We start from the raw sequence: 57,671 nt of genomic DNA on the forward strand, positions 1-57,671 counted from the left end.
TTTGTGTTGCTATTATCATACCACCTACCATGGGTAAAATTTCGGATATTAAAAGCTTCCGCTATGTCCACATTTTTGAACATTCCGGGTGCTATAATGCAGATACAGACGAAAAACAAGAATGAGAAAAGACCACGGAGGCGGATTTTTATGCGTTGTTACAGAGCAAGATGTATACTTGAAGAGTCTATTATCAGAAGAACAAGAGATAATGAAGAAGAGTACGATACATTCTTTGATGAGAAAAACCAGCTTATAAACGAGTTCAATGAAATGGCACGCACCATGTCCAACAGAAGCTGTGCCTTTATATCAAGCGCCGTAAAAGATCAGGCGACCATAGGGGTAATGATGACAGACATTGAAGCCGACGTAAAAGCCTATGTAAAGAACTTCTTTTCATTTATAAAGCTTGAGTGCGTGGATATAAGCTTCGAGGAAATAACAGTGGAAACGTTCAAAAGAATGATCCCCAACAGCTATCATGATAATTTCAAGTTCGATGAAGATCTGCTGAATGACTATGAACTGGACGACCTGTTCAGTAACTATAGAAGATCGTACATAAACGAAAATATCACAAAGTCCATTGATAAAAAAGACGCTCTCGCCGTAGCAAAAAAATATCTCTGCTCAGATACCTTTGAGCCTGAGCTTAAGAGAATATTCAGAAAGAACAGCGTCGGTGTAACAAAAGGCATACCGGTACATTATTTGGTCCAAAGCGATAATGCCCATAGGCTTGCCGATACCCTTGTAAGCTCCCTGTATTCAAATAACAGACTAGGCTGTGCAAGATATACCGTTCTCGACCTTTATAATTTATCAGCCCGAAGCTCAGATATCCGTGAACTGTTCCGTGTTTGCAGCGGCTCTACTATCATAATGAATTGTTGTGGTTTAAAGTGTACCAACAGCGATAATTGTACAGCCGATGAAACTATCCCCGATATTATATTTGACCTCATCAATGCCTACAAAAACGAGATACAGTTTATTTTTACCTTTTCAAATGACGGACCTTCTCTCCCTGACGCTGTGGAAGAAAAGCTCGGCGCTATCACATTCGTGAAGCTTGCGGACGATACTGTAGAAAACGAAGATGCACATAAATATCTCAGAAAGCTTTGCAGAGAAGAGAATACCTCCTGCGATAAAGACCTCCTTTCCCTGTGCGCAAAGGATACCCCATATAGAGCAAGCGAGCTTATGGGTATGTACGATACTTGGTATTCAAATGTCCTGAAAACAAAAATCTATCCCCAGTATTCAAACTTCAAAAAGCTCTATGACAGGGAAGAAGCCAAGGAGATAAAAGGCTCTGCCTACAGCGAGCTTCAGGAGCTTATCGGACTTGATTCCGCCAAGAGCGTTATCGAAAAGGCGATAACATATTCAAAGGCGCAGAAAATTTTTGCCGATAAGGGCATGAAAGAAAGCCGAACAGCCATGCATATGGTGTTCACAGGCAACCCCGGCACAGCAAAGACCACAGTTGCAAGGCTGTTTGCAAGAATACTCAAAGAAAATGGCGTGCTTTCTAAAGGCGACCTTATCGAGTGCGGACGTTCCGACCTTGTTGGAAAATATGTTGGCTGGACAGCCGTTCAGGTGAAGAATATGTTCAAGAAAGCTAAAGGCTCAGTGCTTTTTATCGACGAAGCCTATTCCCTTTGCGATGACCGCTCTGGCTCTTATGGCGACGAAGCCATAAACACTATCGTGCAGGAAATGGAGAACAACCGTGACGATATGGTAGTCATTTTCGCAGGCTATCCAAAGGAAATGAACGACTTCCTCGACCGCAACCCTGGCCTGAGATCAAGAATTGCGTTCCATGTCAATTTTGAGGACTATACCGCCGAGGATCTTCTTAGTATCGTCCATCTTATGGCTAAAAACAATGAACATAAGCTTGCCGACGACGTTGATGAAACACTCCTGCCTTTTCTTGAAAGGGTCTGCAAGAAGCCGAATTTCGGCAACGGCAGATTTGCAAGAAATCTTATAGAGGGAGCACTGTTCGGTCAGGCACTCAGGCTCACAAGACAGAATTTCAGTACCATGACAATGGACGATATCGTGACCCTAAAAGCCCGTGACTTTGACCTCACCGAGGACGATACCCCCGAAGAAGAGCCAAAGCATATAGGCTTTAACAGATAAAGATATGAGTATAGACCAACAGACCGCTATATCCCTGACCTGAACACCGCCAAGTGCTTCAAACGGCATTATGATAACGAAAAGTTTCTTTCCAAAATAAGAAATAAGCTAGTCTATGAAATGTGGCTCTGCGGACATTTCCATTTAGATCGTACTGTGGGCAACGTGAGATTTCTCTATGACGATATCTATGAGATAAAATAAAGCGCAGGCACTATGGAGCATACGCTCTGTAGTGCCTGCTTCCGTCATTTTTGACCCTCACAAAATCAAGCTCATCAAGCCCGAACAGCCTTGTAAGCTCCGCCAACATCTCCTCACTGTTCAGCGTAGGATTAAGATATATCACAGCCTTGCCGCCCTTTATTTCCACCCTGCCCCGAGGATAATAATTGTACTCTTTCCCATGTGTTACGTTTTTCGGCAGTCCCTCCCAAGTCAGCCTGTGATTGAAATTATCCCCCGACTTTGAGTTAAGTCCACTGCCGTCACCAATAACATTTCCCGATTTGTCGCACTCTAACTTCTTTGTATATAATTCACCCTCGATAAGCCAGAATATTCCCTTGTATATCATATTATTCACCTCAATATGATAATACCGTTTCCTATGTCCGAAATTGCACACATAGGTTGTGATATTATAATATCAGTGAAAGGGGCGATACCATGGTAACATCAAAATCAGTTGAAAAGAACAACGAAGAATGGTACAACAAAACCGTGCAGATATTTGAACGCTCATACCGCACAGACGCAAGCTTTGTGATATCTCACATAAAGTCTGCTCAGAAAAAGTTCACCTGCCAAGGCTATCTTATCACAGCCGCAAAAGGGAAGCCCCTCAAAGTCTTTTCGGGCGAGAGTGAAGCCGTAGAAAAGCAGTTGCAAAACAGCAAGATACCATATTCACAGCTTATCACAGTACAAAATAACAGGTCCTTGCAAACTGCCTATATCGCCTATACCAAGGATAAACAAAAGCTCACAGAAGCCCTGAACAACAGCGGCTTCACCGCCATAGAAGATGTGGACAGCTTTATGTCAGATTGTGACAAAGTAATGATAAGAGTTGCCGAAAACATCTCACAACGGCATTTGTTCGACTGCATAGGACTATGGTAGGGAGGTGACAACATCGTGACGATCTCCTGCGAGCGAAGCCCACCAAATACGGTGTGCTTGATTAAAAAAATCCCCCGCCCTTGACTTTCACTTTATGAGTACGGCTGTCTTTAGGAACATTATTAAGTTTGAGATATTGTCATCAATTTGTGCGAGTGTAAAGATAATCTTCCATATTTGATATAAGTAACAAACTTCTATTAAATCTCTATCGTCACTTCTTCATATCTACTACTATCTTCGGAACATTTAACTCTAATAGTCAGCTCTTGTTCATCTTCTAGGACTTCATAATAGTGTTTTTCAATCGGATCATAGTCACTTTGCAAAGCCAATGGCTCATCAACTTTTTTCATTACTGCTCCGTTCCTGCAAATACATATATCACACCTGTTTCCGAACATTGTTCTGTTCACACGGGCAATTACTGATATATCATCAGATGAATATATGATATGATTTTTCCAGTCAGAAAACATATCTCTACCAACAAAACTGATTATTACCGCAATTATCAATAAGCCGAATATTTCGATCTTTGACAGGGCACCTTTTTGGTATTTTATTAGCTTTACGATCATCAATGCTATCACAAGGTACGACAGATAAGTGCATAAAAGCAATACGCTGATATGGTCGCTGAATAGCTCGTAATACCTGTTTACAAATAGCAACAATAGAATGAAAATCAGTAAAAATGTATTTATCTTAGTGAGCACATTATATTTTTTCATAAGAACGACCTCTTAGTAACTTATTTTACATAATAGCGCTAATTTTGTTATAATAATTGTATCCTTCTATATATGCGTTTGCTAAATAAGAATCTACTATACCATTAAAGTATGTAGTCATTAATTCATTTTCGGTCAGTTTATTAGGATATCTCGATCCCTGTTTCCAGGTCACAGTTGTTTCATAACACCCGTAATCTTTAAAGGAATGTGCTAGACCATAGTAATGTAAATTATACAAATCACCTTCCGAAGAATCATTACTCCACTTATAGCAATCAAATAAATAGAATCTTATCTTTATTGTTTTTGAACAAATATACCCTGTCACATTTTTCACATCTCCAAACATCATATTTCAAATCATTTGGTTCTGGCTGATATACGCGCATGCTTATGTGTTTACAACATAATCTCAAGTTAAACCCCTACGGATAATAAATACTGATTGCATCTATAGGTACTTTATATTCATCACAGTTATCTTCATCTTTTAATTCAAAGCATATACCCGATATATCTCGTAATTCATAAGTCGGCACAATATCATATTCACCGGTTTTGATGTCACCGATGTATTCTTTAACATCAGCCAAGGAAGAACCTATACCTATGGTATCATTAAATGTTCCTTTGAAATCCCCATATACTGTAATCTGCATAATAACATTATTAACCAGTAAGAACACCATATTCTTTGTTACAATTTTAATACAAGTTGGTAATACTATCTTCTTATACGCAATATTTTCTAATTGAATAGTTTTTATCAACTTATGATATGTCATTCCCAACTTATATTCGCCAACACTTTCCCCAGGTATAATTTGCAATTTCATGTAAGTTCTCCTTTTTATTTTTGCCGTACAGATTTTAGTCTGTACGGCAAAAATAATAGCAATAGCTAAATATTATAGTTAAGTAGATATTGAAGAGCTTTTTCATCCGATAATATTACGGGTGTTTCGATTGTTCCAAAATTAATGTTCTCAAAAAATGCGTTTTTTAATCCCTTACAGTTATTTATTGTAATATCGTGAAATAAACAATCCGAAAAATAACTATTCTCGAAATTAACATTTTCAAACATAACAGATTCAAATTTGCATTTTTCAAAATTGTTTCCACATATTAATGAATCAAAAAAGGAGATAGAACTAAGATTAATATCATTAAACTCATTTCTTATAAAATTAGTATGGCAAATACTGCAATTAGATAATGATGAATACCCAAATTTATTTTTACCAATACGAGCAGTTGAAAAAGTACAATAATCCAATTGGCTTTCGAAAATCATTGAATCATATAGTTCAAAATTGCTATGATTTACTTTAAAAAAATTACAATCTGCAACATAAATAGATTCGTAATGAGGTTCACTAAGATAAGAAAATGATTTATTTTCGTAATTCCTAAACATATAGCATCTCCATTAATAGTACCACAAGATATACTCAGAATATCCCATTTCTTCCAATGCAGCTTTAAGTTCAAACAAATGCTCATTTGTTAAACCAACAGTATCTATTATTACATAATAACCTTTCTTGATTTCTTTTGTAACATCCGCCGTTGCATTTTGTAATTTAAATGCGCCTTTTCTTGGAGCGGTTTGACCATTTGGATATGAGCGAAAGCTTTTTATATCATATTTTTTATTTGTTGATGTATCAATATAATCTGCACCACCGTTTGTTACTAAGTTTTGTTATAATACAACATATTTCCATCTCTTATCCAAACAACTGTTGAAATAGTTCTTGTATATTTAAAATGATTCTTACTGTCTGAGCCTTCGTGGTTTGGATCAATCTTACATTGCGGACAGCAATACCCGAAATTGATTATTGATATGCTCTATTTCATTGTACTGGGTGCTGGTTAAAATCTATTGCAAAACATATCTGTGATTTCCCCTGTATCCATATCTATTATCAAGTATCTTCCTAAAGTATCAACGACTGTCAACCCTTTGGTTATTGTGATGCCCACATACGGAAGCTGTTTTTGACCAATAAATTTGCTGTCAGGCTTTTTGATTTTCCACAACTTGTGAAGTTCATTATCAAAGCAATAAACTAAGTTATAGTCGTCGCCTGTGAAGTCCTCAAGTATAATCAGATACTCTGACATAACGATATAATCTATTATTTTTCTTTTCATAGTTACCGACTTATCGTTATATGTGAGAATGTTATTCATAATGGATACTTTCAAAAAAACATCTCCTTATATTTTTCTTTTATTGTAAAACCATTCAGCTTTCTCTTGACCCAAAAGGTTATACTGTTGCGCTCCCGAATCACCGTCAAACAATGCATTTGGAATATGCTGGCCTTTTGATTCGTTTATTTTAGTGTAAATATCTTGCCATGCTCTATACCATTCTTTTCCGTCAACAATCATATACTTACTGAAGTGTGTAGTCTCCACACTTACAGTTGAATTCTCCTCGTCAAGAATGGTATCCAGCTCAACAAAATTGTCATTTTCTTCATCATACCATAAAAACAGTAGGTTGTCAAACTCAGTATCACCAAGCTTAGACTTATCGATCACATAAGTAAGCGTAGCCTTATCGAACTTCGAAGTCGTTTCGATCTCAAAAGGCTCACCGATCAAACCCACTGACCGTCACATTGATATATTCATTTCTTCTTCCTCAGTTTGTTCCGATCCTTCTCTGATAACGTGAAAATCGTCCACGCCTGGGATAACTCCGAGCGTTCTCCCATTATCAAAGATACAATGCAGAGTGCCGGCGTCATCAACGTGATCGACCATGTCAAGAGTACCGGACTCAACAGGGAAAGGATCATCATTCATTCTGTCAAGGCAGATGCGAGTTCCTTCCGGATATCTCTGTCGCAGCCTTTCAACGTTTTCTTTATTGTAATACATTACACATTCCTCCTGTCAAATTTATTTTCTCATCTGTTAATACAGCCTCTGCTACATTAGGATCACCACCTCTCTTAAAAAACAAAAAAGCCGATCCTATTGGTTTCTCCGTTTTAAGAGATACCAACAAAATCGGCAGATCCAATAAATTTATATTGAAAACTTTGTGAAAGTTTTTTCATAAAAAATCGGCAGGCTTAGAGCAAAATATACTCAAAGTCTGCCGTTTTGTTTGACGATGTTTAATTGTTGAGGGTTCAGATCCTTTTTTAACGAAAAAGCATCCACGGTTTTACACCTGAAATTTTTGCCCTCAAAACGCAAAAAAAGCTCGTAAATACGAGCTTTTCGAGGTGTGCATCTATTTTATTGCACAAGTATGGTGCGGCAAACGGGACTTGAACACTCAAAAGTGCGTTTAGCGGCTTTTTGTAAATCCTCGCAAACGTCGGTAAATAGGGCTTTTGCGTGAATTATCGTTTAGCATTGTCAAGTCTGGTTTTGGGTGTTATTGCGGCTCATAACACCCAAATAACACCCAAAAGCGAGTACAAATAATTGTACATTAGTTGCTTTTAGTTGCAAATTGATAAAAATTAGTAGTATCAATAGACTTTGTACTTGCTCATTTTTGAGCTGGTTGCTATCGCTCATATTTGAGCTAAAGCCCACACGTTCAGTAAAACAAGCCCCTTAGAAGTGCAATCATCGCTAAATCTATCAGAAAGCCGTATAAGCCGTTGCAATTTCAAGAACATAACTTAACCACAAAACACGCAGAACGCCATACAGCACACGCTAGGGGCATTGTAGAGCGTTTTAACAGCATACATACAAAATAATAGCAGGCTTTGCACCTTTAAACTGTCGATAAAGTGTCGAGAGGGTGTAACGCCTGCTTGATTTATTCTCTTGATAATTGTTCTTCCCAATTATCGGGAAAGCCAATGCAGTTTATATCAATATAGCTGCTATATTCTTCTATAAGTGCGGCAAGCTCTGTAACAACGCCGTTCCAGCTTTCAGGTGACGGGTACAACACTTTCATAATGTATAAATATGGGTAAAGATAAATAAAATTGCGTCCACGAGCGTACGCCTTGTATTCTTCCTCGTAAGGCAAAGACGGAAACCATTTAAACCTTGAATAATAAATTCTTCCAAAGTGAGCACATTTATTTCTAAGTGTGGTAAGACACCGCAGACAGCTTTCAAGCTGAGAATATGTACATTCTGTTTGTGTTATGTACGAAATAGACCTTGCTATAACTTTTTTATCTGCTGTTTTCATTTGCGAGTAAAACTGTGATGTATTGCCCAAAGTAAATAATTCAACAGCTACCCACAACGGAAATTTGCCGTCATAATTGTCTATATGATGTTTCACGAAAGGTAATTCTTTGTTGCGTTTTACCTCAGTGTTGAAATTATCAATAAGCTTTTTGTGTTTTTCTATCATTTTATCGGCAACGTTGGAATGATCTAAATAACCTAAAGCACCATATTTGTTTGAATGATAGTAAGCTATCTGTGTTTTTACAAAAACCTCTATCTTTTGAATTATCCCATAAAGAAACGCACTTAGCTTTCTGTCAAATTCATATATCTTATAAACTTGCAAAAGCGTTGTGCCCTGCTTATAATTTCCGTCATTATCTCTAAACGGCAAAAAGTAAGCTGATAATTTATAATAATTGATTTTGTTAAGTATCATTATGGCTTGCTCATAGTCGGTTATTTCACAGCCGTGCTCTATAAGCTTATTTACCTGTCTGCAAAATAACTCAGGCTCTTTTGTATTCATACCATAATCACCACCTAAAAAAAAGCCCTCACTGGGACACATTGTTAAGAGGTGCGTGAGGTTCTGTTACTGTTATTATACTCAAAATTGAGTAAAAATGCCATTCGCAATATGCACAAACTTTGCTTTTCTTTTTGTTCAATATTATGCAGTATCATTTAATGAGCATTAGTAATGTGGAGTATAATAACGCCTGCTGTTTTGTTATTCGGTGCCCTCCTCACAACTGCTTGAATAATAACCGCAAAGAGTACATTGAATTCCGTTACATAATTCAAAACCTTTGTAGTATTCACAATTCTTACAAGTGACTTGACTAATCACGCTGTCATTATCCGGACACATATCTCTGTCGTATGAAAGCTTTATTATCTTATCCATTTTTACAGCTTCACTCCCTTTCTTCTATTTTCTCCAACACAAAATCCTTGAGTAGAGCATTAGCGGTTTTGCCATTGTCCGCAGCATATTTCTTAAACTTTTCTGCTTGTTCTCTCTTGACCTTGCAGCCTAATGTTATCATATTTTCTTTGTCCCATTGTCTGTTGGCTTTCTTTTGAGCTTCTGATACTGACATTGTAACACCCTCTTTTTATTCTGTTTCATCTCTGCTCATAGTTTCGTGAATAGCCCTGTTAATAAAGCCTTTAAGACTTTCACCCTTGCTTTCTGCGTGGGCTTTTGTCACAGCCTTTGTCATATATATCACCCCTATTTTTTGTACTTTGCTATATCGTCCTCAATAAGCTCATTGATCAAGCCGTTAAGGCTCAACCCCTTTTTCTCAGCGTGAACTCTGTATTCTTCTTTCTTGCCTTTTGGAAAGGTTGCTGTAAATCGGTCATATTTTTCAGCCACATACTTGTTTTGTCTAATGATTTGTTTTTGCTTATCCATACATTCCACCCCCCAAGTATATTATACATCTATAAACTGTATTACGCAATATGCAGTTTGTACAAAGATATTACGTAATATTTGTGTATGTTTGTTGTTCAAAAGCATTGACGTATTGCGTAATACGTGTTATAATAATATCAACGAAGAACGAAAGGGGGCGGTTAAATTGGACAAGAAAATAAAAAAGCTTGTTAAGCTGGTCCAACAACTTAACAAGCTAATGATCGAGATAATCGGCTTGATTGGCTACATCTTGATCATAAAAGATTTACTTAAATAAGTAAATTCGGCAGAAAGGAGAGTTGACCGCTCTCCCAACTGCTTGAATTATACCACAAAAACGAAAGGGTGTCAATATGAAAAATGATATTTTCAAACTTTGCAAAGAGCTGCTCAAGCTTGGCGGATTGATACTTGCAGTAGCGTTCTTAATACTGAGATAATTCAAGGAGCTGAAAACAATGACCAAAACCACAAAATCAAGACTTATGACAATAGCAAACAAACTCGTAGGCAAGGGCTATAACCGCCGCACAGCAATGCTCAAGGCGTGGGTGATAGCTAAAGCCGAAAGGCTGTCCGTAAGGATAGCAGGGACTTCATTCAACCGCCGTCAGAGCGTTCTCAAGGCTATGGAGAGCAAGCCTGCTGTGCTGAAACTCAAGCACGAAAGCACCAACGCCGCAGACCGCAACGCCGTGAGCCTGTGGGCGTTCCCAGAGGGTGCAAAGGGCTTTTACCGAATTGGTTACCTGCCGAAAGCTGTCGCCTATGTTATAGCTCCTCTGCTGGACAAGGGCGAAACTCTCAGCCTTGACCGCCTCAACATCATAGATACCAACACAGCAGGCTTTAAGCTCGGTGCAAGGCTTATGCTTGCGGTATAGACCAAACACCAAACCCAAACACCACACCAACATTTTGACCCGAATTCTGCATTAAAGGGCGAATATATAAATACATAAAGGAGTAACCGAAAATGACCACACCACAAAACAACGTCAAAAGCGTATCTGTCCTTGACCTTGAGGACTTTGTAATAAACCTTGAGCAAGCTGAAAACCTGCTTAACGTGTACCTTGAGTTTATTGATGATGAGTGCCCTGCTATCGAGAACAAGGACACAAAGAAAGAGAGCCTTGCGGCTGCGGCTGTTGTGTATGCCTCACGCACGGATATGTTTCAAGCCGTCCTAAGAGCTTGCTTTGACATAATAAAGCAGAGCAAGACAGAGCTTTCAAAGCTTATTTACCCACCACAGACCGCATAAACGCCAAAGGACAAGCCTCGTGCTTGCCCTTTTTTTACTCTAGGAATAACTAGGATTTGCCACATTCTGCGAATATGCGAGAAATATAAGCAGTGCGGCGGTGAATGTACTGCTATCGGCTTTCAAGGGGCTTTCCCCCGTATTGCTGCGAAACAAGCTCCTCAAAGATCGTCATTGCTTGATACTCTGCATTATCCTCTGCAAGCTGTTCTATCTCGCAATCATATATTATAGCCTGTCGCTGTCCGTAGCTGAGGTATGAGCCACGCTTTATTATCTCTGAGATACGCTGTTGAGCTTTGAAGTAAGCCCTCGTGTTGGTGCGGCTGTCAAAATGCAGGCGGCTTTCAATGTTCTGCTCTTCCCACAGTATTCTCAGTTCAGCCATACAACGGAGCTTTCTCAAAGCTTTTGCCTTGCGTTGTCTGATACGCTCACCGCTCACGCCCTCACGCTTTGCTATCTGCTCTTGTGTCATATCCTCAAAGTAATAAAGCACTATCACATCACGCAGGGGCTTGTCTAAGCGGTCAAGAGCCCTGTGCAATATCTCTCTTGTGTGTTCGTCTGCAATGGTCTGTAAAGCCTGTTCAAAGCCCTCTTGTGAGTTGCTGTCGGGGATAATATCAGCTAAGCAAAGCTCTTTGCTGTCGCCTGTATCAAGGGGTTTATCAAGGCTTGTGCAGTTGTCAAGAGGCTTGTTATTCTCTCGGTCAGCGTTACGTATGCCCAACATCTCCGCACCTGCATTGCGTATGTGATATTCAAGATAGCTTGTGAAAGCATAGCCCTTTTCGGGGCTGTACGCTTCAATAGCCTTTATAAAAGCAGGATAGCATTCTTGCCGAAAGTCTGCAAGTTCAGCCCCACAAGACGTGAAACGCTCCTCATAGCTGCTGTAATATTGCCCTGCAAGCTTGAACATCAAGTGCTTTACCCTATCCCACAAAGCAGGCTTTAGATCGTCCGCACCGCCTTGCTTGATAAATTCCGCAAGCTGTTCATTTGTCATTGTGTCACCCTCTCACATTCTCTTACATTTACGGCTTTGTTCGAGCTTTATTCGAGCTTTACTCTCGGTTCGTGTTAAACGTTATGCTGTTACTTTCTGAAATTGCGATAAGCAAAGCAATTTCAAGAAATGTAACAAGCATAATAATTTAAGTTATATTAAAGTAAGTTTAGTTTCTTACTTTACTTAACTTTAAATTATTTTAATTGAAATATAATATATTATATTTGGTTGTTTTGGGTTGTTTTTGGGTTGTTTTGTTGCCGCCTTGCGGATAAGATTTGCTTGATTTCTTCTTCGGTAAAGTCATAGTGTTCTTTGATTTGGGTTTCTGAAATATCAGTAGCTTCCAGAGCTAAATCACATTTGCTATAAAAGTGTTTGATCTCATCAAGTGACATTTTCAATAACTTGTCCGCTGCTTGCTTGGTACGTGCAAAGGTTTCCGTAAATGTTTCATCACCTTCCTCAAATTCCGCTGCTGCATATTGCTTAAGCTCGTTGCAGAATTGCCGTGCACTTTTGTTTATAATAAATTCTTTCATTGTACCGTCAAATATATCGGAAATATCATCTACATCAAGTATGTGGTAACAAGCTGCAATGCTTGCTATTTGTGATTTGCTAAGATACTCAGAAATCGCAAAATCTTCTTTTTGAGCGTTCCAGAAAATGACATCAGCAATCCTATACGCTATATCCCCGAAAAGCTCGTTTATTGGCGGCTCTTCTGTTGCCTTTTTCTTAGCGGCGTTTTTATTACCTTTTGGAGCTCCGCCTTTTTTGCCGTTTTCACATTGTGCATGATATTTGCGAAAAGAATGGTCTATATCTGTTTTTATAAATTCAATAAGCATTGCGGCTGCTTGATCTTCTATTGTTGGCAGCTCTGCTTGTTTTACATATGAGCAGATATATTTTATTACAGCTCCAGCTTGTTCATTATTGAGCATTTGAAACCAATCACAATATTTTGTATTAAAGTAAAAGTAAGGCGGTATTTTGCTTTCTTCACTCATTATTCTTGTCCTTTCCACTCCTCAAGAAGTCTTTCCGCAGAGCGTAACGTCTGAGAAATAGAGCTTGCTCTTGAACGCTCCCTTTTGACGTATCGGCTAAGCTCTGAGCGGTCAGCAGGATAAAAATAGCCGCACTCACTTGAGCATATCACTGCACCTTTACGCCGCATATCCTCAATCACAAGCCTTGTGTGGCGGTTGTCAAGCCCCGATATGATACACATATCCGCAAGGCTTACAGCGTTGCTCTTGCCTTTTCTAAGGGCGTTTGATATCCTTTCGGCTGCTGTCATATGCTTGCCCCCTCACCCTCGTTAAGAAACTCAACCAGCCTGTCAAGGTTTATGAGCGTTTTGCAGCCTGCCTTGACGTATGTAACACGATTTTGCTTGACAAGCTGTCTCACAAAGTATTCGTGCAGCCCTGTTGCCTGTGCGGTTTCCTTTATGGTGAGCATTTTTGGCAATGCCCTTGTGTTCTGTTTATTCAAAATATTCTCCTATCTGCCACATTCAAGACTTGCATTTCCGCCCTCGAATGTGGTATAATAGGAGCGGAAACGTGTGTGTTTTCATATGCGGGCATTAAAGCCTGCTTTGCCGTCTGAATGTTGGTAGCGTTCAGACGGTTTCTTTTTGTGCTGAAAGCTTGTCAATAATAGCCTTGAGCCTCTCAACCTCGCTTTCATTAAACGGCTTTCTAAGGCGGCGTGAGAAATTGCTGTCATTCACACCCCACAGCTCGGCAACTTGCCAGCATTTCAAGCCTGCCGACACTATGAGCTGTTTTACCTCTGCTCCTGTCAATGTGTTTCACCTCGCTTTTTGCTGTTGCTATAACATCATTATATCAAATAGTCTGTATAAAGTCAAGTATTATATATTAATTTATAGTATTCTTAATTTTTATATGATTTGCACTTGACAAATCAAGTTGTCTGTGGTATTATAAAAGCAACAACAACAATATAAGGAGCGTTATAAATGAGTGATTTAACAACTTTTGCAAAAAGATTGAAAGAGGCAAGGTTAAAAGCTGGATTAACACAAGCTCAGCTCGCCAAAAAAGCCCATACAACAGCCGCCACAATATCAAGCTATGAAAGTATAGGCATTATAAAAAAGGCATCTCTAGACCTTGCTATGAGCTTTGCACAGGCTCTTGACGTTTCCCTTGATTGGTTGTGCGGTATAGACGAGAGTGAGCTCAAAAAAGGGTATTCAACAGAGTTCACGGCTAAGGAATACTTGTACAGCCTTGTAAGAGTAATAACGGAAATGAGCACAATTAGCGATGACGAAGTTTTTTCGCCTGATGATGGTGTATACATTCATATTACACAAAAGCCTCTATCTGTTTTTATAAGAAAAATAATAGACCTGCTCAAGGTATATAGAGCAGGTACTCTCACAGAAGATCTATTCATAACTTGTGTTGACAAAGTAGTAAATGACTATTCTGAATATTCATTTATGTTTGACAATTTTTTGAATTATGATGAGGCAGACGAGGCTGATACAGCCGTTATGCAAATTATTGAGGAACAAAATGATAAAGGCAGCGTGAGTGCTGGCACACTTACCACAAGCTTTAGTAGTCCTCAATCTCGCAAAAATAATATCAGCCTGTTTGTTAATGAAAGGTATGTTGAAAATTATTTAAAACAAGACAAATAGCAAAGACTGATCCATAGAAAGGACTTGATACAATGGCACAGATAGAAAAGCGTGCAAACGGCTCATATAGAATAAGAGTGTTCTGTGGCTATTCGGCGGACGGCACAAAGCAGAAATCACAGTCAATGACGTGGCGACCCTCAAGACCTAATATGACCGAAAAGCAAATAGAAAAGGCTCTGAACAAAGCGGCTTTTGACTTTGAGGAGAAATGCAGGAGCGGTCAAACTGTCAACGCTGAGAAGTTCGAGAACTTTTGTGAAACGTGGTTTGAAAACTATGCAGAGCGTACTTTAAAGCCCTCAGGCGTTGAGCGGTGCAGAGAATACACCCCACGAGTGTATGAAAAGCTCGGTCACTTGCGTATAGACCGCATAACCCCACGAGAGATAGACGGCTTTATAGCTTGGCTTGGTAAACAGCACGTTGAAAAGAACGCAAATGCAGCTTTCAAAGGCGATTTAAAAGCCATTCTCAGCTACAAGGATATGACACAGAAAAGCCTTGCAGAGCAAGCAGGCGTAAGCTCACAGACCATTAAATCAGCCGCAGAGAGCAAGCTTATAAGGTGGGAGAACGCCGAAAAGATATCCGCAGCATTGGGAGAGCCTTGTCAAAAGCTCTTTGATAAGCGTACAGACGATAAAATGCTTTCTCCAAAGACTATAAAGAATTATGTTTCTTTCGTGTCGAGTGTGTTTGACTATGCCGTGCATATAAAGGCTATCAAGGAAAACCCTTGCAAAAATGCCGCACTCCCAAAGATACCGCAGGCAGAGCATAAAATGTTCACCATAGACGAGGCTAAACGCTTTCTTGATATACTCGATCGTGACGATACGCCTATAAAATACAGGGCTTTCTTTCAGCTCGCTATATTCGGCGGCTTTCGCAGGGGCGAGATACTCGGTCTTGAGTGGGAGGATATAGACTTTGACACGGGCGTTGTGCATATCCGCAGAACTGTTCACTATTCAAAAGAGCGTGGCTATTATGACACAGAGCCAAAGAGCCGCAAGTCTGTAAGAGCCTTGACCCTGCCCAGCGGCGTGATATTTACAATAAAGCAGCTAAGAAACGAACAGCTTTCACAGCGTTTAAAGCTTGGTGACAAATGGCACAGCACGAGCAGGCTTTTCACCACTTGGGACGGACACCAAATGCACGGAGCAACGCCATTCACTTGGCTGACAAAGATCTGTGAGCAATACGGCTTGCCAAAGGTCAACCTTCATTCGTTCAGACACTTAAACGCAAGCCTGCTCATAAGCTCGGGCGTTGACGTCAAGACAGTTCAAAGCGTTCTCGGACACTCGCAGGCAAGCACCACCCTTGACATATACGCAGCCGCCTTTCAAGACAGAGAGGCGCAAGCTCTCGGAGCTGTGGCGGATATCCTCACGGGGGAGAGGAAACGTAAGGCGGAATAACCGACCAACTAAAAAAGAGCAAGCCCTAAGCCTGCTCCTTAAATTTTTATCACAGTAACACCCAAACAACACCCAAACGCAAAATCTACATAAAACAAAAAACTTGCAAACCCTCGTAAATAAAGGATTTGCAAGCTTTCTAACTTGTGTTGCGACTATGAAATAGATGATGCTGTTTTTTAGAATTTTTGTTTCAAACATCATTCCTCTTTTCAAAATAACAGTAAGATTATTTATCATCTCAGCATTTTTGCTGCCAATAAATTCAGATGAAAATATTGAATCGTCCGACAATATTTTTGCCGTTATCGCATCTTGCCTATCTTTACCGATATAGGCTAAAATATCGCAAATCCTTACTACACAGCCCTCCAAAGTTGACGGAACAAGTTTTTTTATTGCCTCTCCGCCCTCAGTATAACAAAGCTCAACATTATTGTCATATTGCTCAAATGTCAGACCCTTTTGGGGGCGATATTCATTAAGCTCAAATTCACCATTGTGGCACAGTATCCCGTCTAGTGTCTGTAAACTTATATTTCGCCTGTACAAAATATCAAGAACACGTATACTGTGAACATTATGATTAAAATGCCGTCCGGTTTCTTTCTGCAAAAGCTCGCTGAGATAACGTTCTCCTGCGTGGCCAAAAGGTGTGTGTCCAACATCGTGTCCAAGTGCGATAGATTCTATCAGATCAAGATTAAGGCCAAGCATTCTTCCAATATTTCTGCTTATCCGTGACACAAGCTGAACGTGCAGGCCTCGTCTAGTGATATCATCATTGTTGTAGAATGAAAATACCTGCGTTTTATCATTATATCTGTTGTACAAAGGCAAATGAAGAATTTTCTCTATATCACGTCCAAAAGACGGACGAAGTACGCTATTTTTGTCCTTTTCCATATTTCTTCGCACAGCATTTTCGTCCATAAATCTGTATGAACTCAATATTCCCTTTGATATATTTTCCTTTATCTGTTTCTCAACAGAACTATCAAGCTGATGATATTTTAACGACATATTTTACCTCCCTTAGATTATTAAGTTTATACCAAATTGCACAGCGTAACAAGATAAAAAGTTTAATATTGTCTGATTATAACATAATGCAACGCCACACAAATAAAGTCTGACGGTGTTGTGCAGTATCACCTTATAGTTTTTACACTGTCGTCGTACCATTTTACTAATGTTGTAATTTCTAAGAGCGATTTCTACCATCTCCGGAACCTACATTCATCGTATCAATAATAAGTGGAATACGTTTTATAGTCTGTTCCACTATAGACCTTAGCAATGGTCTTTGCTTTGTTTCTACCACGGCTTATATTGGAATAAGATTGTTCAAAAACTGCGTAAAAGTAAACTTTGTAGTGCCTCTGCCGTTTATTGAACTCCAGGTAAAACCGCTTTTCTTTTGAAATTCCTGTGTTATAGTTATTTTGTTCGTAATACCTAACTATCCTGTAACAACACTTCTGCATTTTAGCATTGTAACCTAAACTGCCAAAGCTGTGCTGACATTGCTTGTGTATTTGTCATATGTAGAAATATCAGCGGCAAACACACTTTTTGAAAAAACTCCTTTTGAAAATCTACTATTAAACTCTGTATTACCCGTTTCAATAATACATAACAACACTGGAGGCGTATTTCTGACATTTTTTTAGATTACTACTTATCATTCTACCTTTTGCACAAATTCAATTGTAATTCTTAGTCTATTTTTACTAACATTTGAGTTTATCATAATAATATACTCACTATTATTCCATATGTAATAATTAAATCTACGATTATCTGTGAACGATATGCTTTCTTTTTCTGTAATATCTTTGAACGTTATCTCAGCACTTTCCGTTTTTAATCTTATATTAAACATATCTTTTGTTCATTATTGAGAAATTCCAAGTATATAATATGCCTTTAAAGATCGGATCTGTCATTGAAAATTATACTGTAGTCACTAAGATTATAATATATTTCATAAAACTCATTGATCGTATTGGAATATGAATTGTCAGATATATCTGCCGTTACGTCAGAATGATCTGAGAATATATTCATTAAAAACTTTCTTGAATGCACGTTTCTATGCATCCACACTCACCACAATCGAAAATGAAACAATCAGTACCACATCGATTATGGACGCCATTCGTCTTGAGGTAGTGCTGATAAATTTGTGATAAGGTTGTCTTTGCCTTTTTATCAATTTATCCATATTTTTTATTAAATTCATCAGAAGAAATATTGTCACACCCGTGTTTTGAAATCGTTTCAGCACATTCTTCGTCTAATGTATCAGCAATAGCGTCGAGAATTTATTATTCAATAATCTCGCATTCCTCAAAATATATATTTTTTAACATTCTGACTCTGGAAATTCTTTAATAGACATTTGTATTTGATATATCAAGCAAATCCGAAATCTCTTTAGCAGATAAATCTTTTGTGTAGTATAAATGAATGACATCCATATAGTCTTGTGGCAGCTTTTTTATAGCCAGCCTTAATATAGCATTATCATTTTCATTATCAATCACGTTGTCAAATTGCTGACAAAGATTCACAGCAAATGGACGATAGAAGCACGCAGAGGGTTCCAACAATATAACGCAATGATGAAATTAAAAGACTGGAACAAAGGTAAACTATTCAAAGGAGTATAACAAAGTCCGTAATTAGAGAAACGAACACCTTAAAAATGCAACTTAGATTATTGGTGCGATTCTGTTGAATGCTCAATATCTGATGTTAATTTGAGAATGCTTGTCAAACTAATTCTTATTCATCAGAAAGAAGATAAGAAACTCGACATAAGATTTGAGACAAACAAAAGTTAAACGATACCGTCAGTGTATTTATCAATTAGAAAGTGCGTTGCGTGAGGATTAACAAAAAAAATGCAGATTCTTTATTCTTATATAATCATATTAAACGACAGACTAACTACATATTACAATGAACCTTAGAATAAAATCTATTTTACTCATCAGATATTGCTACCAAATTTATTATAGTAAAAGAAAAGAGCCCGATAAAATCGAGCCTTTCATGTAATATCGTTATCAAAAAAATTATTTATACGCAAGATAAAAACTTAAAGCCATCAAATATCTAATGTGACATTCTCAAAAAAGTCAACCCTACAATAAATTCGCCTGAACTATAATGGCTCGAATTTCAACAAATGAGTAGATTTAAGGTACGTAGATTATATTAGAATGTGCTTTATCATAAAGATATTCTAAAAACTTCTTTGGATCAATTTTCTTGCTTGAGTAAAGATAGAAAAAACTATAACGCTTGTCTAAAGCTCCTTTGTCCTCTCCCTCTAGTTTTTTATAGGTAGTATAATTTTGAGAAACATTTCCAAATCGTATATATAACTTATCCGCATCTATACGAGCATAAAATGTATTTTTAGCGGGTAATATTACATACGACGTATCCGGGTGATACTCCAACAAAACATTAATAAGATTTTGAACAGTCTCTTTATCCTGCCTTTCATTTAACGAATCATCCAGAAGGATTTTACTATCAATCTGACGCAAATCTGTAATATCATCAACATTATTGAAAAAATTTATCAGCGGTGCCATATATTCAGCTACCTCTGCCGCCTTATCCTCATTAGAATCTAAACAATATAAAAATTCTTCGCTTGATTTCCACACGGGACTTTTTCTTTCATCTCTAGAAAAATATTCTGATACAACAGAATACTCCATGTGAGATTTCATCAAATTCAATATTTCAACATCAGATAATAGCCTAAATTTTCCACCGAAATATTGGTGCCCTTCCTTTGATAATGAAGCCGAAGAAAAAATAAAGTTTATTATTTCATCGGAAGAAAGCACAACGTTATCTGTATTCCGTAGGCCTGAATTCGCTAAGGATATTCCAATCGCTTTGCATAGCAAATATGCTTCATATATTACAACGGGGTGATTTATAATCCATTTTGCTTGAGAGTTCTTCGCAATGACAACATTGTTTAATACGCTCAGAGCTCCTTTTCCAAAAGCCGGATAATATATTCCATCATTGTCAACTATACAAACATTATCCAAAAGTCGCTTGTTATCTAGCACAATACTATCATAACCTGACATCTGCGTATCTCTTGCTATGTAATCCAATTTGTCAACATCAACAGTCGATGAATTAAGCAACCTTATCAAACAGTTTTTTATCCCTAGTTCAAGCCGTTTATCTTCGTCATCAGTTCGTTTGTAGGAATAACAACAACCTATTATAGAACGAACTATAAGATCCAAGTTTAAAGAATTTATATTTTCGCTTTCAAAGAATTTATTATAATCACCAAATTTCCTGCAAGTGATAATGGAACTCATAATTTCATGAGGTGCAGGCGGATTCTTCATTATAAGACTGAAGTAATCCTTCTCAAAAACATGATAAGCCGGATCATCAAGATGAGATTTAATTTCTGCAAGAAGTTCCTTATTAATCTTTGAATTTTTATTGTTAATCTTTTCCTTATAACTAAAAAGATTTTCACACGTGTGAGAAAACGGTGCATGACCTATATCATGCAGCAGGCAGGCCAAAAGGAATGAATATTTATATTTTTTTACTATTTCTGCATCTTTATCATCACAGTTATTCAAAAATCCTTGAATCGCTTTTTGACCTAGATGATAAACGCCAATAGAATGAATAAATCTATCATGTCTTGCAGATGGATATAAAACTCGATAGCTGGTCTGTTCTATCCATTTTAACCTTTGAAATTCTGCCGTATCAATTATTTTCCAAAACGGTTCTTCCAAACGTATGTAACCATGTATAGCATCTTTTATACTTTTTACCTTCAAATTCTATCCTCCAACACTTTTTGTGAAACAGTTTGCATCTCATTTATTACGACCTTTGGTAATCCCATTTTAAAATATCTGCTGAGTTTGTTTGATAATACATATTGGTCATAGGAATCAGTCATACATACATTGATTTCGTTCACAGACTTTACAAAAAAAGGATAGTCCTCTGCGAAATCCAATATATTCATATAGTTTAAACAGGTAAAATAATTAAGATGATTCAAATTTGAACCTAAAAGAGATTCAAACATAAATAACTTATCAACATTAATTCGATCATCTCCCTTTTCCAAAGCCGCAAGGAGAAAGTTCCCGATTATTGATTCGCTACTAATCATTTTACACATAGTTCTATAAGCTCCATTCTTAAAATATCGATATATATATCATAACACTTTTCCATAATAATGTCAACATATTTTTATGTAAATTTTACAATTCCCATGAATTAATCCGTACTAATTTTGATAAAAAGTATGAACAATACGCACAAATTCCATTGTTTGTCATTTCACATTCAATTCTGCCAGAGCACAATTCTCAAATCAATTGCAAATAAAAAACGACAACCTATTGTCGAAAGCTGTCGTTTTTACTGTATAGAGAATACGATATTCATGAGCATCATATGAATCATCGCCTTGAAATCCAGGCTGTGGAAGATGAAACTCTTCAAAGGGAAGTTCTAGAATCTCCGCAACTTCAGATACACCTGATCCCACCTTACCACAAAGGCCTAGAACTATAAATTCCTTTTGCACATTATATAAATGTTCATTAATTTTATATGACGCAGATTCTTTAAAATCAAAAATACTCATAATAACATCTGCCTTTCTATTACAAATAGTAACTATGCAATTAATATACTACAATACTTTTTATCCGCACTTTTCTGCATTCTAACCATCTTCACGAGGAATATATTTCCTAACTTTTGGTAAGACAGCAAGAAAAAGTTACAAATAACAATCTAACTTTTTTAGTATAGATATAACGTCAATTATTAACTTAAATCTATTGAAATAAATTGATCAAGTGAGTAATTATCTCGTTTAAGTTTTGTATGCTTAAGCATACCCTCCAATGTCTGATAACTTAAGTCCATGCCACATATTTCTGTATATTCTTCTTCAAGCAAAGTAGCGACCCTTATTGATTGATAATTGTGTTTAAAACCTCCAAATGACAAATCTCCAGTAAACGATCCAACATTTTTAATTATGTTAAACTTTCCCTGTAGAATGCTATCGAGGGTCCTTTCGCCCTGATGTCCGAAAGGCGTATGACCTATATCGTGACCCAATGCAATAGCCTCAGTTAGATACATATTTAGTCCTAACCCCTCCGCTATTCCACGAGCAATCTGTGAAACAGCTTGAGTATGAGTCATTCTCGTTCTATAATAATCTCCTTTAGAAGCACTAAAGACCTGCGCTTTATCTACCATTCGCCTAAAAGCCTTTGAATGAACTATGCGTTCATAGTCACGCTGAAATTCCCCCCTATGCTGCATTGGTGCACGAAGATTATATGCCCTTTCACAATACTCGTTTCTTTGAGCCAAGACAGCAAGACCATTCTCTGAGTCTATATTTTCATATCTTTGTCCTTTGGATTTTTCTTCAAACGGTTTGTTAATTATAAAATCTATTTGTTTGGCAATTAACTCCGATTCTTCTTTTAGCACATATTCATCTTTTCCAAAGTCATCAGAAAGGCTTAATTCAGACAATTTGCAAATATTCTTGATTGCCGTTCCATAATTGAGTTTTGATTTAATGTTAAATTTTATACTAAATCCCTTATCATTATGAGATATTGTTCCCGTGCCAAGATACGAATAAATAATTTTATCATTGTCGTGTATTAGGGCAATTAAAAAATAACTGCTATCAATACAAGCTTTACTGATTTCTAGCTCATTTTCAGCATTAGAACTCAAATTATAATAATAATTCTTTCTCTCATCAAAAGAGTTTCTAAAATATTCAATAGGTTTGCAACCTTCTTTTAGTTTTATATAAATAATTTTATTGCCCATAAAATCCACCTATTCTTCACTATATTTCCCATTTCAAAAATATAAACGAGCGTGCTGCAATGTATAAACTTTCCACACAAAGATGATTTACAAAATTTGTGAATGTCCTTTAGAAATATGCTCTAATTTTCACCTTTAAACCAAAGATAGAGGTGTTTTGAAACTATAAATAGAGCAATATATCGCATATTCATCTTAGCTTAATTTTATCATAATATGACAACTTAAAATATAAATAGTAAAAATAAGTGCTCATAATGTCAAAATTATGACTTTAAGTCAATAAACTTCCCCTCACAGTCAATATAATCTTTCGCCAACTGCTTCGCCTCAGCCAAACTGTTCTCCAGTATCTCAAAACCCACAGCCGCAGAAAAGTTGTCGATCTCAATACGTTCGGTCTCGTCAGCGAAAACCTGTATCAAAAATCCCTCACAGAGAATATCTCTGCCTTTCTTGTCAACTCTGGGGATATATTTGTCTGGCGTAATTCTCACATAAAAATCCTTGTATCTCATTTGACCACGCTCCTTAAAGTTTCATCTGAAAATCATCATCTTCGTCAAATTCCTCGTCCATATCTTCATCAAAATACTGTTCGCAACCCGACCTTTCAAGTGCCGCCCTCAGATAGCTAGTATCCATATCGTTCGCCTCATATCCCTGATTTATGACGTTGTAATAATAACTGGTCGGCGGCGATATCTGTCCTTTGTTCATCAAGTACGCCATGCACTCTTTCTTTTCTCCGTCTACCTCTATCTCAAACAGCTCCTTGCGGTAAAGATTCGGAAAGCCCTCATATTTGTCAAGACTGTACTCATCTCGTCCGTCTATCTCCCATATGAGTACGGGAACTTCCGATTTATCATTCGGCACGATCGTCGCAACACCTCTGAATTCAAGCTCGTATCCTTTCAGCATCTCCTTGCTTACGATCTTTGAATTTGGACAGCGGTATGCCATTTGTTCAAGATTGATGTTACTTCCATAGGCGATATATAATCTTCTGTATTCCATAAAAACTCCTTTGCAATTTTACATACTCATTTCAAGTTCCTCTTCAACGCCCTCACATTGGCTCTCTGTGGGCTCGTTGTTTTCTTCGGGTACATTTTCGGCTTGTGTGCTGTTGCCGCTTACAGGCTCGGCACGCCGCTCACGAGCCGCTTGTTTTTCAAGCTCTCGTTTTTTTTTAGCCTTGCCCTTGCAGCAATGCCGTCCTCCGGGTGCCTCCATGCAATATCGCCTTCCAGATGTTTCAGCAAGTGAGATCTGCAATTCTTGAATTCTTCACCTATCAGCCCCAGATTCAATAGCCATACCCGAAAGCTATACCGCATATTATCACTTTGAGAAACGTGAGGAGAACAGTATTTCTTTGTCATTGCCGCATTGCTTATGGCTAATGCAAGCACGATCTGACTTCTTACCTCACCGGCATGAAGTGAACCATTATACGCTCTTATCTCGTAATGTCCGTGCTGAAAAAAGCTGTGAAGATTGCAAATAACATATCGGCTGTTCGAGTAATGCTGAAACTGCTCGCTCATTCTGCCGTGATACCAAAGCCGCTTTATCGTTTCCATATCGGTAGGTTTCTTTTGGTTTATCTCTTTGATAAATTCCTTGTCCATTTTGCGACAGTAACTTTCACGAGCGGTCGAAACCTGCAAAGCGTCCCACAGAAAATCTTCTTTGCTTGCAAATATGTTTACTAGGTTTCGTATCTGTTGAGGTGTGTAATCGTCCGCTGAAATATGGATATGTGTTCCTGCACAGTACCGAGGACCTGTTACCCCGCCTGCACGGCGTAACGCTCTGACAACTTCCTGCAAAAGCGGAATATCCTCATATTCCAGCACAGGAGAATTCATTTCCACGCTGTAAGACTTGGACGCTCTGTCTCCGTTTGAGTTATAGCAGTTGATACTTCCGTCATAAACTACAGCCCACTTTCTGTTCTTGGCGTCTGTTACAACGTATTTATCATAGCTTCCACCCTCGTGTTCAACACGCCCGTCAAGGACATTTGCCATAGCCTTTGCCGCCTGACTTCGTGTAAGTCCTGTCATTTCTATCTCTATACCGAATTTTCTTGTTTTTATGCCTTCAAAGTTTTTGGACAATGCTGCACCTCCCAACAAAAAAATAGCCTGTGGATATTCCGCAAGCCGTTCTCTAATATTACTCTATTTCCGTTCTGACCTCATACCCACCTTTAAAAATCACCAGTATCTCCGTCTTGCTCAGAACCTTCACACATTCTATCAGCTTTCTGATAAGCACATTATCAAAGGTTTCCAACTCAAACTTTTCATGCTCTATCATATCTATTATCTTATCAAGCTTGGCTTGAGTTTCGGCGGAAGTTTGATTTTTTGATTTCAGCATTGCAAGTCTTTCACTCAGGCTTTGCTCTTCCTCATACAGCTTTTCAAACTCGCTGTCCAGCTTGTCCTCATCACAGCCGCCTGTTGCTATGAGACTTATCAGATCACTTCTTGCCTTGTCGATCTTTTTAAGCCTTTTTTCGATCGCTGCGATCTCTTCCAGCCCATGACATTCAAGCACATTGCTGATATTCGCTTTTAAGATCTTTTCAACGTCGTTCCCACAAGAGTAGTAGTTATTTATCGCTCGTATTATAGCTTTGTGGAGCTGTTCTTCCTTTATCGTGGGAGAATCTGGGCAATATCTTTTGCCGTGTTCCAGCCGGCTTATACACCGCCAGACTATTAACTTTTTCCTTCTTGAAGTCCACGTTGTACGGCGGTAAGGCGTGCCGCATTTTCCGCAGATAAGCAGTTCGGTAAGAGCATATTTACTGCTGTATTTTCCTTGCTCGGTAGTAGTTTTATCGCTGATTTTACGCTTAGAACTTCGCCTTGCAAGCTCCTGCTGAACTCTATTGTATGTGTCACGGTCGATTATGGGTTCATGATGATCTGTCACAAGATACATCGGGCGTTCGCCGTGATTTTTAACTATCTTGTGAGTGATACAATCTGAGGTAAAAGTCTTTTGCAGAAGTGCGTCGCCTGCATACTTTTCGTTTTTCAAAATGCTGCGGATAAGTGATTCGTTCCATACTTTATTTCCCTGTGAAGTCAAAATACCTTTGTTCTCGAGGAGCTTTTTTATCCTGCTCATGCTGTATCCGTCGAGAAACAGCGTATATATCAGCCTTACTGTTTCAGCCTCTTCGGGTACTATCTCCGGTTTTCCGTCTGCTCCTTTTTTATACCCAAGCAGATATTTATACTGGAACTGCACCTTGCCCTCACGGTAGGCTTTTCCTTTGCCCCAGCTTACGTTTTTACTTATGGATTCTGATTCTGCCTGAGCAAAACTTCCATACAGAGCTATCATAAATTCCGATGTCATAGTTAAGGTGTTTATGTTCTCTTTTTCAAAAATAACTCCGATACCCAAGTCTTTAAGTTGTCTGACATATTCAAGACAATCCACGGTATTTCGTGCAAATCTTGATATTGATTTGGTGATCACAAGATCTATCTTTTTGTTCCTGCACATTCTTATCATGCGGTTAAACTCGGTTCTTTTCTTCGTCTGAGTTCCGCTTATACCCTCATCTGCAAATATCCCCGCAAGCGTCCATTCCTTTTTTCTGTTGATAAGATCGGTGTAATATGCGATCTGGACCTGATAGCTGTTCTGCTGTTCTTCCTGAGCCGTAGATACTCGGCAGTATGCGGCAACTCTTAACTGGTGGTATTTATCCCTGCTTTCCGCTGTTTGCACTTTCGCAGGAATTATCGTTACATTCGGCGCTGTGGACATTTTTCTCATTCCTTTCCGTAATATTCTTAATACGTATTCCGTTAATAAGCTCAACCTCTATGACACAAAAATGGCTTATCCAAATTCGTGAAACACACGCTTTAAATAAGCCAATATCGAGTGTATTTAATTGTTTGTGATTCTCAAGCAAAGCCTTGATTTCCTCTGTTTTCTGCGGGCTGTCATTGTAAGTGCAGCAATCATATTTCATCTCGGCAAGTTTGAAAATTTCGGATTTTACTCTGTCAAAATCCACTTGCGGAGAATCTGTCATCTGATTGATCTCATTCTGTTTTCGTATCACATCCGCAGTAGGTGAATATGTGCTTATCTCGCCGCCCGATTCCAACAGACTTGGATTTGCTATTGCCGAATTAATAACATTAAGTACAGCACCTATGATCATTTGATCTGTAATCCGATATTCAAGCTTGTAACAATCGTGATTTTTGCAATCCCAATGCTCATACTTTGAATTGCCGCCTATCCTTGAAAGTTTGTGACCGCATTCGGCGCAGTATGTAACATTTCTAATTTCCTGTAAATCATCGGATATCAGATTAAGCGTGGTTGCTTTTTTAACCCGCTTTTCATTTGCTTGTCTGAAAATGTCCTCGGCGATCAATTGCGGATATTTCTCAGTTCCAAGATATCTCTCATTTTCGATTATTCGCTTGACCATGTTTTTGTTCCACTTATCCGAAATAGCATTGTAACGAATTTTCTCTGACTGCATAAGCTTTGCAATCTCAGACAAACTTCTGCCTTTCAGATACTCGTCAAATATTGCAACAACGGCGTATACTTCTTTTGGCTCGGTTGTTATCTCACCGTTTTTCATACAGTATCCGAACGGGATTGTACGATTCTTTGGCATTATTTTCACTCCTTTCAGACTACAATAATATCACATTTTCTTCTCAAAAGCTATTACCAATAGCAACAAAAAAATGCCTTGCAATTTTACCTGCAAAGCATTTAGATTCAGTTATAACAACTTTTCATAATCTCGTCCGGAATACACAACTCTCGCTATCGTTACAAGCTTTTTATCTTCGTCTATCCAGTAAAACATAATATAATTATGAACTATAAGCTTACGATACTCATGCTTCAAAGGCTTGACCGGAATATACATCGGACACTTATACGGCATATTTGCCAAATCTTCGGCAGATTCAACCATTTTCTCCGCAAGTCTTTCAGCGGCATCCGGATTTGCAAGCTTTACGCCGATATATTTTGCAATATCGACCATATCGCGTCTGGCAATCGGTAAATATTCAATCGTATACATTATTCTCCTCTCGCCGCCGCTTTCATTGCGCTGAGAACATCCTTTGAAGAAAAACGTTCGCCTGTTTCCTCAGCTTCTCTTTCGGCTTCTGCAAGCTTGAAATACACGTCGCTTTCAAACTGCATTTTCTCAAAAGCCTCCATACTCATGACAACCATATCACCGTAACCGTTTTTGGTAAGGAAAACGGGTTGTGCTGTTTCATGAACGGTTTTTGAAATATCCGCAAAATTGTTTCTTAGATCCGAAACGGGTCTTATCATATTCATGTCCATGCTCATCGCCTCCTAAATATATTTTATCATAATTATGCTAAATTGTCAATGCGTTTTATATATTTTCTTTAAACTTTATTCCGCCTATCAAGTGAAACTCCAACTCATGCTGATCTATAACCACGATCTTCTCAACTATACTTTCAAATGCCGATTCTTCAAACTCGGTTATCGGCTTATCACGCCTTTCAAAAAAGTCTATTAACATTTCGATCTGATCCAGAGTTTCGTCCTCGTCGTCTAAGCGTGTAAGCTTTTTCAGTTCTGCTTGCAGCTTATTGATCTTTGCCGTAAGCTCAGTAGTCTGCTCAATATACTTAGCCTCGTCCAGAAAACCTTTAGTTTTCAGTCTTGCAAGGACGTGAGTTTGTTCTCGAAGCTTGGCGATTTCTTTGTGAATGTCCATTACTTGTGTTTTACCGTTGAACTTTTTAAGTTTCAAATCCTGCAATGATGTTTGAAGAGGTACAAGAATTTGCTTATAATTGAATAATAGTTTGTTGTATAGTCTTATAAAACTTTGCTTGATAAACTTTTCCTCAACTCGTTTATTCATGCACAATTCTGCTAAATTATCGTGTTTGCGGCAAACCCAGTATATTTTATTTCTACTATCTTTGCGTTTGTATTTTGTTCCACAGTTGGCACATATCAGTTTTCCTCTGAACGGTGATTCAGACACTATATTTTTATGTTTTCTGCTTTCAATCAATTTTTGAGCTTTTTCAAATATTTCTATCGAAATTATTGCTTCATGAGTATTCTGAATACAATATTTGTTTAATTGTCCATTGTTTTGAATCTTTCTATATGGAAGATTATTTGTTGTAAATGTTTTTTGATAGACTGAATCGCCAATATATTTTTCGTTGGAAAGAATATATCGAATGCCGTAATAACTAAATTTATCTTTATACACTTTGTACTTGCTCTGACAGATTTCTGAAATTCGCTGATAACCAATACCATTCAAAAACATATCAAAAATTTCTTCCACAATCTGAGCTTGAATTTTGTCAATAATCAATGCGCCATTATTTAACTTAAAACCAAATGGTGCAGAAAAAACATTTACAATTCCTTTTTCAAATCTTTTTTGATAACTCCATTTCAAGTTTTTTGAAATGGATACCGATTCCTCCTGAGCCAGACCGCCCATAATGGTTATCATCATTTCATCAGTCAGTTTTGCGGTATCAATGTTTTCTTTCTCAAAGAATACTGTTATTCCAAGGCTTTTAAGCTCCCTTATATTTTTCAGACAATCCTTAGTGTTTCGGGCAAATCGGCTGATAGACTTTGTGTATATCCTGTCTATCTTACCTTTCCGACAGTCGCTTATCATTCGCTGAAACTCATCACGCTTGTCCTCACGAGTACCTGTTATTCCCTCATCTGCATATATGTCAACAAGCTGTTCTCTGTCAGACTTTTCGAAAGCTTTCTCGTAATATCTTGTCTGAGCCATAAAGGAATTAAGCTGATCTTCGCTGTTTGATGACACACGGCAGTATGCCGCACAGCGGAGCTTATGGTTTTGTTCTTCTGATATTGTCGGCTGTATTATCGTTACCGTTGTCATTTTCTCACCTCCGTTTTACCAACAATGATACCACAAATCTTTATGGAATGGTATCACTATACTTGATAAAATTACTTATCCGAATCTGTGCAGTTTTCACGTTTGTCGGCTTGTCCTGCGGTTATGCACAAAGCCATTGCAAATACGCCGACTGTACCGCCTATGATTAATCCGATAATAAATCCTAACATTTCAATTTCTCCTTAAGCTGCGTCTTTTGATGACGCAAATTCTTTGTATATATCTTCTGTATTTCTGTTGATGTAATTATGCTTTTCGCTTTCTTTAAGAAGTTTATCAAGCTTATCTGCGAATATCCTTGCCATAAAGTCGTTATACTCTGCCTGTCCGAACTTAGTCATCAAAATCCACTCCTATGCTTATTTTCATCGCTTTTTCTACTTTTTCCATAAGTTCAAGATCAACCGAACCCACATAATTTTTCAGACGATATCTGTCTATGGTCCGTATCTGCTCTGCAAGAACGATCGAATCTTTGGGCAATGCTTTTGAACCCTTGATATGGATATGCGTGGGAAGATGATTCTTTTGGGCTGTGGACAGCGGAAGAACCACGAGGGTGGGGCTGTACTTGTTTCCCACATTATTCTGCACTATCAGCACAGGCCGTATACCTCCTTGTTCCGAACCGACAACGGGATCAAGGTCTGCGTAAAAGATATCACCTCGTTTGATCAGCATTTTCCTTCACCTTTTTCTTTAGAGTTTCAAAAACTTTCTTATTCCTTATACAGCTATGAAACGGACAGAACAGCACATTTGTATCTCTGACATACCACACGCAGCCGCAGCATGGATGCTTGTCCGATAATCTGATTGTAGGAGCAGGAATATATACTCCAAATTTATTATATTCGTACCGAAAATCTGATTTTTCAGGCTTAACTTTTTCGCTCATATATCAGCCTCCTGACTTTTGTTAATTTATATGTAACAGGCGGTCTGCAAAAGTGTGCAAACCGCCTTTAATTCGTTTTGCCTTCGTCCGATCCATTTTGTTTCGGACGTTTTCCGCAATATTTATCCCCGATACCCGTTGCGGCGGAACTCTGCAGGCAATCGACAGCGTATCGATCTCATGGGCGTTTCACCCGCTCTTTTAGCCCCTACTGGGAAGTATCATTATCCTCACACGTTTCATCGCCTTTTCGGAAAGCTGTTCCGAATTTTGAAACGTCACATTTATCGCTCATCCTTTCGGAGTCTTGGCGTGTGGTTTCTTTGGCTGCCGAGATTTCATACCAGCCGTGTGATCAACGTACTTGCAGAGTTGATATTCTATTGTCAAGTTACTTGGAGCTTTTATTCTCCTTACACTTGTATAGGGGTAGAAGTCTGGTATTTAACAACCGTTTTTTATTGTGATCTCAAAAGTTTGTTAAGCTTGCACAAAATCCTACGTTTCTTTTTGTGAATATTTTGCTGAGTGGTATGTAGAAAACAAGCGACCTCGTTTTCCGTTTTATTTTCAAAATATATTGCAAAGATCAACCTTCGTTCATCCTCTGAAAGTTCATTCAGACAGCTATACAGCTTTTCGCATTTAATATTTTGTATCACTCTTCTTTCGACGTCGTCATTTTCTGTTCGGAACTCCTGAAAGTTTTCAAGTTCTCCGTTAATGTTTCCTTTCAACGCAGAGAACTGGATCTCGTGCTTATAGAACGATTTATTGTTGTCATCAATATTCCATTGGGTTCTATTGTAATATGTGCGGATCTTTTCGCTTACTTCAATTTCAACGTATCTTTTGGTTATAGTGTCATAAACACTTACTATGTTTTTGCTCATTTTTTATTCCTCCGTTTTGATTTTCTTGTTCTGAATCAAAACGAAGGCTTATGGATATTTGGCTATGTATTGCTGCCAGTATTTAAAAATGGGCATAAAAAAACTCCATTTCTGCTCTTAAAGCAAAAATGGAGTTAACAAAAATAAAAAAATAGAAACCGACACTAGCTTTAAAAGCTACTTGTCAGGCTTCTACTCCGATTTTAAACAAACGTGTGATGCTTGTACTAAGTAATTAATATTATTTAATGGTTTTAACGTTATTGTTTCTCGGCATTTCCAACACTTGATCATAACTGCAAAGTTTGTACCGAAATAACTATTCTCGCCTTTTCCTGTTATTACATCAAAAAGTCTGCCACCACATATTGGGCAGCGTATATGATGTATATTATCTATTGTCAATCTATCAATCCTCCGACGTTTAGCTGGTAAGCTAAACTGATGCTAAATAAATTTGCGGCATAAACCGCAAAATTATTTGTTCATTTTTGAAGTTGGTCTATGAAATCAAGCCAATCTTTTTCTGTTGCACTATTTTCCTGTGCTTTACGAATCGCTTTTGTTACAATATTATTGCTCTTTAGATATGTAATAATGTCCGGACTAATTGTATCATTTGATGCTGCATAGAGATCATATATTTTATGTGTTTCCGCTTCGTCCAAGTGCAATTTATTAATCATTCGGTCAAGCACTTCAATAGTTGGATTGCTTCTTGCTCCGCTTTCAAGTTGACTGAGATATGCTGTAGATATCCCAATCTGTCTTGCGAGTTCTTGCTTGGTCATAGAGTGTTGTATTCGTTTCTCGGATATGAACTGACCGAATCTGAGTTTGTCAGTCATGTTTTGTGTTCTTTACTGAACTACGATTTTAAAAACAGAAACACCTGCAAAATCGTACAATTCAGTATATTGATCAAAATTTTTTACATTTGAAGCTCTCCAAGCATTTATAGTCATAAAAATTCTCCTTATTAAATTTCATATGATGCATGAGTCTTATTTAATTATACGTTTTACATTATCGATGTCAACAAAATTGGCATAAGGTGAAGATGTTTAGCACGAAATGCAAAGATCAGAAAACTAACATAATATGCTTGACCTTGTTGTTTTATTATGGTAAAATAAAAAAGAACCCTGATACAAATTCAGAGTTCTAAATTGAATTATTTTTTTGACTTTCCTATAACCTCAATGAAATACGCTAAATGCTCACGTTCTGCGTTGTCCATCTTTGCCATTATTTCTACAGCGTCGCCTATAGTCATTTTATTTGTTAGCTTTATTGCATAAGTGTCATTAAGATTTGTCCTGCTTGCACTTTTGCCGAGAATATAATCTGTAGTAACGTTATAAAAGTCGGCAAGTCGATACACAACTTCTGTAGGTGGGACAGTTAAACCTTTTTCATAGTGAGAAATAGTGCTGGAAAACAGATGAAGCTGCTTTGCTATATCTGTTTGTGTTAAGAAATTGAGTTCTCGCAGATTGATCAATGTTTTAGCTATAATGCGTTTTTGCTTTTCGCCAAAAACATTTGAACTTTTTACTTGCTTTTTCATAATATATGCTCCGCCTCTCTTTCCGGTTCCAACACTTTTATTATAGTATAAATATAGTCCGAAGTCATAAATCTGTATTATTTATAAAAATCAGCGAATTTTGTCGTAAAATTATATCACAAATACAATTGTTGTGATTTATACTACATTTTAAGGAGGAAATACATATGCTCAGAGTGGCAATATGTGATGATAATAACGTATTTGTTAATAAAATGTCACAAGCTGTAAAATCTGAATTTACAAGGCAGAATAATGAAGATATTGAGTTAGAGACCTATGTTTCAAGCGAATTAATGTTCCAGCACCACTTAATAAAGCCATTTGATGTGATTTTTCTCGATATTGATATGCCGGAGCTCGACGGATTTCAATTAGCGGCTAAGATTTCCGGTTCAAACGACTGCTACATAATTTTTGTTACCAGTCATCCCGAGTTGGTTTATGATAGTCTTTATTTCCGACCACTTAATTTTATTACCAAAAGCAATGATTCTTTTTTCACAGATAAACTGCACAGTGTTGTTAATCAGCTTTACAATGAAATGAAACAAAACACAATTATTATTTTGGAAAATAAAGAAGTCGGAAGAGTTCCGCTGCAAATAAAGAGCATTTATTATATTGAGAGCAGTAAACATTATGTTATCTATCATTCAGAACATAACGAACCGATAAAGATCAGAGGTAATATTGGTGAATTGGAGATTCATTTTTCTCAATATGATTTTGCTCGGATACACAAGAGTTTTCTAGTTAATCTTCGTCACATTTTTAATATAGATAGAAATAAAGACGAGATAATTTTTAAGCAAGGCTTTAGATTAAATATGAGTAAAAACTACAAACAAACTGTTGATGAGAAATTAACACAGTATTTGAGGAAGACAAAATGAAGAACTTGCTATGGAAATGCTTTGAGCTTGTGATTAATTATTATCAGGGCTTTATTATGACATGGTTTGTGTATAGATTTCTAAATCCTAAATCTCTCAAACAGGCAAAAACATTTCTTTCGATTTTTAGTATCATATTTGGAACAACCATAACCCTGTTAAATCACATCACTTTATATGAGGGATTTACAAGTACTTTATATTTAGTTATATTGTTGGTATATGCCATTATTGCCTTTAACGACAGTATTATTAAAAAACTACTATCAACGATCATTCCCAATATTATTCTGCTGCTTATCACTTCTGTTGAACTTAATTTATTATCATCTCTAAATAGAATAAGCGTCAAGGACTTGATTACAAATGATAATAGCGTAAGATTCATGACTTTGATTGTAATCCAGATTTCTCTTTGGATCTCCTTGAAAATTATAATCAAGCTGTTCAAATTCTCTGACAGTTATACAATATCAGATTGGTCTCCGATTATCACAGTATTAATATCTTCCTTTATTCTAGTATCACTTCTCCATGTACTTTCACTCAATGCGGATGATACGCAAAGAATATACATCAATTTATCATACCTGGTTATCATTATACTGAATTTCCTAATGTTTTACGTTATTTATTCACTCTTCTTCAAGAATGCTCAGATAAAGAATATGAAGGTACTATCCGTAAAAGAACAGTATATGGAACAGTATGTTAATAATGCGGAGACTCAATACGAGATGATCAGAAAAATAAGGCACGATATAAAGGATCAACTTACCACCGTTTATGAATTGCTCACAAGTGGCAAAACCGAAGATGCTTTGGAATTTATTGAACAATCCAACGGCATTGTTAAAGCTACAATGACATTTGTTCAAACCAATAATCCAGTTGCAAATGCAATAATCAACTCTAAATTGTCTACTGCATCAACTTTAGGAATAAAGGTGTCATGTATTACGGTAAATGACTTTGTAGGTATCAATGAGCTTGATCTATGTGACTTATTGAGCAATACTTTGGAAAATGCGATCACAGCCTGTGAAGCTATGCCGCCAGATTTAAACAAGTTTATCTATTTGGAAATCAGTAAAGAAAACAACATTTATACATTTATAGTGAAAAATTCTCTAGATAAGTCTGTTATTAGCGAAAATCCAAAATTAAAAACCACAAAGAAAGATATCATAAACCATGGACTTGGCACTTCTATTATTAGGGACATAGTAAATAAATACAGTGGAAGATATGATTACTATGAAATTGACAATGCTTTCTGCTGCTCTATAATCTTAGAAACTTAACTCATATGATAGCTCGGCTTATGCCGAGTTATTTTTTTGTGCCTGAAAACTGCACAATATGCCAAAACGCTTGACGAAAGATATTTTATATTGTAAAATTCAAAAAAAGCAAGGTGAAAATTATGAATTACTTGGTATCTCAGATTGTTAATTTTATTACGGAACAAGATGTAATCAGTGATGAATCAGATGTACAAGACTTTTATAGATATGGAATAGAAATAAGTATTTCATCGTTACTTAACATAGTTCTTGTTGTAATAGCAGGTATCCTTATTCATCATATAATCGAAAGTATTGTTTTTCTTACACTATTTATACTTATCAGATCATTCACCGGAGGCTATCATGCCGACACATACTTTAGGTGCAATCTATTGATGTGTACTACATTCATATTAACCGCTTTAGCCAATAGTATATTTTCTAATAAATTCTCCCTATTGATTATTATTGTTTTAATCTGTGTTACTGAACTGATAGTTTCTATCTTGGGTCCTATAGAGAATAAGAATAAACCAATTGATGATTCGAAAAGAATAAAGCTTAAAATAATAGGGATAGTTATAACTTTAATAATTAATTGTACCGGATTGTTTCTTTCGAGAAGTTATCTAGGTACAATGATTATATTAACAACTTTTTTAATTGCCTTGCTCATGATTGCAGCAAAGATTAAAGAGAGAGGAAGTGATTAATGTGAAAAGTTTAAAAAAACTACTAGCTGAAATGATTCAGAAGATTGCAAAACATACAGCAATTTTGGCTTGTGGAGCAGCTTCGGCATACGGTGGATATCAGACTAAAGAGCCAAAGAACATCTACAAGAGATAAGCATCAAAAAACACAATTCAAAAGATTGGCATATTCGACTATTACGATCTACACTAGTATAGTTTTGAGCTGAATTAATCATTTTGTGCAGGAAGAAGATTGATTCAAAGGTTTTCAAAGTACTGTAATACTTGTCATAGCAAGTATAGAAATTGTCTTTTACTTTGCTTAAAGATGGTTTTTTTAGAATACAGACTTTAGGTCGGGAGTATTGCGTTTGTCTTATGATGAAAGCAATAAAAAATTTCAAGGAGGTTTTCAATATGAAACTTAAGAAGAAAATTGCGGCTATGGGTGCTGCTGTTATGATAATGGCTTCTATGAGTGCTATAGGTGCTAGTGCGTATCAAGCATCATATGAGGATAGTTATCGAATTATACTTGCATATACGTCTTATACTCCAAGCGAGACAGATTCAGTGGGAACGGTAACGAATCTTTCAACTACAAAAACAAATTACTCTGTACAGTCAACCCTTTATTACAAGACTTCTGCAGCAAAAATCGGTTCTTATACTCCTTCTGGATGGAAAAAAGGTACGCTGTCCAAAGGTCAGCTTTTGAAAGCAACAACAACCCATAACCGTAATACTAGTTATAAGTATTCTGCCAGAACTCTAGTCATGAAAGATAATAGAGTTTTTAAGGATATTCAGTCTGATTACTAATATATAACCCTGAGGAGCTAAAGCTCCTGCGGCAAGCTTGCTTCGTCGCAGCCGATGAAAAGCTACGCTTACATCGGGCTTTGCTCCGAATTAAATATGCATTAAAGAAATTTTAATAAAAATCAATTGAACATTTTACAAAGGCAATGCATTATCTGAATAACATCAGATAATGCATTGCCTTAATGGGTTTGAAGGAGGAAAGAATGTACACGCTGAAAAATCTTAGAAATATGATGAAAAATCATACCGGTATGCTGGTTCTACTTGTGATTTCTATGTTTGTTTCATTCGGGGTTTTGTTTTTCGGTGTTGGATTGTACTATCAGTACAGCAAAAATATTGAGGACGGCGAAATTGACAGCTATGCTGTCGGTTTTTCCATAAATGACATTATTACAAAAAAAAATTTTTGTGAGTTTGTGAAGAATATGCCGAATAAGCTTATGGGTGATGTTTCATATATTACCTGTTTTTCGTCCACGCAGGTAAGCGGAATTGATGAGGAAATACCTGTCGCATTCTATCTTCAGTATTCTGAAGGAAAATTTGAATATTCCGATAAAGTATTTCAGCCAATGATTGATGACCTTGTAATTAAGGACGGCAGTTTTTTCACGCAGGAGCAATATTCAAACGGAGAAAAAAAGGCTGTTGTAATGGGCAGCGGAAATGTAAATCAGCCGACTTCAGCACCCGAATATACAAATTCGGTTACAGCATTCGGTCAGAGCTATGATGTTATCGGCACAATAAACCCTGCTAACAGCAGCTATTTTTTTTACAGTATCTATGTTCCGTTCAGCTCAGTCCCCGACGATACAATTATGAACGACGGGGTTTATCTTGCACTCAACAATAAAATCACTAAATCTGAATATGATGATTTTACCGCATATATCAGCGAATTTTTCAAAGATAAAATCACTCTTTATGAACCGGCATTCGACTTGGCATCAAACACTTCCTACTACATAACAGTTGTACTGATTTCGGTAATCATTGCCATTCTTTCGGCATTGAACATTTCCATTCTGTATAATTACATCATTATCAGCAGAACAAGACAACTGACCATTATGCGTATCTGCGGAGGGTTAACCTCAAATCTGAGCATATCAACCGCAAATGAGATTATTCTTATTATGCTTCCTGTAAGCATTATTTCAGCTTTGTGCTATGATAAATTTATTCTTACTGTACTTTCAGCTAAATTTCCGCTTATGAAAGCTGCATATAATCCATATGTTTACGCAGAAATAATTTTGATTTACTCTGCAATATCGTATCTTCTTAATCTGTTTTTGCTTCATCATAATCTCGGCAAAAAAATTAAGGAGGGATTGAAATGAGAATTAAGTTATACGGCAGGGTTATCGGTATATTCCTGAAAAAGCACTCGTTTATCAATGTTTTAATAAGCCTCCAGCTGATTGCTGTTTTTGTTATCGGAATAATTATGACATCGATAATAGACGAAAAGGCTTCCTCATATGAGGCTGTCAAACCGCTGCTTAATGGCGAGGGATTGTATTGTGGTGGATATTTTTTGAAAGATAATGAAAATGGCGGACTTTTGGAAAACACAGATGAAATCAAAACTCAGCTGAAAGATGTTGATTTTATCTCGTCTGTAAACTTTGCGTCCCTGCAAACAGGCGTTGATACACAAACTAACGAGGTTAAGACCGCATATGCACTTGTATATGATGATTATTCTGCAAATCTTTTTCGCCCGACAATAGAAAAAGGTTCGTGGATAACTGATTCCAAGCAATCCGATGATATACCGCAGGCTGTAATTACCCGAAATTATCAAGGCTATAATGTTAATGATATTGCTGAATTTGAAACTGAAAATGGAACGTTGAAGGTCAGAATAATCGGTGTAATTGGTGATAATGAAAAATACCTTGGAGCAAACTCGGAATATGAATCAAATGAACCATCCTATCAGTTAATGCTTTCTACACATTTCAACTGTCTGAATGACCAGCTTAAAAACAAAGGCTTTACAAACGAGGAGATTGCTTTGAAACTCGAATCTCTTGGGTATTCAGCGGACAGCATTGTATATAATGAACCTGTATTGTTTTTTACAGATAAGGAGTGGAATAAAACCGATTTGGATTCAGTAATGTCAGACTCCCTTTTTATAAAGTACAACCGGAATATTTCCGATGATGAAAAGCTTTACAACAGAAAATATATCAACGAGAATCTTTCTGTATTATCATTTGCGATACAGTTTTCTCAGTTGAACAACAACAGTCAGACCATTGTTTATAGAGAGTTGTACACATTGATGCCAATAATGTGTGCAATATACCTGCTTGTACTGATTGCGTCAGTGAGCGTTAATGCGATTAACTGCAAAAATAATATAAGAAACGAAGCCATACTGTATTTGGGTGGTGCAAAAAGAAAACAGTTGCTTACAATCAATGTAATTTACAATGGGCTGATTTGCATTGTGTCTTTGATAATTTCAATAGCAGGATCGTTGATTTTCTACAAGGCAGGATTGTTCAGCAAAACAGTAATTACATTGGGCTGGAAACCGATCACCATTTGCCTGATTGTGTGTGCTGTATATATCTTGGTATCCTGTATCATTTCCTGCATTATCCTCACACCAAAGGCTTTGAAAAAAGCAATAATATTATCGGAGGAATAGTAATGGTAAAACTTAATAACATAGTAAAAATATATAATTCAAAGAAAGCCAACGAATTCAAGGCTCTCCACGGTGTTTCGGCAGAAATTCGGGACGGTGAGCTTATTGCGATTATCGGAAAATCGGGTGCAGGAAAATCAACGCTTCTGCATATTTTAGCCTGCATTGACAACTATCAGGAGGGCGAATACTACATTGATGATGTGCTTGTGAAAGACCTTTCCGAAAGTCAGTATGCAAAAATCAGAAACGAGAAAATCGGGATGGTTATGCAGGATTTTGCACTGGTTGAGGATTTCACGGCACTGGAAAACGTGATGATACCGCTGAATTTTTCCAAAAAGAAAGTCAGTGACAAGAAAGAAAAAGCCCTTGCGGCACTGAAATCGGTAGGCATTGAGGAGCTTGCCAAAAAGCTATGCAGCAAACTTTCGGGCGGACAGAAGCAGCGTGTGGCAATTGCCAGAGCGATAGTCAATGAACCGTCAATGATTTTGGCGGACGAACCGACGGGAGCGCTGGACACAAAGACTTCCGCTGAGATTATGGAGCTTTTCAAGTCCCTGAACAAACAGGGCAGGACGGTTGTTATAGTTACCCACGACCCGAAGATTGCGGAGCAATGCGGCAGGGTTATTGAGATTAGTGACGGGAATATTGTTACAGCAAAATAAATTGTGGAGTGAAAACAATGAAAATTACCGATTATGTAGATCTGTTCTATCCGTCGGCGGAGGCTGAGGAGTATGCAAAAAAGCGGCAGAAAAAATATGAAAATTATCCGCAGGATTTTATGGTCAATCTTGAAACGGATAACATAGCAAAACTTATTGCACCTATGAATTTTGCTGTCGCAACATCTAAAATGAAAGAGTTTACAGATGACATTGAAACCCTTGATTACAGGCTGGATTGTCTTGAGGACTTTATGAATGTCCCCGAACTTAACGGAAGATTTCGACAGCTGATAAATGAACTCGCAGGAAACAGAATTGACTTTTCAGATGTTGATTGTGTCAACTCGTTTATGCAGATTAAGACCCATATGGACAGCCTTGAAGAATTTCTCGGCTGCATTGAAAACATCAACAGGTTCTTTGCAAAGTATAATCACGCAATTAAGTCGGTAGCGGTAAAAAGGCTTGCACAGTTTTTTGAAAAACTGCCAAAAAGCGAGAACATTTTCGAAATAGCATACAGCATTTCACAGCTGAAAGATACCTTTTCAAAAACCATACGGAGCGTAAAAATCGGTGTTAATTTTGATTCGGCTATGAATCCCGACAGTGCAGGACTGCTTGAAATCGGATATGACAAAATTTATCCCAAGGGAAATATTCTTGAAAAGCTTGTGTTCAAAAGTTTTGCAGGCAGAGAGCAGTTTATTGGCGAGGAGCATTTCAACTCGGCAACAAGGCACACTCCTATTGATATAGACACTGCCCTTTTCCGTGAACTGAGCAAATACACAAAGGAGTTCGCCCTGCGGATTGCCGCAGCACTTAAAAGCTATCGTTCCTCGGTTTTTTCAGACCTTTCGGAGCTGGAATCACAGTATAATGTACCCTAGAAACTGAACACAAAATTGCCAAAACATCGTGACAGTGGTATAATAAAAGAAAGAAACAGGAGGACACGATAATGGCGAAGAGGAACACATACACACCGGAGTACAAGGCAAAAATCGTAATAGAAATACTGGAGGGAGAGCAGACGATCAGCGAGATAGCAAGTCGTGAAGGAATCAACGTCAATCAGCTGAAAAATTGGAAAAAGGAATTTCTTGAGAATGCATCCCGTGCCTTTAATGGTTCAAAATCAGAAAAGGAAGCAAAAAGAGCAGCTGAGAACTCAAAAAAGCGGGAAGAAAAGCTTATGCAGAAAATCGGTCACCTGACAGTTCAGGTGGACTGGCTCAAAAAAAAATCTGAAGAAGTGCTCGGACCTGACTGGAAGGAAAAGTCTGGTTATGAAGAATGATAGGCTGAACATTAAGGAACAGTGTGAACTGCTTGAAATCAACCGCACTTCGATGTACTATCAGCCTGTTGAACCGGCAGAAAAAGCCTTGGAGCGTGAGGAATACATCAAATCACGTATTGACTACTGGCACACAAAATTCTGCTACATTGGTCATCGGAAAATCAAAGAAAAGCTTGTACAGGAAGACGGGATTGCAATCGGCAGAAAGCTTGTCAGACGTTATATGGCGGAAATGAATATCTGTCCGGTTTATCCGAAATCCAATCTTTCAAAGCCCGGAAAGAACAGTTTAAAATTTCCGTATCTGCTGAAAAATCTAAAAATTGACCGACCAAATCAGGTATGGTCAATTGACATCACCTATATCAAAATGGGGCGTAGCCATATGTATCTGACAGCGATTATTGATTGGTACAGCCGTTTTATCGTGGGCTATGAATTGTCTGATACGCTGGATACTGCACCGGTTTTAGCAGCAGTCACAAATGCCATGGAACAATACGGCAATCCTGAAATTATCAATTCTGATCAGGGCAGCCAGTTTACAAGCAATGACTATATTGAATTTCTGAAAGCGAAGAATATCCGCCAGAGTATGGACGGAAAAGCTAGATGGGTGGATAATGTGGTAATTGAACGCTGGTTTCGCAGCTTGAAAACGGAGTTGATTTATATCAATGAATACAGCAATCCCAGAGAGCTGCGCCAGCAGATTGGTAGTTACATCAAGGATTACAACAACGAAAGACCCCATCAGGCGCTTGGCTACAAGTTGCCTGTGCAGGTTTACCAAGCCAAGTCTGTATGCAATGCTGCATAAATTTTGCTTACGTTTTTTGGATGGCTATACAAAGTTTTCGCTGTCACGATAATTTTTTTCATTTGTGTCTTGACAAGGGGGACATTATACAGCTTGACTTCTATGGCGGAGCGGCACAGTTTATATCAAGTGTTAGGGCAAGGGGAATGAAAATGTGCCGACCGAAATTTCTCCCCTCTGAGAAGCGTGTTACAAGGCTGAAAAACGTCTTTGACCTCAACTTCTACAGGCAGCTTGTTACGCAAAATCCGCAGGAAATTCTGACCGAAAAAATTGTTGCAAACGATATTGATATGTCAGATTACGCACGGTTTTATATGGTGACGGGAGCAAACAACGGCGGAAAAACCACTTTCGCAAGAGCGGTGGGAGTATGTCATTTAATGGCACAAATGGGATTGTACGTTCCTGCGGAAAGTGCAGAGATTTCCCCTGCCGATTACATATTCACCCATTTTCCAAAGGAAGAAGCTGTCGGAATAAATTCAAGCCGATTTACCACGGAAATCAAGGAGCTGAAAAAAATCTGCGAATATATGACCGACAGAAGTCTTGTTATTCTCAACGAATCCATTCAGTCAACCACGCCAGTTGAGTGCTTAAACATTGCAAAAATTCATCTTGAAATTATAGCGGCAGTGGGGGTAAGGGGATTTTATGTCACTCATCTAACAGAACTTTATAATGAAATTCAGCGGATAAACAACAAAAACTATCCCACAAAGGTGGGAAGTCTGGTATCCTGCACAGACAGTGAGGGCAAGCGTATGTACAAGATGAAAGCCGCAAAGCCGCCTATTGAAAGTCTTGCATACACGGTTTACGAAAAATTCGGAGCAAAGCTTGAAGACGTACTTGCAAAGTCGGGTGATAAGAATGGACAAGCGTGAAAACCTTTTGCAGTTTCTTGATTACGGTGGAAACGAGCTGTTTTCAAGCCTTATGGAAAGTGACAGCGACAGACCGCAGGCGTTGGACAGAATGTGCATTTTACTTCGCAAGGCTGTGATTTTCGGGAAACTGAAAGGCAGAGCTGCGGCATACCAATATATGATTTCAAAGGCAAACCAAATGGGATTTATAAAGTCAAAAAAAATACATGCCTACAGGCTGACAGCTGCCGAACGGGAGCGGATTACAGAAAAAGTCTGCAAGTCAACAGGTGCGAAATATTTTTTCAAAAAGTATGGAAAGAACGTGATAATTTATTCTGCACTGCTTGGGGCGGCTGTGATTTTGGTTGTGCTGATATATAATTATATGCACTCGGAAAAATATCTGAAAAGAATGTACCAGGCGGCTGAGGAAACTGTAATTATAGAGTCGGCATACAAAACCGATTACGGCATAAAGCTTACCATACACAACAATTCACTTGCGGACTATTACATCTGCGATTTGCCGACCTTGAAATATACTGACGAATATGATGACCGGGCAATCGGAACATATTATCATTGTAAAAATGCAAAACTTTAAGATTGTGTTATATACAAGTTTGACAAAAAATGACCTGATTCTAAATTCTGTATAGCTGCGGAATGGCATATCAAAATTAAAGAGCAAATCTATTTGATGAGATCGTCGAAACCACCGTCGGTCTTATCTGCATATTTTCATAAAAGTATTCTGTGCAAGATACAGCATTTTGAACAGTCTCTCATCGGTTGGAAATAACGACTTTGTTTTGGTGACCTTTCGCAGCTTACTGTTAATTCCCTCAATCGCATTGGTAGTGTAAGTCAGCTTTCTCAGTTCCTGCAGAAACTTGAAGTAAGTGCTTAGATTCGCCCGATTTTCATACCATGACTTTGAAATCTTTGGATACTTCTTGTCCCATATTGATGCAAATTCGTCAATGGCATCATGCGCAGAAGGCACATCAACAGCGGGATAAACACATTTTAAATCAGCCATAAGTTCTTTCTGACACGCTCAGACCTAAATATTGCGGATATGCTCTTCAATGTCAGCAGTTGACACACCTTTTGCGTAACATTGAGATGATTTTATTCTCCATGTCCGAAGAAATTTTGGGCTGATTTTTCCAAATAAGCTGCAGCTCTGGCCCTGCGAAAAAATCTCTGTAAATTCAACAACAGTGATAAAAAACGATATTGTGGAGCGGCTTGAAAAACAGCCGCTCATTTTTTTACAGTATACAATAAATACCGTAATTTGTCAAGGTTCTTCAACAGTCAGTCTGCTGGAATGGAGCGTAGCGGAATGGAAGCAGACTGACTGTGCCGGCTCAGCTTAGCCTGTCGAGATACATGATCTCCAGCTCGCCAAGAACTATGCCCCAGTTTCTCAGCGGTATAGTCCATTTTTTCGCTATTTCATGCGTTGCAAGATACAGTACCTTCAGGAGCGCCGTATCGCTCGGAAATACGCTTCTCTGCTTGTTCAGACGACGATAGCCGCTGTTAAGGCTTTCGATCGCAATGGTGGTGTAAATGACCTTTCTCACATCAGCGGAAAACTTGAAGATCGGTGAGATCACATCCCAGTTTTTGTACCAGCTCTTCATGGCGTTTGGATAATCTTTCTCCCACTTCTCCGTCACACGCTCAAGCTGTTCAAGCGCAGCGTCCTCAGACGGTGCGTGATAAATGGTTTTCAAATCGTTGGAAAATTCTTTCTTGTTTTTTGCACCAACATATTTCAGCGTGTTTCTTACTTGATGAACGATACAACGCTGTAATTCTGTCTGTGGAAATGCCGTATTTACGGCTTCTTTCATACCCGAAAGACCATCGGCACATATCACGAGGACATCCTTTACGCCGCGATTTTTCAGCTCATTCAGGACTCCAAGCCAATATTTTGCACTTTCGTTTTCTCCGATATGTATGGATAAAACTTCCTTGTGACCTGTCAAACTTACTGCAAGGATTACATATGCTGCAAGTTTTTTATCTGTCCGTTTTCTCGTACAGAAAAATGTACAGCATCAATAAATACAATGAGATAAACCTCGCCCAGAGGACGTTTCTGCCAGTCCTCTATCTGCGGAAGAAGGCGGTCTGTGATATCGGATATCATACTCCTCGATCAGCTCTGCGATGATATTCTTCTTCCCCTCGCTCATTGGTTCTCTTTTTCTTCTTGCCATAAAAAATCAGCCTCCTGTGTTATTTATATTTTACCATAGTTGACTGCGTTTTTACAGACTTTTTTTCGGTGGGTCTCAGCTCTTTTATTATACACTACTTTGGAGATTTACACAACATATGGGAGAAAACCTATCTTTTCTTTGAATATAGCTTTTAAGATATTTCTTAGTTAGTCATATTTTGTTCTTCTCTGATGCCAATTCCTGACTTTCTCTTTTGTATCATTTTTCTGAGCTTTCTATCAGTTTGTATTTTTAAAGAACACTGCTTCTGCGAATAATTATCCTCAATACAGCGACTTAAATTCACAAACAATCCCATAACAGTATTTCTAAGCAGCATATTTTCAAAATCATCAATATTGTTAAGCATATTCTGAACGTACTCATTACCATCATGTGCGGACTTTGTGAGCCACTCCACAGCCTTTTCCTTATCCTTTTCAAGTTCATCTGCTCCGAAAAGATAAAGCCTGCCGAGCTGATAGCTTGACCACATATTTTTATCAGACGACCGCTTAAAATAGTCCACCGCCCTTTGAATATCATACTTTTCTTCCTGCAAATACAACTTCCCAAAAGCATACTGTGTGAATTCGTTATCCTCTGCAAGCAGCAAATATTTCTCTGCTCTTTCTAAATCCTGCGTGACAATTTCACCTTTCAAATAAAACTGACCCAACTGAAAACAAGCAAAACTGTCACCCTTATCTGCACATTCTGTCAACATAAATAGTCCTTTTTCAATATCTTGTGAAAAATATTCACCCGAAATATATTCCAATGCAAAAAAACGCTTTGCATTGGAATTTTTAAGTTTCATTGCTTTTTCAATACACTCCAAACCCTTATTTAAATCAGCCTCAATGTATTTTCCTTGAATTAATGTTTTGCCATATTCATACAGACCATTCTTGTTATTCATCTCAGCGGAACGTTTGAAGTAATCAATGGCTTTTGAAATATCAGCTTCCGTTCCAAGTCCGTTTTTGTACATAACTCCAATTTTATAAAATAGGTTATCGTCCGCCTGATCTTTGCTTTCAAGTTCAAGGAAACCAGATAATGCGACCTTGTAATATCTTTGTGCGGTTTCTTCACTTTGACTTACATATTCGCCTTTATCGTACATTTGAGCAACAGCGTATGGGGCATAAGGCTGTCCCTGTTCAGATGATTTGCGATACCACAAAAACGCCTGCGACAAGTCTTTTTCCACACCGTTGCCGTAGTAATATAAATTGGCGAGACTGTATTGTGCGAATTTGTTGCCCTCCTGAGCTGACTTCAAAAACCATTCAAATGCCTTTTCATAATCTTGTTCCGTTCCCAGACCATAGCAATGCATTTTTCCGATTCTATACCAAACGTAAGAACGCATATCCACGGGTTTCATGACCTGCCCTTTGTATTTTGGTTCATATGGAAACATAAAATCTGAGTCCGGCTCGATCTCCATAAAACCCTGAAATGCTTCTTCGTAGAATGAAAAAGACTTTTTTTCATCTTTTTCGCCGAGTTTATCAGTAGAATAGAGTTTGCCCAGATCTTGAATAGCAAGAACATTACCTGCCCCTGATTCGTTAAGCAAAAGCTGCTCCGCTTTTTGAAAATCTTCAAGCTTTGATCGCTTGTTATAAATCAGCTTGCAGGCTTCTTTGTAGGAACTACTCCACTTGAGGTAATATTTGCTTTTCGGAGCGTCATCAACATCGACTGTTACCGCATTTTCACCACTCCAAATGAAATCTTCGGCTGTCAGATCATCGTTATTTGAAAATGTCACTTTATCATTTTCGGATTGCTCAGATTCATCGAACTGTGGAGAAATATCAACATAAAAGTCATCATTCGCAAATTGTTCTGTTGGTTCGGGTTCTTCAATTTCTACATCAATGACAGGATAATTCATGTCAAGCACAGTTCTGATTATCATATTCCGCACAGGCTGAAAAACTTTGTTATCAACCAATGGCGGCAGTTCTTTTTCCTTTTGCGTATAGCTCTTGTATTTCAAGCTCTCCAAACTGCACCATTTTTCATAAAGCTGACGGATATTATTGTCTTTTGCAAGTTCTGAAAAAATACTGTTGACCGTTTCTTTGACATCAGGCGGAAGGTACCCATATACTTTTTTGCCTTTAACATTCTGTAACTGAGAATATAGTTTGCGGATAAGATTTTCAAGCTGCGGATTTTCAAAACCGCCTTGCTGAACTTTTCTGACAATACTTTTAAACTCCGTTTTTGATACAGCTTTCAATTCGTCACGGCTTAACGTCTGCTCCTGATATATGGACTGCAAATCGTCCTTAAATATATCGTTTGCAAAAGCTGAACGAATCTTATTAATTCCCTCGTTTGTTAAGAATCCTTCCTTTGTATTTTCGGAATAAACAAGCAGATGAATATGCGGATGATGAGTAGTGTCATGAAATGCGGCGTACCATTTTAAATTGCATAATGAAATTTTCTGATTTTTTGCAATATCTGAAATGTGACGCATAACAAGCTGCCGCCACGCTTCCGAATTATCGTAACCAAGTCTAATTGCATCTTCACGACGAAGTGAAATTACGTGGGACCAGACATTGCCTTTGTGATTTGCTATTTCGTTAGCTACCCTGTCAAGAATTATCGGTTCATCTTTTTCATTGAAAAGACCATGAGAACCTCTTTTCTGAACTCCCGGACGCATAGCCATGTAACCGACAAAATTCTGACGATTACCAATGACGTCAGCGTTACGCTCAATGATCGTACTGATTAGTTCCGAAGCGTTTTCTACAGTAGGGTTCACAGTGTAGTCCTCATATTCCAAATATTTTTTAGCTTCGGGAAAATCTGAAAGCAGATCGTTTAAAAGCTGTTCTTGATTCTTTGTAGCGTTATCATTTCTATCCATAATGTTTTGGTCACGGACTTCAACTGTTTCACGGGTTGCGATGTACTTTGTGTAGTTTCTGCGCTTGTTTTTACTTTTCTGTGTACCGCTTTTTAGGTAGCGGCTTGTTACGATAATTTGAGATAAAGTCATAACATATCACCCCCATTTTTATGTGATTTAATCTAACCGTTGATACCTCACAGCCTTCTCAAAATTAATAACACCGTTAATGCGTTTAACCTCATCTATACACATAGCCCTCAGTTTAATCATCGTATCATCATCAATCTCATGTACCGCCGCAAGCATATGAGTAACTGCACCAAGTTCAACTGCAATTTTAAATAAGGCACGGGACAACCTCTGTTCCGTGCCTTTGACTATTCCTTCCGCCATTGCCGTTAGCTGCGGGGCAATAAATTCCGTTGCCGTATGCTCCTTGTTCAAAAGATACCCGCAATAAAAACGCACAGCCTTTTCAATAAATTCCGAGCGTGATTTACAATTATCGTGCTTAAAAAGAGTGTCCACTATTTCCAAAGTTTCGGGAAAAATCTTTAGTCCAAATCTTTGCTTTTTATACTCAGATGTGACCTCGCAAACCTCTGTTTTTTCGGCTTTTTCTTCTGTATTTTTAATTTTATCCGACTGCAATTTGCAAAACCTCCATTCTATGCGACTGCACGTCAAAGTTTTCAAAACTCCGCAAATTCGGCGAGCTTTGCTCGACGATGTGTCTGTTTGGTCGCTTCAAGCGACCAAACTTTAACCTGCAATATATTAAATGCCCCTCAAACCCACCCGAAATCATCTGATTTCTTCCAATCTAATTTCTGCGACAAACGTCCCACATTCGCCCCGACTGCCTTTAGGGTAAAGTTACCCCACCCATGCTCTGAAAACGCCACACGAGGGCACACGGTGCGAACCGTGGCGAATTACTGCTCGGACAGCTTTTCCGTTTCGGCAGAAGCAGTGATCTTCTGCTTTCTCGCAGGCTTTCTATCTGACATCATATCAATAAAATCTCTCACATTCTGCGGAACGACCTTGCCGTAAAGCTGATCCGCATACTTTTCAAGCTCAGCCGCAAGAGTTGTGTTCTTCTGCTCCAGATACATTTCTATCGCCGAGAGCTTTTTCTCGTTTACATTTACCGTAACTGATTTTTTCAACCTATCACACTCCAATAAAATTAATTTTCTGATGAGCTGTCCTCATTCACACTTTGAATAGCGTCAGTCACCTCCTGAGGATAAGTCACTCCATCATAGGTACACCAACTTGTCCAGCTGCCATTTGAAACAGGCTCTTTTGTGACATAACCAACACTTTCAGAACTGTAAACAACTTCTCCGTTTCCAACATATATTCCGTGCTTACTTCCGTCGAACAATCCCAGCCCTGCGACCTTTGGCATGGTATCAAGACTTCCTTGTTCTGTGTAAATAAGAGTACTGTGATCACAACCGAACACTCTATCGGTCGGGCTGTAGTTCAGATACCCCAGCACAAGCCCTGCATTATCCGCATAACGTATCCTGTCTGTTTCATTTCTTTCACCGATAAACCCGTTCATATATCCCCAGCCTGAGATGTAAGCATTATCAGCCCAAGCCGCAAGATCAGCACAGTTTTTCGTGCTTGTATCAGTAAACATAAACGCATTTATGGTGCTGTTCATTACAAAAGTGTATGTGCGGACAAATTCGTCATAGTCAATATCCAAACCGTAAGTCGAGTTTATCGCTGAGATCAGATCGCTGTCATTCTGAGCAGTAGCAAAGAGATCAGCATATGACTCAGCATTAAAATTCTGAACATCTTCAAAGTAAGACATATATATCAGCTGAGCCTTTATGGTCTGAACCTTGACACCCTTTTCGTCCATAGCGTTTGCAATGTCATTACCTGCTGATCGGATATCATCGAGCCTTTGCCTGCTTTCACTGTCAAGAGAGCTGTAAAAATCATCGGCATTAATGTGAAGTTCAGGCACTTGAGCTTCCTCGCCGACCTCCCCAAGAGAAGAAAGCATCACCGCAGGAGCACACAGCAAAAGGAGCAGACCCACCGCAGTACTAAGCACCACAGTCATAAGCTGGCCTCGCTTTTTTTCATCACCAAGAATATATACGGCTGCCTTTTTAAGAGCCGCCGCAACTGTCGCAGACATTACATCACCTTCCTCCTACCGAACCAAACAACGCAGCCTTGTAAGCAGGAGCAATGACCTGCAGCAGATACCTCTCATTACCACACCGATACAGGCAAGTACCTCGTTCGGGATACTTGATAAGACTGTACTCTGACTCTTCCAACTGTAAGGTGTCAATGAATGCCGTCGGCGAGATATTTCCCGGATTGAACAGAAAATGATGTACAGGAATAGAAAACAGCGGCTTTGTGAACTCCTTTATCTCAGGCAGCAGAAAGTCCTCGATATTCTGACTTGCCAGAATAAACGAGGACTCTTTCTTACGCACACGTTTCATACCGTTACGAATATATTCTATCGCCGTCATATTAGTGAGGAATAAATACAGCTCATCAACTGCCGCAACAGTATTTCCTTTGCCTAAAAGCTGATCAGACATATATGACAAGATGTTGAACAGCAGAGTATCTTTCAGCCGCTTGTTCGTATCCATAAGACCCTTTACGCCGAAACAGATAAACTCACCGTCCTTGATGTTTGTTCTGCCGTTGAAATATTTCGACTCTGCACCCTTGCACATTGAGTGCAATCCCAAACAGATATTCTGCAATATTTCTTCGGTGTAGAGGTGTTTTTTAGCATTATCAAACGCCATAAATTCTTTTTCAACTAACTCATACAGGTCTGACATTACAGGATAGTCACAGCTTTCCAGCTTATCGAGATCTGTAAGATCGTCAATTCCGAAACGTGCATACAGCTTCATAAGCATTATCTCTATTGTGTCGATCTCTGCGTCTGTGAAGTCTTTGTATGCTCTGAAAAAGTCTTTTAGATAGCTGATGTGCTGACTTAAACGGGTTACTTTTCGGAATGTTTCAGGGCTGTCACCGGTTTCCTTTTCTTGATTTTCAGGGCGAGAACTTTCTGACCACGCTTTGGGCTCAAGCGGATTTATCATAAACTCGCCCGACATCATATCAATGTATGTTCCGCCAAGGTTATTGCACAGGTCCTCATATTCGTGTTCAGGGTCTAAGCACAGTATAGATTTGCCTGATTCACGCTGATTGCACAACAGCAGTTTCATAAGATAAGATTTGCCCTGACCGCTGTTGCCAAGTATCAAAATGTTCGAGTTGGTTTTGTCCTCGGTTCGCTTGTCAAAGTCAACAAGAATGTTAGTTCCAAACTTGTCACGGCCAATATATATGCCTTTTTCGTCAGTCTTACCTGAATAGTTCAGCGGATAAAGATCAGCCACAGAGCTTGCAGGCAGCACTCTTTCAAACTGACTTGCAAACACGTTATTGCCCGCAGGATGAACAGACAAGAATCCCTCTTTCTGTCGTAACAGCAGTCTGTCAACGGATATTTTGGAACGTGTCAGTTCCATTTGAATATCAGCCTGCAGTTCTTTCAGCTTATCCTCAGTACTTGCTTTTAGCTCGATAAACACGGCTGTATGCAGGAGCGGCTCTTTATTCCTTCTAAGCTCCGACAGCAGTTCTACCACATCGTCAATGTTGTTCTGAGCCTTTATGCTCTCGTTGACGTCATTTGTGGTGGTCATCATATGGTTTTTCCTCATTGCCTGCTGAACGATCTTCCTTTGCTCCATGCTTGTAACAAGTCGGTTGTAGATACGGAGCGTTACACCGTTCCTGTCCGCAAGGTGAGCAAGTATAGCCGTTTCTTCCGTACTTGGCGGATACTCCGTCACCGCCCAGCAGGACTTGTAGAAGTTTCCGCAGATGTAGTGGTCGGTGTAAAAGCGGATCACGCCCGGCATGGTGCGGTCGAAAAAGTCCTTTGCTTCCACTATCTCAAGCTGCTCATCAGACAGTTCTTTTTTCTTCTGCTTTTTAGTTCTCATTTGTTTTCGCCTCCAAATCAAATTCGGTTTCTCCCTCGATATCGGGTATCTCATCGCCTGAAATACTCGTTCCGAAATACAGTGCCAGCATACGCTTGATCTCAGGCTTAGTCATTCTCCTAGCCGCAAAACCGTGCTCCGATATTGCCTTATCCACACGATTCAGCGTGCTGAATATCTGCTCGTCCTTTTCACGTCTGAACCGCACAGCAAACATAAACTGCCTTGCCGTGGACATCTCAATCTGTATCTCATCAAGAAAATCATAGTCAGCTTGCAGCAGTTTTCTGACCGCCTCGTTCTGCTCTTTTTCAAGCCTTTTCCTGAGATGATTTTTATTGCTGTCAAAACACTCGCAGGAGTCCAATGCCAGTATTTCTAGGTCAGGTATGGTACTCAATAACATCATAAGATGATGTATTTTGACATCGATATTAGCTGCTGACAGAACAGAAATATTGGTAGGTTCTACGTTGAAAAAAGCAAGCTCGGCTTTGTCGGTCTTTACACCGAAACGAGTAAAGCGTTCAAGACCTATCAAGCCCTGAACGCTGTTTTTGTTCTTTGTCATTTAAAATTTCCTCCATAAATACAATTGCTGTGAAGTCAGAAAAAACTTCACAGCGTTAAAAATATAGTCTATGATCGAAGTTTCGTCAGCTCTCAGGCTAAGAAATGCATAAGATGTTGTTGCCGCTATGGGAAGAACGTTCCACAGATTCACAAGCACGACCACCGACAGGATCAGCCCTGTGCAGATAATGATAAAGTCACGGACGTTCCAGAACCACAGTTTGACGTTAGCTTTTAGGTTTTCGGGATAGATGTAGGTTTTCATTTTATCAGACCTCCTAAAAAAAGAACTCCGAAATTGCTTTCAGAGTTCTTGGTGAGATGCAAGGGATTCGAACCCTTGATGGCACTTATATATAATAATTTCAATAAAACATCATACTTGGTACATTCACAAGAATCATCTCAAAAGTGCCACTTATAGCCTTTCTTAGAAATGCTTTAAATCCCATATTACCGCCTCCGATAAAATCAAGATCAAATAAACTCAATATACTTACCATTAACGAAATAATATCTATTGGAATTTCCAGTGTGCTGATGCTAAAAATTGAAATTATTACTATCCAAACATATTGTACCACATTAAATCATAGAAAGCAATATAAAAATATGAATTTAAGTTTTATGCATTATGTTTCAGCATACCGACCGCTTTAGCTCCAATAGAAACCGTATGGCTAACAGACATCATATTGACTCTCACACTGGTATCCAATCCATACATCTGAGCTATCCTCGGCACTTCAGTAGCTGACAGGCAAATGCCCACTGCAATAAGAGGGTGCTGAGTGTAAGTCAGCAATCCTAGATAAAGTATCACAGTCTGCAAAAAGGCTGTAAGACAGGTCGCTATCACTTGTTTGCACCAGCTTGAAAAGCCGTCTGTAAAGCCTCTGGGAATGCCTATCATATATATACTTCCCACTGCTATCTGACACAGCATTATGCCGCCTCGCTTGATGTTCGCAAACACGACCTTTACCGTGCAGTAACCGAAAAGTATGATAAAAAACAGGCTGAAAAGTGAAACGTCAGATGCAAGAACATACAGCACAGAAAGCCCCGAATCGGCTATAGTGCTGTATGTGTCAGACAAAAACACCCCAAGCAGATCATAGGAAAATGAACCCTGCAAAGCTATGCACAGCTCGTAAAGCCGCTGTGGGACTACCGCAAAGAGAGCCGCCGCCATAAAGCCTTTTATCACATTCACACAGGTCTGCCTGATGTTAGCCGCTCCCGACTCGTATGCCATAGCAGTGTCAAAAACCGCCATGACAAGACCGCAGACAAAAAGCATCCAACCGAGAGCCTGAAACAGACTGACAAAGGTCCTCACCCAGGCAAGAGAGAACAGATCGGTTGCCGACTGATCTATGAACATAAAAAGCTCTGCCACCGCACCGTAGACCTTGTTGAAAAGCCACTCGAACATAATGTCCCACACAGCGTCGGATATTGCGTCTACCGCTCCGCCTATGGTGCTGTCCCACAAGCTTGATATCCCGTCGCCTATCCAGTCGATAGCGTCAGATATCCAATCAAACAAGCTTATCACCTCGTTTCTCGGATCGATTTGTATTAGTTATCTCTCCCTTTATGCGGTACAGAGAACTCCGCCGACCGCCTTGTGGGTGATAACGGGGGAAACGCTCTAACGATCCGCTTTCTTCAAGCTCGTTAAAAGCACGAAACACCGTGCTTTTTGAAATGCTCAGATCTTCCGCTATTCTTCTCACAGATGGAAAACATTCGCCGTTTTTGTCGGCGCGGTTTGCCAGATAGCAGTAAATGGACACAGCTTTGTGGCTAAGTCCCAAATCGTAGATCCTTCTCGGTAATATCAATAAACATCACTCCTTTTATGTCTTGACATTGGTCTTTTTCTTTGGCTCTTCCTCAAATTCCACAGGCAGCATATCTTTTTTCTTCTGAGGATATTTGATTTCAATATCACGAATAAGCTCGTCACGCTCCTTGTATGAAACATTTCTTGCGGTCTTATCGGGAAGTTTGTATTCTTCTTCAAACTTGATACCCCATTTGAAGAACAGTTTTAATTTGCTTATCATCGGGTGTGTTCCTGTTTTCATAACGATAAACTGTCCTTTAGGCATGGACTTTAATTCGTCCACAGTCATAAGCGGTCTGCCTATCATCTGCAATGACTGAGATCTGTCCCTGCCGTTTGATATAGAACCGCTTAATACCGTCTGTTCGCCCAAAGCTTTTGAAAGCACCTCTGCACTCTGGCTGTTTGGTGCAAATCCGCCGAACACAGTAAGCTGAGTGTTGTCAGTTATTATCTCCATACCCTGTTTCCCGTAGTTCTGTTCAAGCTGTGCAAAGGACTGTATTATCGCCACAATGGATATTTTTCTTGAACGTCCTGCGGAGAACATAGATTCAGCACCCTCTATCTTAGGAAAAGTTCCAAACTCGTCGCAGTAGAACATAACTCTGTTTTTAAGCTTTCCGCCGTTTTCATCTGCAATGACTAATATCTCACGGTATAGCTGTTGGATCAAAAGTGAAACCATAAAATATTTGCTCGTATCTTCTTCGGGAAGAACAATAAAAATAGCAGACTTTTCATTGCAGAACTTCTCGGCGTCTATCGCCGTTCCAAAACACAGCATTTGTTCAAGTTCAGAATCAAGAAAACTGTTGAGCCTTGAAAGTGCAGTCGACATTACAGAAAGCATAGACTGGTCGGACGCATTCAGAGCCGCTCCTGCAAGCCATTTGGCTTTGTGTTCGCTTGGAAGCTTGTCCATAAGCTTTGAAAAATACATTTTAGGTTTTGCTTTCGGGTCTGGCTGATACTTTGCCAAAAGGTCCTGTATCAGCTTGAACACCGAAACGATGTGACGTTCGTTCTTTTCGCCGAACTCCGCAAGTAAAAGAATAACGGAAGCAAGCAGACCCTCAGCCGCATCGTAGAAAAAAGCGTTTTGTCCGTAGCTGTGGCTGTCACCGCCGCCGATGTTGATTATTGTTTTTGCTGTGATCTTAGCATATTTCTCAGCCTTTGCTTTCGCTGAAAGATTGTTTTTATCGGACAGATAAATGTCCATATACTTGTTTACAAGATGCAGGATATTGTTTTCGTCTGAGCGTGTAGGGTTACGCAGATCAAGCACAGAAACATTGTAGCCGTAATACTTGCTTGCGATAGTACCATAATTTCGTGCCACATCTCCCTTTGTATCCGTCGAGATAAACGACATTCCGCTTGCACAAGCGAGTTCGATGTTAGGGTACAAGAAGTATGCGGTCTTGCCGACTCCTGCCGCTCCTATCATAAGCGTATGGACATCACCGGTATCCACAAGTGCAACAGTTTTCTTTCCTGAACCTCTGCACCCGACCACAGTTCCCTGAATAACATCTCCGTTAGAGCTTTGCGGAAGATTTTCTCCCTTACGCCATTTATCAGGCTCGAATGGCAGAGGGATAAAAGTACGTTTTATCTCAGCTTTTGTCGCCCACCTCGCAGTTCCGTGCTGTCCATTGCCGACTTTTTTTGCCTTTATTCCGTTAAGCGATTTGTTGTCAAGCAGATTTACTACCACTAAAAAGGCAATGAAAATTACAACAAGTACGCCTATTAAAAACATTTGTCTATCATTCAATTTCTCACTTCCGATCATATAATATTCTTTCTTTTGTATTTAATAAGATAGTTAGTTTGTTATCTTCAAGGTATTGCGCTGTGAGGCGGAGGGTATAGCAATAGCCGCAAACGGCTATTGCTGCAAGTTTTTCTTAGAGGACTAAGTCCTCTATTTTGCTTTACAAAACCAAAAAACTTGATCAGCTGAATTCCATACAAGGTTCGGGTTCGGGAACAATATCAATATCCTCATTCTGCTCCTGAATGGAAACGCTTAAAGTTTCCTCAACCGATAATCTGACAGCCCTATCCGCAAGCTGATACAGCAGTTTTGCCGTATTTACCGATTGCTCACGGGTACGAGCTGTTTGTCTTAGATCTTTCATTACTTCAGTAACACATTCCTGCAAATTTCTTTGCTTAGCGGCTGCTTTGCCTTTATCTGTGTACGGCTTGTACTCTGCTTTCAGCTTGGCTCTGAGCTTTGCAAACATATCCTTTTCACAGCTTTTATCAATAAAAAACGCCGAGCCTGCAAGTGCATACTCGGCGAGATATTTGTATTGTTCGTTTTTGAAGGCCGCATAGATCTGAGACGTCAGCTTATCCGGACGGCATTTGAGATACTGCAGATTTTCCGCCTGACAATGATATTCTTCCTTATGCTTGTTTGGTACAGCAGGCAAAGCATAAACGCCATTCTTCTCCTTTAGCACCTCGTTCCAATCTTTGTACGGCGGTGCAAGGCGTTTTACGTTTGAATATCCGTTCTCATTTAGGATATCCCTTAGACGGTCAGCAGCCTCGATACCGCCCTCGTCATTATCAACGCAGAGAATGACTTCTGACAGGTTAGAATGGTTCTTTAAAGCCGTTAAAACAGCATTTTCATAAACGCCGTTCATAGCGATGTAGCTGTGTTTCTGCCATTCTTTCGGATACAGCGTCAGAAAGCTCAGCATATCAATGGGAGCTTCA

64 protein-coding genes and 3 pseudogenes (1 of these 67 running past the window's edge) are annotated in these 57,671 nt (G+C 38.7%); 18 read left to right on the top strand and 49 right to left on the bottom strand.

The features are described from left to right. Positions 1–150 precede the first annotated feature (150 nt). Positions 151–2,166 (top strand): AAA family ATPase, encoded by a 2,016-nt coding sequence (locus RBI_RS13840; RefSeq protein WP_051706231.1) that lies wholly within the window; start codon positions 151–153, stop codon positions 2,164–2,166. Between the two features lie 214 nt (positions 2,167–2,380). Here RBI_RS13840 and RBI_RS00985 read toward each other — a convergent pair whose 3' ends face one another. Further along, positions 2,381–2,743 (bottom strand): hypothetical protein, encoded by a 363-nt coding sequence (locus RBI_RS00985; RefSeq protein WP_038670379.1) that lies wholly within the window; start codon positions 2,741–2,743, stop codon positions 2,381–2,383. A 92-nt stretch (positions 2,744–2,835) separates the two neighbouring features. Between RBI_RS00985 and RBI_RS00990 the strand changes: the two genes are divergently transcribed. Further along, positions 2,836–3,291: a hypothetical protein gene (locus RBI_RS00990; RefSeq protein WP_038670381.1), complete on the top strand. Its 456-nt coding sequence runs from the start codon at positions 2,836–2,838 to the stop codon at positions 3,289–3,291. 200 nt (positions 3,292–3,491) lie between these two features. On the opposite strand, the gene RBI_RS00995 is transcribed toward RBI_RS00990, so the two are convergent. From RBI_RS00995 to RBI_RS01035, 9 genes are all read right to left on the bottom strand, one after another. Continuing rightward, on the bottom strand, positions 3,492–4,025 hold the full coding sequence (locus RBI_RS00995) for a hypothetical protein (protein WP_038670384.1): 534 nt from the start codon (positions 4,023–4,025) through the stop codon (positions 3,492–3,494). A gap of 428 nt (positions 4,026–4,453) precedes the next feature. Then, complete coding sequence (locus tag RBI_RS01000) at positions 4,454–4,864, bottom strand: hypothetical protein (RefSeq protein WP_038670386.1); 411 nt, start codon at positions 4,862–4,864, stop codon at positions 4,454–4,456. 65 nt (positions 4,865–4,929) lie between these two features. Beyond that, positions 4,930–5,448 carry a pentapeptide repeat-containing protein gene (locus RBI_RS01005; protein ID WP_038670388.1) on the bottom strand — a complete coding sequence of 173 codons (519 nt, stop codon included), beginning with the start codon at positions 5,446–5,448 and terminating at the stop codon, positions 4,930–4,932. Between the two features lie 461 nt (positions 5,449–5,909). Further along, complete coding sequence (locus tag RBI_RS01010; protein WP_038670390.1) at positions 5,910–6,245, bottom strand: hypothetical protein; 336 nt, start codon at positions 6,243–6,245, stop codon at positions 5,910–5,912. Between the two features lie 12 nt (positions 6,246–6,257). Next, positions 6,258–6,656: a hypothetical protein gene (locus RBI_RS01015; protein ID WP_038670392.1), complete on the bottom strand. Its 399-nt coding sequence runs from the start codon at positions 6,654–6,656 to the stop codon at positions 6,258–6,260. Between the two features lie 6 nt (positions 6,657–6,662). Further along, complete coding sequence (locus RBI_RS01020) at positions 6,663–6,929, bottom strand: DUF4314 domain-containing protein (protein ID WP_038670394.1); 267 nt, start codon at positions 6,927–6,929, stop codon at positions 6,663–6,665. 904 nt (positions 6,930–7,833) lie between these two features. Then, positions 7,834–8,733, bottom strand: a complete 900-nt coding sequence (locus tag RBI_RS01025) for an Abi family protein (RefSeq protein WP_038670396.1) — start codon at positions 8,731–8,733, stop codon at positions 7,834–7,836. 391 nt (positions 8,734–9,124) lie between these two features. After that, positions 9,125–9,310, bottom strand: coding sequence for a hypothetical protein (locus RBI_RS01030; protein WP_038670398.1), 186 nt, complete (start codon positions 9,308–9,310; stop codon positions 9,125–9,127). A gap of 134 nt (positions 9,311–9,444) precedes the next feature. Continuing rightward, positions 9,445–9,630 carry a hypothetical protein gene (locus tag RBI_RS01035; RefSeq protein WP_038670400.1) on the bottom strand — a complete coding sequence of 62 codons (186 nt, stop codon included), beginning with the start codon at positions 9,628–9,630 and terminating at the stop codon, positions 9,445–9,447. Positions 9,631–10,094: 464 nt separating this feature from the next. Between RBI_RS01035 and RBI_RS01040 the strand changes: the two genes are divergently transcribed. Further along, positions 10,095–10,520 carry an HIRAN domain-containing protein gene (locus RBI_RS01040; RefSeq protein ID WP_038670402.1) on the top strand — a complete coding sequence of 142 codons (426 nt, stop codon included), beginning with the start codon at positions 10,095–10,097 and terminating at the stop codon, positions 10,518–10,520. A 92-nt stretch (positions 10,521–10,612) separates the two neighbouring features. Continuing rightward, positions 10,613–10,903: a hypothetical protein gene (locus RBI_RS01045; RefSeq protein ID WP_038670403.1), complete on the top strand. Its 291-nt coding sequence runs from the start codon at positions 10,613–10,615 to the stop codon at positions 10,901–10,903. 112 nt (positions 10,904–11,015) lie between these two features. On the opposite strand, the gene RBI_RS01050 is transcribed toward RBI_RS01045, so the two are convergent. From RBI_RS01050 to RBI_RS01070, 5 genes are all read right to left on the bottom strand, one after another. Next, on the bottom strand, positions 11,016–11,915 hold the full coding sequence (locus RBI_RS01050; protein ID WP_038670405.1) for a sigma-70 family RNA polymerase sigma factor: 900 nt from the start codon (positions 11,913–11,915) through the stop codon (positions 11,016–11,018). A gap of 221 nt (positions 11,916–12,136) precedes the next feature. Next, on the bottom strand, positions 12,137–12,934 hold the full coding sequence (locus RBI_RS01055; protein WP_038670407.1) for a DUF6291 domain-containing protein: 798 nt from the start codon (positions 12,932–12,934) through the stop codon (positions 12,137–12,139). Continuing rightward, positions 12,934–13,227, bottom strand: coding sequence for a hypothetical protein (locus tag RBI_RS01060; protein ID WP_038670409.1), 294 nt, complete (start codon positions 13,225–13,227; stop codon positions 12,934–12,936). The genes RBI_RS01055 and RBI_RS01060 overlap by 1 nt, the downstream gene beginning before the upstream one ends. Then, positions 13,224–13,424: a helix-turn-helix domain-containing protein gene (locus tag RBI_RS01065; RefSeq protein ID WP_038670411.1), complete on the bottom strand. Its 201-nt coding sequence runs from the start codon at positions 13,422–13,424 to the stop codon at positions 13,224–13,226. Before RBI_RS01065 ends, RBI_RS01060 begins: the two co-directional genes overlap by 4 nt. Before the next feature lie 130 nt (positions 13,425–13,554). Then, positions 13,555–13,740: a hypothetical protein gene (locus RBI_RS01070; protein ID WP_038670412.1), complete on the bottom strand. Its 186-nt coding sequence runs from the start codon at positions 13,738–13,740 to the stop codon at positions 13,555–13,557. Positions 13,741–13,917: 177 nt separating this feature from the next. Between RBI_RS01070 and RBI_RS01075 the strand changes: the two genes are divergently transcribed. Continuing rightward, a complete protein-coding gene (locus tag RBI_RS01075) occupies positions 13,918–14,610 on the top strand; it encodes a helix-turn-helix domain-containing protein (RefSeq protein ID WP_038670414.1) in 693 nt (230 codons plus the stop codon). A gap of 32 nt (positions 14,611–14,642) precedes the next feature. Continuing rightward, entirely contained in the window at positions 14,643–16,040 is a 1,398-nt protein-coding gene (locus tag RBI_RS15140; protein WP_051706233.1) for a tyrosine-type recombinase/integrase, read from the top strand. A gap of 348 nt (positions 16,041–16,388) precedes the next feature. On the opposite strand, the pseudogene RBI_RS15335 reads toward RBI_RS15140, so the two are convergent. The 21 genes and pseudogenes from RBI_RS15335 to RBI_RS13860 all read right to left on the bottom strand — a co-directional run. Beyond that, positions 16,389–17,063, bottom strand: a pseudogene (locus RBI_RS15335) (HD domain-containing protein); the annotation flags it as partial. A 1,370-nt stretch (positions 17,064–18,433) separates the two neighbouring features. After that, positions 18,434–18,616, bottom strand: coding sequence for an RNA polymerase sigma factor (locus RBI_RS15490; protein ID WP_081855898.1), 183 nt, complete (start codon positions 18,614–18,616; stop codon positions 18,434–18,436). Between the two features lie 630 nt (positions 18,617–19,246). Further along, complete coding sequence (locus tag RBI_RS01085; protein ID WP_038670415.1) at positions 19,247–20,893, bottom strand: HD domain-containing protein; 1,647 nt, start codon at positions 20,891–20,893, stop codon at positions 19,247–19,249. Then, positions 20,890–21,246: a hypothetical protein gene (locus RBI_RS01090; protein ID WP_038670417.1), complete on the bottom strand. Its 357-nt coding sequence runs from the start codon at positions 21,244–21,246 to the stop codon at positions 20,890–20,892. The genes RBI_RS01085 and RBI_RS01090 overlap by 4 nt, the downstream gene beginning before the upstream one ends. A gap of 198 nt (positions 21,247–21,444) precedes the next feature. Continuing rightward, the gene (locus RBI_RS01095; protein WP_038670419.1) at positions 21,445–21,720 is read right to left on the bottom strand and encodes a hypothetical protein; all 276 of its coding nucleotides are present in this window, start codon (positions 21,718–21,720) and stop codon (positions 21,445–21,447) included. Positions 21,721–21,905: 185 nt separating this feature from the next. Beyond that, the gene (dgt, locus tag RBI_RS15150; RefSeq protein WP_051706235.1) at positions 21,906–22,943 is read right to left on the bottom strand and encodes a dGTP triphosphohydrolase; all 1,038 of its coding nucleotides are present in this window, start codon (positions 22,941–22,943) and stop codon (positions 21,906–21,908) included. A 266-nt stretch (positions 22,944–23,209) separates the two neighbouring features. Continuing rightward, positions 23,210–23,461 (bottom strand): hypothetical protein, encoded by a 252-nt coding sequence (locus RBI_RS01105; RefSeq protein ID WP_038670421.1) that lies wholly within the window; start codon positions 23,459–23,461, stop codon positions 23,210–23,212. A 13-nt stretch (positions 23,462–23,474) separates the two neighbouring features. Continuing rightward, positions 23,475–23,963 carry a gamma-glutamylcyclotransferase family protein gene (locus tag RBI_RS01110; protein WP_038670423.1) on the bottom strand — a complete coding sequence of 163 codons (489 nt, stop codon included), beginning with the start codon at positions 23,961–23,963 and terminating at the stop codon, positions 23,475–23,477. Positions 23,964–24,082: 119 nt separating this feature from the next. Next, positions 24,083–25,072 carry an amidoligase family protein gene (locus tag RBI_RS01115; protein ID WP_051706237.1) on the bottom strand — a complete coding sequence of 330 codons (990 nt, stop codon included), beginning with the start codon at positions 25,070–25,072 and terminating at the stop codon, positions 24,083–24,085. A 58-nt stretch (positions 25,073–25,130) separates the two neighbouring features. Beyond that, on the bottom strand, positions 25,131–26,747 hold the full coding sequence (locus RBI_RS01120) for a recombinase family protein (protein WP_242843651.1): 1,617 nt from the start codon (positions 26,745–26,747) through the stop codon (positions 25,131–25,133). Beyond that, positions 26,683–27,624 (bottom strand): recombinase family protein, encoded by a 942-nt coding sequence (locus RBI_RS01125; protein WP_038670427.1) that lies wholly within the window; start codon positions 27,622–27,624, stop codon positions 26,683–26,685. The genes RBI_RS01120 and RBI_RS01125 overlap by 65 nt, the downstream gene beginning before the upstream one ends. A gap of 111 nt (positions 27,625–27,735) precedes the next feature. Continuing rightward, positions 27,736–28,044, bottom strand: coding sequence for a type II toxin-antitoxin system RelE/ParE family toxin (locus tag RBI_RS01130; protein WP_038670429.1), 309 nt, complete (start codon positions 28,042–28,044; stop codon positions 27,736–27,738). Next, on the bottom strand, positions 28,044–28,319 hold the full coding sequence (locus RBI_RS01135; protein ID WP_242843652.1) for a type II toxin-antitoxin system Phd/YefM family antitoxin: 276 nt from the start codon (positions 28,317–28,319) through the stop codon (positions 28,044–28,046). Before RBI_RS01135 ends, RBI_RS01130 begins: the two co-directional genes overlap by 1 nt. A gap of 55 nt (positions 28,320–28,374) precedes the next feature. Continuing rightward, on the bottom strand, positions 28,375–29,901 hold the full coding sequence (locus tag RBI_RS01140) for a recombinase family protein (protein ID WP_038670432.1): 1,527 nt from the start codon (positions 29,899–29,901) through the stop codon (positions 28,375–28,377). Between the two features lie 71 nt (positions 29,902–29,972). After that, positions 29,973–30,092: a DUF3789 domain-containing protein gene (locus RBI_RS14410; RefSeq protein WP_081855899.1), complete on the bottom strand. Its 120-nt coding sequence runs from the start codon at positions 30,090–30,092 to the stop codon at positions 29,973–29,975. Between the two features lie 12 nt (positions 30,093–30,104). Further along, complete coding sequence (locus RBI_RS14865; protein WP_158455032.1) at positions 30,105–30,263, bottom strand: hypothetical protein; 159 nt, start codon at positions 30,261–30,263, stop codon at positions 30,105–30,107. Then, on the bottom strand, positions 30,256–30,603 hold the full coding sequence (locus RBI_RS01145; RefSeq protein ID WP_038670434.1) for a type II toxin-antitoxin system PemK/MazF family toxin: 348 nt from the start codon (positions 30,601–30,603) through the stop codon (positions 30,256–30,258). The genes RBI_RS14865 and RBI_RS01145 overlap by 8 nt, the downstream gene beginning before the upstream one ends. Beyond that, complete coding sequence (locus RBI_RS01150; protein WP_038670436.1) at positions 30,584–30,820, bottom strand: hypothetical protein; 237 nt, start codon at positions 30,818–30,820, stop codon at positions 30,584–30,586. The genes RBI_RS01145 and RBI_RS01150 overlap by 20 nt, the downstream gene beginning before the upstream one ends. Positions 30,821–31,278: 458 nt before the next feature. Continuing rightward, the gene (locus tag RBI_RS13855; protein WP_051706239.1) at positions 31,279–31,713 is read right to left on the bottom strand and encodes an RNA polymerase sigma factor; all 435 of its coding nucleotides are present in this window, start codon (positions 31,711–31,713) and stop codon (positions 31,279–31,281) included. 485 nt (positions 31,714–32,198) lie between these two features. Next, positions 32,199–32,561, bottom strand: coding sequence for a helix-turn-helix domain-containing protein (locus tag RBI_RS01160; protein WP_022287130.1), 363 nt, complete (start codon positions 32,559–32,561; stop codon positions 32,199–32,201). A 326-nt stretch (positions 32,562–32,887) separates the two neighbouring features. Beyond that, a complete protein-coding gene (locus RBI_RS13860) occupies positions 32,888–33,283 on the bottom strand; it encodes a helix-turn-helix domain-containing protein (RefSeq protein ID WP_051706242.1) in 396 nt (131 codons plus the stop codon). 167 nt (positions 33,284–33,450) lie between these two features. Here RBI_RS13860 and RBI_RS01170 point away from each other — a divergent pair, with 167 nt between their 5' ends. From RBI_RS01170 to RBI_RS01225, 12 genes are all read left to right on the top strand, one after another. After that, positions 33,451–34,179, top strand: a complete 729-nt coding sequence (locus tag RBI_RS01170) for a LytR/AlgR family response regulator transcription factor (protein WP_038670438.1) — start codon at positions 33,451–33,453, stop codon at positions 34,177–34,179. Beyond that, a complete protein-coding gene (locus RBI_RS01175) occupies positions 34,176–35,483 on the top strand; it encodes a sensor histidine kinase (RefSeq protein WP_038670441.1) in 1,308 nt (435 codons plus the stop codon). The genes RBI_RS01170 and RBI_RS01175 overlap by 4 nt, the downstream gene beginning before the upstream one ends. Before the next feature lie 122 nt (positions 35,484–35,605). Further along, a complete protein-coding gene (locus RBI_RS01180) occupies positions 35,606–36,181 on the top strand; it encodes an accessory gene regulator B family protein (RefSeq protein ID WP_038670443.1) in 576 nt (191 codons plus the stop codon). A 1-nt stretch (position 36,182) separates the two neighbouring features. Further along, positions 36,183–36,317: a hypothetical protein gene (locus tag RBI_RS15340; protein ID WP_260647650.1), complete on the top strand. Its 135-nt coding sequence runs from the start codon at positions 36,183–36,185 to the stop codon at positions 36,315–36,317. 263 nt (positions 36,318–36,580) lie between these two features. Continuing rightward, positions 36,581–36,985, top strand: coding sequence for a hypothetical protein (locus RBI_RS01185; protein ID WP_038670445.1), 405 nt, complete (start codon positions 36,581–36,583; stop codon positions 36,983–36,985). Between the two features lie 206 nt (positions 36,986–37,191). Next, entirely contained in the window at positions 37,192–38,337 is a 1,146-nt protein-coding gene (locus RBI_RS01190) for a hypothetical protein (protein WP_038670447.1), read from the top strand. A gap of 197 nt (positions 38,338–38,534) precedes the next feature. After that, positions 38,535–39,662 (top strand): ABC transporter permease, encoded by a 1,128-nt coding sequence (locus tag RBI_RS01195; RefSeq protein WP_147343149.1) that lies wholly within the window; start codon positions 38,535–38,537, stop codon positions 39,660–39,662. Between the two features lie 2 nt (positions 39,663–39,664). Next, a complete protein-coding gene (locus RBI_RS01200) occupies positions 39,665–40,336 on the top strand; it encodes an ABC transporter ATP-binding protein (RefSeq protein WP_038670449.1) in 672 nt (223 codons plus the stop codon). 17 nt (positions 40,337–40,353) lie between these two features. Further along, positions 40,354–41,232, top strand: coding sequence for a hypothetical protein (locus RBI_RS01205; RefSeq protein ID WP_038670451.1), 879 nt, complete (start codon positions 40,354–40,356; stop codon positions 41,230–41,232). A 71-nt stretch (positions 41,233–41,303) separates the two neighbouring features. Further along, a protein-coding gene (locus RBI_RS01215; RefSeq protein WP_242843625.1) for an IS3 family transposase occupies positions 41,304–42,465 on the top strand; the annotation gives its coding sequence in 2 pieces (ribosomal slippage) (positions 41,304–41,588 and positions 41,590–42,465; 1,161 coding nt in all). 62 nt (positions 42,466–42,527) lie between these two features. Next, a complete protein-coding gene (locus RBI_RS01220; protein WP_158455035.1) occupies positions 42,528–43,355 on the top strand; it encodes a MutS-related protein in 828 nt (275 codons plus the stop codon). Beyond that, positions 43,342–43,944, top strand: coding sequence for a hypothetical protein (locus RBI_RS01225; protein ID WP_038670458.1), 603 nt, complete (start codon positions 43,342–43,344; stop codon positions 43,942–43,944). The genes RBI_RS01220 and RBI_RS01225 overlap by 14 nt, the downstream gene beginning before the upstream one ends. 135 nt (positions 43,945–44,079) lie before the next feature. On the opposite strand, the pseudogene RBI_RS01230 reads toward RBI_RS01225, so the two are convergent. The 13 genes and pseudogenes from RBI_RS01230 to RBI_RS01290 all read right to left on the bottom strand — a co-directional run. Further along, a pseudogene (locus tag RBI_RS01230) lies at positions 44,080–44,391 on the bottom strand (transposase); the annotation flags it as partial. A 325-nt stretch (positions 44,392–44,716) separates the two neighbouring features. Beyond that, positions 44,717–45,519: pseudogene (locus RBI_RS01235) on the bottom strand (IS256 family transposase); the annotation flags it as partial. A gap of 227 nt (positions 45,520–45,746) precedes the next feature. After that, a complete protein-coding gene (mobP3, locus tag RBI_RS01240) occupies positions 45,747–48,617 on the bottom strand; it encodes a MobP3 family relaxase (RefSeq protein ID WP_038670462.1) in 2,871 nt (956 codons plus the stop codon). 27 nt (positions 48,618–48,644) lie between these two features. Further along, positions 48,645–49,121, bottom strand: coding sequence for a hypothetical protein (locus RBI_RS01245; RefSeq protein ID WP_051706247.1), 477 nt, complete (start codon positions 49,119–49,121; stop codon positions 48,645–48,647). A gap of 284 nt (positions 49,122–49,405) precedes the next feature. Continuing rightward, positions 49,406–49,642 (bottom strand): DUF6103 family protein, encoded by a 237-nt coding sequence (locus RBI_RS01250; protein WP_038670463.1) that lies wholly within the window; start codon positions 49,640–49,642, stop codon positions 49,406–49,408. Positions 49,643–49,662: 20 nt separating this feature from the next. Then, positions 49,663–50,643 carry a hypothetical protein gene (locus RBI_RS01255; protein WP_038670465.1) on the bottom strand — a complete coding sequence of 327 codons (981 nt, stop codon included), beginning with the start codon at positions 50,641–50,643 and terminating at the stop codon, positions 49,663–49,665. 4 nt (positions 50,644–50,647) lie between these two features. Further along, complete coding sequence (locus RBI_RS01260; RefSeq protein WP_038670466.1) at positions 50,648–52,501, bottom strand: VirB4 family type IV secretion system protein; 1,854 nt, start codon at positions 52,499–52,501, stop codon at positions 50,648–50,650. Further along, positions 52,491–53,072 carry a hypothetical protein gene (locus tag RBI_RS01265; protein ID WP_038670469.1) on the bottom strand — a complete coding sequence of 194 codons (582 nt, stop codon included), beginning with the start codon at positions 53,070–53,072 and terminating at the stop codon, positions 52,491–52,493. Before RBI_RS01265 ends, RBI_RS01260 begins: the two co-directional genes overlap by 11 nt. Beyond that, a complete protein-coding gene (locus RBI_RS01270; RefSeq protein WP_038670471.1) occupies positions 53,073–53,339 on the bottom strand; it encodes a hypothetical protein in 267 nt (88 codons plus the stop codon). Positions 53,340–53,699: 360 nt separating this feature from the next. Next, complete coding sequence (locus RBI_RS01275) at positions 53,700–54,626, bottom strand: conjugal transfer protein TrbL family protein (protein ID WP_051706249.1); 927 nt, start codon at positions 54,624–54,626, stop codon at positions 53,700–53,702. Further along, complete coding sequence (locus tag RBI_RS01280) at positions 54,619–54,924, bottom strand: helix-turn-helix domain-containing protein (RefSeq protein ID WP_051706251.1); 306 nt, start codon at positions 54,922–54,924, stop codon at positions 54,619–54,621. Before RBI_RS01280 ends, RBI_RS01275 begins: the two co-directional genes overlap by 8 nt. Before the next feature lie 15 nt (positions 54,925–54,939). Next, the gene (locus tag RBI_RS01285; RefSeq protein WP_081856021.1) at positions 54,940–56,697 is read right to left on the bottom strand and encodes a VirD4-like conjugal transfer protein, CD1115 family; all 1,758 of its coding nucleotides are present in this window, start codon (positions 56,695–56,697) and stop codon (positions 54,940–54,942) included. A gap of 196 nt (positions 56,698–56,893) precedes the next feature. Beyond that, positions 56,894–57,671, bottom strand: the 3' portion of a protein-coding gene (locus tag RBI_RS01290) for a DUF3991 and toprim domain-containing protein (RefSeq protein ID WP_038670473.1). 623 nt of this gene lie beyond the right edge of the window; the window shows 778 of its 1,401 coding nt (coding positions 624–1,401); its start codon lies off the right edge, out of view — the gene reads right to left on this strand; its stop codon occupies positions 56,894–56,896.

The sequence above is a fragment of the Ruminococcus bicirculans (ex Wegman et al. 2014) genome, assembly GCF_000723465.1.
Lineage (GTDB): Bacteria > Bacillota > Clostridia > Oscillospirales > Ruminococcaceae > Hominimerdicola > Hominimerdicola aceti.

Bases quoted from the DNA above. Each gene is read 5' to 3' on its own strand.
- RBI_RS01170 (WP_038670438.1), top strand. From the start codon at position 33,451: ATGCTCAGAGTGGCAATATGTGATGATAATAACGTATTTGTTAATAAA.
- RBI_RS13860 (WP_051706242.1), bottom strand. From the start codon at position 33,283: ATGAAAAAGCAAGTAAAAAGTTCAAATGTTTTTGGCGAAAAGCAAAAA.
- RBI_RS01030 (WP_038670398.1), bottom strand. From the start codon at position 9,310: ATGTCAGTATCAGAAGCTCAAAAGAAAGCCAACAGACAATGGGACAAA.
- RBI_RS01035 (WP_038670400.1), bottom strand. From the start codon at position 9,630: ATGGATAAGCAAAAACAAATCATTAGACAAAACAAGTATGTGGCTGAA.
- RBI_RS01200 (WP_038670449.1), top strand. From the start codon at position 39,665: ATGGTAAAACTTAATAACATAGTAAAAATATATAATTCAAAGAAAGCC.
- RBI_RS01050 (WP_038670405.1), bottom strand. From the start codon at position 11,915: ATGACAAATGAACAGCTTGCGGAATTTATCAAGCAAGGCGGTGCGGAC.
- RBI_RS01040 (WP_038670402.1), top strand. From the start codon at position 10,095: ATGACCAAAACCACAAAATCAAGACTTATGACAATAGCAAACAAACTC.
- RBI_RS01190 (WP_038670447.1), top strand. From the start codon at position 37,192: ATGTACACGCTGAAAAATCTTAGAAATATGATGAAAAATCATACCGGT.
- RBI_RS01075 (WP_038670414.1), top strand. From the start codon at position 13,918: ATGAGTGATTTAACAACTTTTGCAAAAAGATTGAAAGAGGCAAGGTTA.
- RBI_RS14865 (WP_158455032.1), bottom strand. From the start codon at position 30,263: ATGACTAAGTTCGGACAGGCAGAGTATAACGACTTTATGGCAAGGATA.
- RBI_RS01105 (WP_038670421.1), bottom strand. From the start codon at position 23,461: ATGAGATACAAGGATTTTTATGTGAGAATTACGCCAGACAAATATATC.
- RBI_RS01260 (WP_038670466.1), bottom strand. From the start codon at position 52,501: ATGAGAACTAAAAAGCAGAAGAAAAAAGAACTGTCTGATGAGCAGCTT.
- RBI_RS01160 (WP_022287130.1), bottom strand. From the start codon at position 32,561: ATGACTGACAAACTCAGATTCGGTCAGTTCATATCCGAGAAACGAATA.
- RBI_RS01185 (WP_038670445.1), top strand. From the start codon at position 36,581: ATGAAACTTAAGAAGAAAATTGCGGCTATGGGTGCTGCTGTTATGATA.
- dgt (WP_051706235.1), bottom strand. From the start codon at position 22,943: ATGGGCAATAAAATTATTTATATAAAACTAAAAGAAGGTTGCAAACCT.
- RBI_RS01175 (WP_038670441.1), top strand. From the start codon at position 34,176: ATGAAGAACTTGCTATGGAAATGCTTTGAGCTTGTGATTAATTATTAT.
- RBI_RS01225 (WP_038670458.1), top strand. From the start codon at position 43,342: ATGGACAAGCGTGAAAACCTTTTGCAGTTTCTTGATTACGGTGGAAAC.
- RBI_RS01000 (WP_038670386.1), bottom strand. From the start codon at position 4,864: ATGAAATTGCAAATTATACCTGGGGAAAGTGTTGGCGAATATAAGTTG.
- RBI_RS13855 (WP_051706239.1), bottom strand. From the start codon at position 31,713: ATGAGCAAAAACATAGTAAGTGTTTATGACACTATAACCAAAAGATAC.
- RBI_RS01285 (WP_081856021.1), bottom strand. From the start codon at position 56,697: ATGTTTTTAATAGGCGTACTTGTTGTAATTTTCATTGCCTTTTTAGTG.
- RBI_RS01095 (WP_038670419.1), bottom strand. From the start codon at position 21,720: ATGAGTATTTTTGATTTTAAAGAATCTGCGTCATATAAAATTAATGAA.
- mobP3 (WP_038670462.1), bottom strand. From the start codon at position 48,617: ATGACTTTATCTCAAATTATCGTAACAAGCCGCTACCTAAAAAGCGGT.
- RBI_RS01060 (WP_038670409.1), bottom strand. From the start codon at position 13,227: ATGACAGCAGCCGAAAGGATATCAAACGCCCTTAGAAAAGGCAAGAGC.
- RBI_RS00985 (WP_038670379.1), bottom strand. From the start codon at position 2,743: ATGATATACAAGGGAATATTCTGGCTTATCGAGGGTGAATTATATACA.
- RBI_RS01045 (WP_038670403.1), top strand. From the start codon at position 10,613: ATGACCACACCACAAAACAACGTCAAAAGCGTATCTGTCCTTGACCTT.
- RBI_RS01020 (WP_038670394.1), bottom strand. From the start codon at position 6,929: ATGTATTACAATAAAGAAAACGTTGAAAGGCTGCGACAGAGATATCCG.
- RBI_RS01140 (WP_038670432.1), bottom strand. From the start codon at position 29,901: ATGACAACGGTAACGATAATACAGCCGACAATATCAGAAGAACAAAAC.
- RBI_RS01090 (WP_038670417.1), bottom strand. From the start codon at position 21,246: ATGTGTAAAATGATTAGTAGCGAATCAATAATCGGGAACTTTCTCCTT.
- RBI_RS01265 (WP_038670469.1), bottom strand. From the start codon at position 53,072: ATGACAAAGAACAAAAACAGCGTTCAGGGCTTGATAGGTCTTGAACGC.
- RBI_RS01025 (WP_038670396.1), bottom strand. From the start codon at position 8,733: ATGAATACAAAAGAGCCTGAGTTATTTTGCAGACAGGTAAATAAGCTT.
- RBI_RS01055 (WP_038670407.1), bottom strand. From the start codon at position 12,934: ATGAGTGAAGAAAGCAAAATACCGCCTTACTTTTACTTTAATACAAAA.
- RBI_RS01125 (WP_038670427.1), bottom strand. From the start codon at position 27,624: ATGCCAAAGAATCGTACAATCCCGTTCGGATACTGTATGAAAAACGGT.
- RBI_RS01135 (WP_242843652.1), bottom strand. From the start codon at position 28,319: ATGGACATGAATATGATAAGACCCGTTTCGGATCTAAGAAACAATTTT.
- RBI_RS01110 (WP_038670423.1), bottom strand. From the start codon at position 23,963: ATGGAATACAGAAGATTATATATCGCCTATGGAAGTAACATCAATCTT.
- RBI_RS01130 (WP_038670429.1), bottom strand. From the start codon at position 28,044: ATGTATACGATTGAATATTTACCGATTGCCAGACGCGATATGGTCGAT.
- RBI_RS13840 (WP_051706231.1), top strand. From the start codon at position 151: ATGCGTTGTTACAGAGCAAGATGTATACTTGAAGAGTCTATTATCAGA.
- RBI_RS01255 (WP_038670465.1), bottom strand. From the start codon at position 50,643: ATGTCTGCGACAGTTGCGGCGGCTCTTAAAAAGGCAGCCGTATATATT.
- RBI_RS15140 (WP_051706233.1), top strand. From the start codon at position 14,643: ATGGCACAGATAGAAAAGCGTGCAAACGGCTCATATAGAATAAGAGTG.
- RBI_RS14410 (WP_081855899.1), bottom strand. From the start codon at position 30,092: ATGTTAGGATTTATTATCGGATTAATCATAGGCGGTACAGTCGGCGTA.
- RBI_RS00995 (WP_038670384.1), bottom strand. From the start codon at position 4,025: ATGAAAAAATATAATGTGCTCACTAAGATAAATACATTTTTACTGATT.
- RBI_RS01120 (WP_242843651.1), bottom strand. From the start codon at position 26,747: ATGTCCACAGCGCCGAATGTAACGATAATTCCTGCGAAAGTGCAAACA.
- RBI_RS01145 (WP_038670434.1), bottom strand. From the start codon at position 30,603: ATGCTGATCAAACGAGGTGATATCTTTTACGCAGACCTTGATCCCGTT.
- RBI_RS00990 (WP_038670381.1), top strand. From the start codon at position 2,836: ATGGTAACATCAAAATCAGTTGAAAAGAACAACGAAGAATGGTACAAC.
- RBI_RS01150 (WP_038670436.1), bottom strand. From the start codon at position 30,820: ATGAGCGAAAAAGTTAAGCCTGAAAAATCAGATTTTCGGTACGAATAT.
- RBI_RS01180 (WP_038670443.1), top strand. From the start codon at position 35,606: ATGAATTACTTGGTATCTCAGATTGTTAATTTTATTACGGAACAAGAT.
- RBI_RS01270 (WP_038670471.1), bottom strand. From the start codon at position 53,339: ATGAAAACCTACATCTATCCCGAAAACCTAAAAGCTAACGTCAAACTG.
- RBI_RS01205 (WP_038670451.1), top strand. From the start codon at position 40,354: ATGAAAATTACCGATTATGTAGATCTGTTCTATCCGTCGGCGGAGGCT.
- RBI_RS01005 (WP_038670388.1), bottom strand. From the start codon at position 5,448: ATGTTTAGGAATTACGAAAATAAATCATTTTCTTATCTTAGTGAACCT.